Genomic DNA, 57,671 nt, shown 5'->3' with positions numbered 1-57,671 from the left:
ATCGCGCGCTGCCGTCTCCAAAGAGCTGGAACCCGGCCCAGTGGAAGGGTGGAGAGAGATCGCTGTCGCCGTGGCGATGTTGGATCAACTCCCGCTGCGAGGCCCGCAGTGCCTCGGCGAAACTCTCGCCGGCCTTGACGCGGCCGTAGAAACGCACCATCAGGGTGCGGGTCGAAGCGTCGTTGACGCGCCAGGTCGAGGCCACCACGGAGCGCGCCCCGGCGAGCTGGAGGGCGCGCGTCAGGCCGAGTAGGCCCTCGCCGGCAAAGGCCTGGCCGAGGCCCGTCTGGCAGCCCGAGAGGGTGACCAGATCGGCGACCACCTCGACCTGCTCGAGGATCTCCCAGGTTTGCAGCAGGCCGTTCTGCCGCCCTTCCGAAAGCTTGGCCGGGCGGGCGAAGGCGAGGCCGGAATCGAGCGGTGAGTCTTCGTCGAACCAGGCGTGGCTAGCGAAGTGGATGATGCGGGCGCTGGCGCCGAGGGAGCGGAAGCGCTCTTCGGTGGCTTGGTCATCGAGAAAACTCGCGCCGTGGGGGGCGAAGAGGGCCGCGATCTCTCGCGCTTCGTCGCGGGCGGCGGGCAGGGCGAGGCCGCCGGAGGAGCGCTCCGTCGCCGCCATCGTCACTTGAGGGTTGGAGACGCCGAAGGCGGTGACTCCAGCGGCGGTTTCGAGGTCGCGCTGCCGTTGGCGCAGATCGCGCAGAGCGATGAAGGAGGGAGCGATGCTCAGGGTGGTGGTCTCGATCCAGTAGCGCTGCCGATCGGACGGCGCGGCGAGGGCCGCGAAGGGCAGACGGTGCAAACTTCCGTCCGGCAGAACGACCACCCGCTGGGCGCCTTCGAGGGCATCCTGGGCGGGAGCCAGCAGGACCTCTCCGAGATCCTCGGCGAGGCGCCGGAAGCGCGCCCGACCGAGGTGCTCGCGGCGCTCGATGGCCTGGCGGAAGCTCTCGACCCGTTCCTCCAGGGAGCCCTGATCGATCGCCAGCCGGTGCGCTTCGACGCCGTCTTCGGTGGCCACCAGCAGCCAGCACGATCGCTCCCCGAGGAGATACGACAGCACGACTTCGCCCCGCTGCGGCCGCGGGATGGCGGTCGGCCGGCGCCGGGCGGGTACCGGCTCGGCGCTGTCGGCGAGGATCTTTCGCTGAGCTTCGCGTTGGGCTTCGAGGTCGCGCCGCAGGCTTGCCAGGCGATCGGCGTCGGTCTCGGCGGCGAGGGCTTCGAGCAACCGATCGTGTTGCAAGCGCAGGCGGCGGAGCTGGGTTTGCTCCGCAGACGTCAGACGTTCCGGGGGGCGAAGGTTGCGTTGATTCAAGAGGTCGCGGAAGGAGCGGGCGCGCAAGCGTTCCGAGACGGCGAAGGCGGTTTCGCGATCTCCCTGGGAGAGCAGGAATTCGATGTGGTCATAGAGCAGGTGAGCGACCTGGGCCCGGCCGCGGGCCCGGGCCAGGTCGCCGCCGGTCTGGAGGAAACGGTCCGCTTCGAGGGCCTCCAGGCTCTCGCTGTACAGCTCAGCGGCGGCTGCCGGGTCGGCTCTGAGCTCCGCCAGCCGGGCCAGGCCGGCCAGCGACATCGCCTGCTCGACGCTGCCCGGTGAGCGCGCCGCCTGGACTGCGAGGGCCGCCGTCAGCAGTTGCCCGGCGTCGTTAGTGGCGCCGCGTCGCACCAAGCAGCGCCCCAGATTCATGCGACTGCGAGCCAGCTCGAAGGCGCCGGAGGCCAACGGCTTCAAGACCTCGATGGCCTGGCGATAGAAGTCCTCGGCCTGCTTGTCGTCGCCTTGGGACTGGGCCAGCGATCCGAGATTGTTGAGGGCGATGCCGACATCGATTCGGGTTTCGCTGTCGGGGCTCAGGTGTTCGCGGCCATGGGCGACCGCAGCGAGATAGTGGCGGCGGGCGACGGACGCTTCGCCGCGCTGCTTGGCGGCGAGGCCGAGGTTGAGCAGGACCGGCAGGATGCGGTGGTTCTCGGGCGCCAGCTCGCGGAAGAGGTCGAGCGCCTGATGAAGATAGACCTCGGCGGTCTCGGCCTGATGGGTGTCGACCAGCAGACCCCCGAGAACCATCCAGGCGGCGGCGAGATCGAAGCTGCGCGGTGCGTTGGCTTCGAAAAAGGTGATGGCCCTGCGGACTTCGACCTCCGCCTGCGCCAGCTCGCCGCGTAATCGGTGCACCCCGGGCAAGGCCATCAGCACAACACCACGGCGTCGGTCCTGCGGCGCGATCCGCGCCAGCAGGGCCTCGGCTTGGCGCATCAAGTTTTCGGCCTGGTCGAGGTCGCCGTGCTTTTGGTAAGCCACTCCGAGGTTGGTGAGCTGGTTGGCCATCTCGGAGCTCTCGGGATCGAGACGGCGGCGAATCTCGAGAGCCCGGCGGCTGAGCTCGATGCGCTTCTCGAAAGGCTCGAGGAGAGCAATGTTGTTGAGGCTCTTGGCGACCAGCAGGGAATCCGGTACGGATTGCTGGCGAATCTCGAGGGCTTCCTGCCAGAGGCGACGAACCCGCGGTTCGTCGCCCAGGTACCAGGCGGCGATTCCGGTGTCGTCGAGGCTCGCCGCGGTCGCCAGGCTGGCGGGATCGAGGGAGCGGCGCAGGCGGAGGGCGGCCTCGTGCTGCGCCAAGGCTTCTGGAAAGCGATCTTGCGTGAGCAGACGCCGAGCGAAGCGGGAAGCGAGATGGGCGCGATCGGCAGCCGGAAGATCCGATGCGGCTTCGAGAGCGCGCAGCCACAGGCGATCCGCTGCCTCCTTCTCTTGTCCGTGGGCCGCCAGGACCCAGCGGCTGGATGGAAGCGCCGTCTCGGGGTCGATCAGACGGACCGTCAGCCCCCAGGGGCGAGGCGGCGGCACGCACCAACGGGGTTCCTTTCCCGGCGTGACCACCTCTAGCCGCAAGCCGCCGCGCGGCGCTTCTTCCGTTTCCACCTGCCAGAGATCGAACAGCGAGTCGAGGCGGCCATCGGCGACCGTCTCGCCCTGATGTCGGCGCTCCCAGGCGAGCAATCGGTCGCCGCTTTTGAGGCCGGCGTGCTCGGCCGCCTTGCCGGGGGTGACGGCGAGAACCTCGAGGGCCTGGCCGAGGCAGGCGGCGGATCCCGATCCGGCCAGCAGCCAGGCGGCGAGTAACGATTTCGAGAGCAGCTTCGACATGGCTCGAGAAGGCTCCCGAGTGAGCCTTCCCGATCAGTCTATACAAGGCCGAGGAGTACCAGCTCTTCGGCACTCCGGCCGCGACCAGGGGAAAACCATGTTGACGAGTGACTTCGCGATCAAACCGGCCGTTCGATATCGACCAATCCTTGGCCTCGGCAGCGTCCTCCTGGGCCTCTGTCTCGCGGCCTCACCGGCTGCCGGCCAGCTCGCCGCGGACGGCAATCTCCGCCTCTTCCAGAACGACCTCGGAGGCGCCGCCGAGGCCGGCGATGGCTTCGGCGGCGCTCTCGCCGTGGGCGATTTCGACGGCGATGGTCGCCTCGATGTCGCCATCGGAGCCCCGGGTGAGCAGGTCGGCTCGGCGGTCGAGGCGGGAACCGTCTTCGTCCGCTACGGTTCGGCCGACGGTCTCGGCTCCGGCGACAGCGCGGTGTTCGACCAGGGCTTGAGTGGGTTGCTCGACGACGCCGAAACCGGCGACCGCTTCGGTGAGGCCCTCGCCGCCGGCAACTTCAATGGTGATGTCTACACTGACCTCGCCATCGGCGTTCCCGGCGAGACCTTCGGTGCCGCCGACGGCGCCGGGGCGGTACACGTTCTCTACGGCGGTGCCGGCGGCTTGAGCACCAACGGGGATCAGGTTTGGCAGCAGAACAGCACCGGCATCGAAGACCTCGCCGAGCGCGACGACGGCTTTGGCTCGGCCTTGGCGGTGGGCAACTTCGACGACGACGCCTACGATGATCTGGTGATCGGAGTCCCCGGCGAGGACGTCGTCTTCACCCTCGATGCCGGGGCCGTGGCGGTGCTCTTTGGCAGCGCCGGTGGTATCGCCGCCGTCGACGATGTCCTGTTGACCAACGATCCGCAGGTCGGCGACCGTTTCGGGGCCGCCCTCGCCGTCGGCGAGCGCAGCGGCGACGGCGTCGACGATCTGATGGTGGGGGTGCCCGGCGATGACAGCACTTCGGGAAGTATCGACACCGGAATCGTGCGTATCGCCTTCTCCTTTCCGGGGCGGAGCTTCGCCTTCGTCTCGGGTTTCGGCACCAGCGAGGCCGACTCCGCCGTCGGAGCAGCGCTGACGGCTTGCGATGTCGACGCCGACGACGTCTCCGACATTCTCGCCGGCGCTCCCGATCGGGGCGATGAAGATACCGGTGCCCTGTTGGTCTTCGACGAGCAGTCGGGAGGAATTCAGAACCTCAACCAGAGCACTCCCGGTGCTCTCGAGACCGCCGAGCCCTTCGACCGCTTCGCCCTGGCGGTGGCCTGTGGCGACTTCAATGGCGACGGCTTCGACGATGCCGCCGTCGGGGTGCCTCTCGAGAACCTCGACGACGACGCGCCGGATCCCTTGCTCGATACCGGCATCGTGCAGGTCTTCGCCGGCAGTGCCGATGGCCTGACCACGGTCGACGATCAGGTCTGGTCCCTGAGCAGCCCCGGCATCGGCTTCGGCAGCGCCGATGGCGACCGCTTCGGCGCCGCCTTGGCGGTGGGAGACATGGATGGTGATGGCGGCGACGACCTCGTGATCGGTGTCCCCGGGGCCAACATTTCAGGGCAGGCCGGTGCCGGCTTGGTACAGGTGATCTTCCGCAGCACCGACTTCGCCGACGGCTTCGAGAGTGGAGATACCGCCGCCTGGTCGGCGACGGTCATGTAGGAAGGCGTCGGCCGGGGTAGACCGCGACTTCGCTACCGATGGCGACGAAGGCCGACGTCGGTGGCTGGGCCAGGAGCTCGCCGAAGGCGTTGCCGTAGAGGGTGGCGCCGTCGCCCTCGAAGCTCGCCTCGGCGGCCTCCCAGACTCGCCATGGGGGATGCTCGACCTGGTACTCGGCGGTTCCCCCGTCCCGCTGCCGGGTGTATCCCCAGTAGTGCTCGGTGATGAACTCGGCGGCGCTGCCGGCCTCGAGCTGCCGTGCCGGTCCCTCGGCCCGGGCCGAGAGACCGAAGTAGGTGCCGTCGGTCTTCCACAGGTAGCGCAGCTCGCCACCGCTCTCCGGATCGACCTCGCCTCGGCTCGACATCGGGACGGCGCTGTAGGGCTCGTTGTAGAGCCAGCGGGCGATCGCCGCGATGGCGCGGCGGGGCACCAGCTCGCGCACGAAGACAACGGCTCGGCGCAGCTCGCCGTCTTCCGCCTGGCGGCGCACGTAGAAGCGCAAATTGACTTCGTCGAAATGGCGATGGAATGGAATCGCGAAGCCCTTGACCCGTGTGTCCAGGAAGCGAAAACCCACCAGGCTGACGAAGTTCTCTCCCTGCCAGGGATCGAGCTCCGTCCCGGCCGGGACCAGCGGCTCCAGCAGCTTCTGAGGGCAGGCCCAGTTTAGCAGGATCAAATCCTCCCAGCGGGCGGTGAGAAATGGTCGCGTCATGATGGCGCTAACTTAGCAGCCCGTGCCGACCGGCCGGCGCCGTGGAGTGAATTCGCCGGGAGGTTCGACGTTCCGGCTCGTATCCATCGAGTGATAGCAACCACCGCCGTGGGTCGAGACCCGCGCCCTTGCTCGTGATCTCTCGGAGGCCGCCATGGGGCAACGCAGATTTTCGTTTCCGCTCGCCATCGTCTTGACGGTATCGCTCTGTACAACGGTCGTTTCACGGGCGGATTCGCCCACCACCTGGCGGGCCGAGGCCCTCGAACACTTGCAGGAGGGACGCTGGCCGGAGGCGGCGGAAGCGCTGCGCAAGCTGGCGGCGGACGAGGCTGCTGGGGCCCAGGACTGGGCCTACCTCGGGCTCGCCGAACGCCGCCTCGAGCGGCCCACCGAAGCCCGCCAGGCCTATGAGAGGGCGATCGCCCTCGAAGCTGGCAACGTCACCGCGCTGGCCGGGTTGGCGATTGTGCTGGCGGCGTCTGGGCAGGGCTCCGAAGCCCTGAAGCAGCTCGAGAAGGCGGCGGTCGCAGGGCTGCCCCCGGCCCAGCTCCGGCAGTCCCCGGCCTTCGCCGAGCTGCGGTCTTTGGAGGGTTTCGAAGCCGTCCTCGCGGTCGCCGATCGCGCTGCCAACCCGTGTCGCCACCGGGTGGAGTACAGCCAGTTCGACTTTTGGGTCGGCACTTGGGACGTGATGATCGCCGGTCAGAAGCAGGCCGAGAATCGGATCACGAAGGAAATGAACGGCTGTTTGGTGCGCGAGCGCTATCGCGACTCCACCGGATACGAGGGTGAGAGCCTCAATTACTTCGATCCCGAGTCGGGTGCCTGGAAGCAGAACTGGGTCGATCGTGGCGGTGGGGTGACCCGTTACCAGGGCAGTCTCGAGGCCCCCGGCGTGATGCGTATGACGGGAGCCAACACCCCGCCAGGAGGCGAAACCGAGCTGGCGCGGGTCACCTGGACTCGGCGCGACGACGGCACCGTCCACCACTTCATCGAGCGCTCGCGGGACGGCGGCGCGACCTGGCGGGTGATGTTCGACGCCATCTACGTCCGGGCGACCGAGGAGCCCGCCGCTCCCTGACGGGCCCGTCGACGCTGGCCCCGGCGAAGCGCAGCCACGGTGGCAGCAGGCCGGGAGGGTGGGCTCGGCGTCGAGCTCTCAGCGGGCAGTCTGCGTCACCGCGGCGGACTCGCCTTCCCAAGCTCCACCCCCCTGCACCACGAAGCCGGCCCAGTAGAAAGGCGCTCGCCAGCGGGTCTGGCGCGATAGCTCGAGCTGGGCTTGGCGTAGCGCGGCGGGGGCGTCGAGGCGATCCTCGAGCAGGGCGCGGTAGAAGCGAGCCATCAGCTCGGCGGTGGCTTCGTCGCCGACGTCCCACAGGCTGACGACGACCTGCGACGCGCCGGCGTGGATGAAGGCTCGGGTGAGACTGATCAGGCCCTCTCGGCGCAGGCGCGGCCCGAGGGCGGTGCGGCAGGCGGAGAGCACCACCAGGTCGGCGCCGAGATCGAGCTCCGCGATGTGATGACTGCGCAGGAAGCCTTCCTGCGGTACTCCTTGTGGATCGACCTGGGAAAGGGCCAGGCCGGAGAGCTCCGGATGATGGGCGTCGATGCGGGCGTGGGTGGCGAAGTGGAGAATGTCGAAGGCCGCGAGGCGGTCTCCCCGGATGGTTTCCAAGGAAGCGTCGAAGTCGAAGGCCGTCAAGCGTTGGGACATCGGCACGAGGGCGGCGATGGTCTCGGCCTCGCGGCGCGAGTGGGGCAGCCGGGCCAAGTTCGACTTCGGCTGGTCCGGCTGCGCCGCGGCCTGATTGGAGCTGACCGACGGCCCGACCCTCGGATCGCTGGCCGAGTAAACCGGATCGGCGATGATGGCGAGGCTTTCGAGGCTGCCCGCTGGCTGGCGTCGCCGGAGCTCTCGGAGGACCCCGGCGGATGGCGCGTAGACCACCTGGTGGTCGGTCTGCAGGGGCTGGCTGTCTCCCGGCTGTGCGGGGGCCGCGAGCAGCCCGAAGGGAATGAAGGCGAGGGCTCCGTCGGCGACCACGACCAGTCGGGGCTGGGTGAAGGGGCGATCGAGGGTTCCGAAGAGCTGCCGGCCGAGCTCGCCAAGGGCGATCTCGGCCTGGGCTTCGACGCCGCGCTGGTGGCTGCGACGGAGGAGCTGGTGCAGGCGCAGGGCCTGGGCTTCGAGCTCGGCGCGGCCGGGAAGGAGATGGCTCGAAAAGGACTCTCGGTCGATCCGCCAGAGATAGCTTCGGTTTTCGCCCAGAGCGATCTCGACCAGCTCCGTGTTCGGGTCGAGGACCTGTTCCTGGAGCGCTGCGATGGTGAGGGCCGGTGGCTGCTCCAGGGCGGTCAGCCGAGGCTCGCTCTGGCGCAGCTCGGCGCGCCGGTCGCGGTAGCCCTGGAGGGCCTCGGCGAGCTCGATCTCGAGGGCCGCGACCTCGTCCGCCGAGCTGCCGTCGACGATCGCGCGGCGCCGGCGGTCGCCCACCGACTCCAGCTCGCGAGTGGCTGAGCGCAGCGCTTCCGCCCGGGGACCTTGGGCGAGGTCTTCCCAGTCGCCGCCCCGGCTGGCGGCGAGGGACTCGCGCAGGCCGCGAGCGAGCGCCGCTTCATGGCCGAGAAAGGCACGGCGGTCCCAATCGGCTTCGGGGTCGCGGTCGTGAAGAGCCATCCGGAGAGCCACCCGCAGCTCGTAGGCGCGAGCCTGGGAGGCGGCGAAGGTACGGCGAAGGTCGGGCCGCACCAGGCGCTGGCGCAGAGTGTCGAGACTGGCGATCGCTTCCTCGACCAGCGCGTGGCCGGCTTCGAGGTCGCCGGTCTCGTGGGCGAGGTCGGCGAGTTCGAGGAGCACTCGGCTGACGCCGTTTCGCAGGCCGAGGTGGGCGAAGAGCTGGCGCGCCGCGACGAATTGCTGGCGGGCCTGGGGAATCTCCCCGAGCTGCCGCTGGGCGATACCGAGGCGGAGCAGGATCTCGGCCTGGTGGCGATCCTCTCGCTTCTGCCCGAGGTCTCGGGCCCGTGCCAGCGCGGCCAAGGCCTCGCCGGGTCGACCGGCGTCGGCGAGGGCTTCTCCCAGGTCGCGCAGGGCCCAGAGCTGGACTCGCCGGTTCTGCTGTTGCTTGGCGAGCTTGAGGGCCTGTCGCAGGGGGGCGAGGGCGCGAGGCGCCTCGCCGAGGCGCAGAAAGGTCGAGCCGATGCCGGCGAGGCTTTCTGCTTCGCCGTCGATCCAGCCGATCTCGCGCTCGGTCTCGGCGGCTTGGCGCAGGGCCGCGAAGGCTGCCGAGAAGTCACCGAGATTGCGCAGCAGGAGGCCGTGGTTGCGGTGAGCGGCGGCCCGCAGGTAGCCGACGCGGTCGCGTTCGGCGAGGAGAATCGCCCGTCGGGACCAGGTCAGGGCGACCTCCGGGCGACCGAGTTGCTCTTCGATCGAGGCCAGGCTGATCAGGATGGCGCCGTGTCCCGGCAGGTCATCGAGCTCGCGGTAGATCGGTAGGAGCGCTGCGAGATTCCGCCGCGCCTCGTCGAAGAGACCCTGCGAGTGCAGAGCCGACGACAGGTTGAGTCGACTGTGGGCAGCGAGCACTTGATAGCCGAGTCGATCGAAGATCTGGTGTGATTCCCGAAAAGCGCGGATCGCCTGCTCGGTGTCGCCGAGCAAGCGGTGTATGCGGGCCTCTTCGTAGCGCGCCTGAGCCTGTAAGAAAGGCCGGCCGGCGGCCGCCAGGTCGCGGGCGATGGCCGGCAGGTGCTCGAGCGCCGCGCGCAGCCGTTGCGGGTCACGCGAGGTGATGCTCTCGGCAGAGCTCTCGAGGAGCGCCTCCAGCGAGCGATGGTGGTCGACGATTTCGGGCGGGACGAATTCCGAGGTGAGCCGAATCCGCCCTGCGGTGTCAGTGAAGCCGACATTCTGGATGGCGATTTCGAAGCCCGCCTCGAGGGCCGGCAAGGTGATCTCTTCGCGGCCCGTGCGGGCGGCCAACAGATTGCTTGCGAGCAGCGCTTCGCCGGCTGCCGTCCGCAGCGTCACGGAGACATCGGCCCCGTCTTGCTCGACCACCAGGCGAAAGGCCTGGTGGCTGCCCTCGCAGAGACGAAGGCGGAGTTGCTCGCCGCGCTCGAGGTGTCCTTCGACCGGCGCCTCGGCAACGCGATAGCAAGTGGTATCGCGGGCGGCGCCGGCGGACGCGACGGCGAACATCAGCACCGCTGCGGCGGCCCATCGCCGTCCATCGGGACCTCCGCTGTTGGGACCTCCGCCGTGGCTCATTGCCAGTCCCCCTGAACGACGAATCCGGCCCAGTAGTAGGGAGCCGACCAGCGTTTCTCCCGCCGCATCTCCTGCTGCGCCTGGCGCAGGGCGGCGGCCACCGGCAGACGCTCCTCCAGCAGCGCTCGGTAGAAGCGCGTCATGAGCTGCGCCGTCGCTTCGTCGCTGACGTCCCACAGGCTGACCACCACCCGTGGGGCGCCGGCATGCATGAAGGCGCGCGTCAGGCCGAGCAGGCCCTCGCCGCGGACCGCCTTGCCGAGGGCCGTTTGACAACCGCTGAGCACCACCAGCTCGGCGTCGAGGTCGAGCTCGGCGATGCTGTGGGCGCGCAGGAATCCGGCCTGCGGTCGACCCACCGGGTCGACCAGGGAAAGCACCAGGCCGGAGAGCTCCGGGTGGCGGCTGTTGACCAGGGTGTGAGTCGCGAAGTGGACGATTTCATGGCCGCGCAGGAGTCCGGCCTCGACGGTTGCCAGGCTGGCATCGAAATCGAGCGCCAGGAAGCGCTCGTCCTTTTCGAGCAGGGCGGCGATGGCGAGCGCTTCGCGACGCGAGAAGGGGAGTCGACCGAGGCGATCGAGGTCGAGGTCGCGGCTCGAGCGCTCGAGAGAGGCCATCCGCCATGGCTCTTCCTGCGAGCTCGATTCTCGGTTCTGCTGTGCCACGCGCTCGTCCCGCGGCGCGAAGACCGGGTCGGCGATCACCGCGACTCGGGTGCCCATGCGTCGGCTCCGCGGGCGACGTAGCTCGCGGAGGACGCCGAGGGACGGCACTGCCAGAATCTCGTGGCGTTCGCCGAGGGCAGTGGGCCGGCCGGCTTCGGCGGGCGGAGTGAGCAGTCCGAAAGGAATGTAGGCGAGAGCGCCGTCCGCCACCAGCACCAGGCGCTGATGCCCGTCGAGTCCGCCCTGCAGGGGAGCGAGGAGGTCGTTGGACAGGCGACGAGCGCTGATCTCGGCCTGCGCCGGGACACCGCGCCGATGGCTCCGAGAGAGCAGTCCGTGGAGCTCCTGGGCTCGCTCCTCGATCTGCTGCCGGGACGGCAGGCGGAAGCTCTCGAAGCGGTCCTTGGCGATCAGCCAGGCATAGCTGACGGGCTCGCCGAGGGCGAATTCGAGCACCACGGTGCGGTCGTCGAGGAGCTCCTCCTGGAGTTGCTCGACGGTGACCGGCGGGGGGGCGTCGAGGAGCGAGACGCGGCGGTACTGCTGCCTCAGCTCGGCCTGCAAATCGCGGTAGCGATCCACCGCGGCGGCAATCTCATGGTCGAGGTCGGCGGTCTCGGGTGCGCCCTGACGGCGATGTCGCAGGCGCTGTGCCTCGAGCGCCTCGAGCTCGCGAATGGCGCGCCGCAGGCGGTCGCCGCGTGGTCCCTCGGCGAACTCTTCGGCGTTGCCGCCTCGGCTGGCGACCAGCGTCTCGCGCAGGCTGCGGGCGCGTGCCGCCTCGTGTGCCTCGAAGGCCCGCCGATCCCAGCCGGCCTCGGGGCTCTGGTGGTGAATCTCCATGCGAAGCGCCACCCTGAGCTCGTAGGCGAGGGCCTTGGATGCCGCGAAGGCAGCCCGTCGATCCGGTCGCACCAATCGCCGGCGGGTGGAGTCGAGAATGGTGATCGCACTCTCGACCTGGCGGTGGGCGGAGGTCAGGTCGCCGCGCCGCCTGAGATCCTCGGCCAGGGCGAGAAGGGCGCGGCTCTCGCCATCGCGATGCCCCAGTCGCCGAAATCGATCGAGTGCGTCTTTGAAGTGGCGGCGGGCGGCGGCCGCCCGGCCTCGATCCGTTTCGAGCGAGCCCATGCGCAGCAGGATGTCCGCTTCGCTACGGTCCTGTCGCTCGCGACCGATCTGCAGGGCTTCGGTCAGATGATCGAGGGCCTGCTGGGTTTCGCCGGCATCACCGAGGGCGTTGCCGAGGTTGTGCAGCGTCCAGAGCATGACCCGCCGGCTATCCGCTTGCCGCGCCAGCTTCAAGGCCTGGTCGAGGGTGCTGATTGCCGTCTCGAGGTTTCCCCGGCGGTGCTCGAGGGCTCCGATCTCGGCCAGGCTCTGGGCCTCGCCGTCGCGCCAGCCGATGTCGCGCTCGATGGCGAGGGCGGCGTCGAAGGCGGTGCGGGCATGGTCGAGGTCGCCGAGATTGCGCAGCAGAACCCCGAGATTGCGCTGCGCCGTCGCCTCGACGTGGCGATTGCTGCCGGCGGCGGCGAGGGCGATCGCCCGGTGGGATGCGGCCAAGGCGTCCTGGGGGCGGCCGAGCTGCTCGTGAATCGCCGACAGGCTGGCGAGGCTGGCGGCCTCGCCTTCTCGATGTTGGTGACGGATGTAGACCGGCAGGATGGCCTCGAGAAGGGAAGCGGCCTTTTCCCAGTGCCCCAGGGCGTGCTCGGCGGTTGCCATGTGGTTGATGCTGTCGGCGGCGAAGACCTCCTGCCCCGCAGCGTCGAATACCTGGCGCGCCCGCTCGTAGAGGGCGATCGCCTGGCTCGGTCGATCCAAGACCCAGTGGGCGAATCCGGCGGTGTCATAGCACCGCCCCTCGAACAGCGGGCGCTGCGTCGCCGAGAACGCCTTGGCGAGGTGCTCCAGACGGGGAATCGCTTGGCGCGCTTGCTCTGGGCGGCGCGATACCGCCATCAGAATGACCTCGGCGAAGCTCCGCTCGGCGGTCGCGATTTCCTCGTCGCCGGGACGAAGCGGGCGGAGATCGACCACTTGCAGGCGATAGCGGCCGGCCGCGGCGGTCTCGTAGACGGGAGCGATGATCAGCCGTCGGACCGTCGGCTGATCACTGGTCAGGGTGACCTCTTCCGGGCCGAAGGGACCACCGAGGTTCTCCATCACCAGCTCGGTGGAGCCGTCGGCGGCCAGCAGCCGGAGCTCGAGATCGATGTCGACTTGCTCGACCGCCACTCGCGCATGATGCCGGGCCGGCAGAACAACCTCGATGGCTTGCTCTTGTCCGCCACCGAGGGAGCCCTCGGCGGTGTTGCCGGGTGACACGCGGATCGGGTCGGCGGCTGCGATGACGGGAAAGAAAATCCAGCTCGCGAGCAGCACGAGACTGCAGCGAAACGAAAGCATAGTCCTCCTCTTCTCGCCTCCGGCGGACTCGATGACGGAGTCCCTGGAAATCCCCCTCCGAGTTTAGCCCCCTATGGCTTGATCTATTCCGAATTCGTCGAAAATCGCCGCAGCGGATTGCTCGGCGAGAGGCGATGGCTCAGGAGAAGTGGCGGTAACGGGGAGATAATCGCGTCATGGATGCCTACGACCGGATCTATGGCGTGGTGCGGCGGATTCCGCCCGGCCGGGTTGCGACCTACGGCCAGGTGGCGGCCCTTGCCGGGTTGCCGGGCCACGCCCGGCAGGTGGGCTACGCGCTTCATGCCAGTCGGGAAGAGGATCTTCCCTGGCAGCGCGTTCTCAACGCCAAAGGGGAAGTGAGCCCGCGCTCGGTACCGGGCTACGAGGGCCTGCAGCGCGTTCTGCTGGAGGCCGAGGGAGTGGAGTTCGATGGTCGCGGCAAAGTCTCCCTGAAGCGCTTTCGCTGGCACCCGGACGATGACGAAGAGCTCGCCGAGCGGCCACGCCGCGGGGGAATTTGAGATTTTCGTACGACCGTGCGATGGTTATCCGATGGGAAAAGGCGAATCCACCCGCAGTGCCATTCTTTGTGAAGCTCTCTCGATTACCAGCCGGATCGGTCTCGAGGGGTTGAGCATTGGAGCCTTGGCCAAGGAGGTCGGTCTTTCGAAGAGCGGGCTGTTTTCCCATTTCGGCTCGAAAGAAGGTCTGCAGCTCGATGTGCTCGCCCTGGCGGCGGCGCGCTTCGTCGAGGTCGTGCTGGCGCCGGCCATCGAGCAGCCCCGGGGCGAGCCCCGGGTGGTCGCAATGTTCGAAAACTGGATGCAGTGGGAAGCCTCGGAGCTGATCCCCGGCGGCTGCGTCTTCATCTCCACCGCCAATGAGCTCGACGATCGTCCGGGTCCGGTGCGGGATCGCCTGGTCGGCTATCAGACCTCGTGGCTCGATTCGATCGCGCGAGCCACCCGCCTCGCGATCGAGGAAGGCCACTTCCGAGCCGACCTCGACGTTCGGCAGTTCGCCTACGACCTCTACGCGATTCTGCTCGCCTACCACCATTTCGGACGCTTGATTCAGGATCCCCGCGCCACCGAGCGTGCCTACCGGTCCTTCGAAGCGCTTCTCGACGCCTCGCGCGCCTGACCTCTCGCCGGCGCTTCGAGTCGGACGGCGAGTGCCTTGGCTTTCCTCGAGAGGGGAGTCGTGGTACGCTAAAAAAGCACGATCGTTCGGTCAAAAATGATCAGGAGAAGAACATGGCGAAGAGGCGCGGTTCTCGATTTGTCGAAAGTACGATCGTTCGTTCTTTTCGGGCGGCCGTTGGGCTGGGAAGCCGGTGGGCTCCCGAGCTCACCTCGCGTTGGGCGGCGGTGAGGTTTCTTCGACCTCGGCGATTCAACCCGCCCCTGCGGGAGGAGCGCTGGCTGCGCGACGGCCGACCGGTGGCCTTGCCCTTCGGCGCCACCACCCTGGCCGCCTGGATGTGGGGGGAGAGCGGACCGACGGTGCTCTTGGCCCACGGTTGGGAAGGGCGCGGCAGCCAGATGGGAGGGCTTGGTCGTTGGCTTTCCCAGGAAGGGTTTCGGGCCATTGCCTTCGACCATCCCGGCCACGGAAAGTCGCCCGGGCGCAGCTCGTCGCTTCCGGAGATGGCCGATGCTCTGCTCGCCGCGGCCTTCCGTTTCGGGCCGGTCTCGGCGGTGGTGGCTCACTCCGCCGGCTGTGCCGCGACCACCTATGCCTTGCGGCGAGGGCTCCTCGCCGAGCGATTGGTCTACGTCTCGCCGCCGGCGGATCTCGGCTACTTCGCCTTCCAGTTCGGCGACATGGTGGGACTGTCGCGACCCGTGGCCCAGCGCATGCGGCAGCGTATCGAGACTCGTCTCGGCATCACCTGGCCCGAGATCCATGGCCTCGATGTCGCTGCCTCCTGCGAACGCCCCCTGCTGGTGATTCACGACCACGACGACCGCGAGGTCGGCATCGATCACGGCCGGGAGCTGGCCCAAGCTTGGCCCGGGGCGCGCTTCATGGCCACGGCTCGGCGCGGGCACCGGCGCATTCTGCGGGCCCCGGAGGTGTGGACCGCGACGGCTCAGTTCCTGGTCGCCGGTGGGACGACGGTTCCGTTAGCCTTGGAGGCCTCATGAAGCTCGCCCCGCGTTGCCTCACGTTGGCCCTGTTGGCGCTTCTCGGGGCTCTCCCGGCAGCGGCCCGGGTACCGTCCGTGGCCGCCGGTGAGCCCACCGCTGCGATGGTGGCGTGGGCCGAGCGGTTGGTGCCCGACGACCAGCCACCGGCGGTTCGTCTGCGGCATCTCCTCGATGCGCTGATCGCCCGAGGCATGCGCGAAATCGAGGGCCCGACGGAGACCGCCGCGGTGGCTTTCGAGCGCCGGCGCGCCAACTGCGTCGCCCTGGCCCACTTGATGGCGGGTCTCGGTCGCCGCCTCGGGCTGCCGGTCTTCTTCGTCCTCCTCGAGGGACCGCCGGTGAGCGACGAACGGGGTGATCTGCGTATCCTGAGCGGTCATCTGGCGGCGGCGACGGAAGTGGCCGACGGCATCCTTGTACTCGACTTCGCCGGCGCGACGCCGCTTCCGGCGGAGCGCCTGAGGCGAATTCCAGAGCGACGAGCGGCCGCCATCTATCACTCCAATCTGGGGGCCGAGGCGATGGTTGACGGCGCCGGCAGCGAAGCGGTGGTGCACCTGGGAGCCGCCATTGCCCTCGACCCCGACTTCGAGCAGGCCTGGCTCAACCTCGGAGTGGCGCTGCGCCGGGTGGGCAATCTGCCGGCGGCGGAAGGCGCATATCGCCGGGTGCTCGAGCTCGATCCCGACTCTCAGGCGGCGAAGCGCAACCTCGAGGTGGTGCGGCGCCTGCGGGCCTACGAGGAGATCATTCCCTAGGAAACGGCTGAATTTTTCTTTCAGCAGCCCGCTAGAGCTCGAGGCAAACCTTGCCGAAATGGCTTCCGGAGGCGAGGTGATCGAAAGCCTGCGGTGTCTGGTCGAAGGTGAAGACGCGGTCGACGATCGGCCGGAGCTGGTGTCCGCTGATCGCACGGTTCATGTTCTCGAAGCCGTCCCGGTGTCCCACCAGCACGCCTTGAATGCGCACCTGCTGCATCAGGACCGGGGTCACCGACAGCGGTGCCTCGGTCCCGGAGAGTACGCCGATCAGGCTGATCGTGCCGCCCATGCGCACTGCCCGAAGGCTCTGTGCCAGGGTCGCGGCGCCGCCCACCTCGACCACCAGGTCCGCACCGCGGCCCTCGGTCAGGCGTCGCACTTCCTTGCCCCATTCCGGTTGACGCCGATAGTTCAAGGTTTGCCAGGCACCGAGCTCACGGCCGCGAGCCAGCTTGTCGTCGCTCGACGAGGTCAAGATGACGCGCGCTCCGAGCAGGTGGGCGAACTGCAGGGCGAAGAGGGCGACGCCGCCGGTGCCGAGCACCAACACCGTGTCGCCGGCGGCGACCGGGCCGAGCTCGACCAGGGCGCTCCAGGCGGTGAGAGCAGCGCAGGGCAGGCAGGCCGCTTCGACGTTGGAGAGGTGCGGCGGTGCGGCGACGGCGGCTTCGGCGGGGAGCACCATGTGGCTGCGCAGGGTGCCGTCGAGGGGGCCGCCGAGGGTCGAACGCAAGCGCTGGTGCTCCGGCTCGCCGGCGATCCAGCGCTGGGCGAACAGTGGGCAGACCCGATCCCCGACGGCGAAGCGGTCGACATCGGGGCCGGTGGCGACGACCTCGCCAACGGCGTCGGAGCACGGGACGAGGGGCAGCGGCTGGCGCGGGTTGTAGTGGCCGCGTACCATCAAGAGGTCGCGATAGTTGAGCGACACGGCGCTGACGGCGATGACGATCTCGCCCCGCCGAGGCTCCGGAAGGGGCCGCTCCGCGGGCCGTAGATGGTCCAAACCAAAGGCTCCGTCGAGCTCGTAAACTCTCATCGTCGTCATCGTGTCGTCCGTCCTGGCAAGTGGATGGTTCGCGCTTGGGCACCAAGGCTCTCGGATTCCCGCGGGTCGATCCTGATCGCCTTTGGGGTCACCCCATCAGACTACCCCGGCAGGATAGGATCCCAACCATGAAAATCGCTCGCACCGCCCTCTTTGCCGCCGCCCTTCTGCTCCTTCCGACCCTGTCCGCCGCCGACATGCCGAAGATCGTCGAGAAGGCCATCGCCCATCACGGAGGTGAGACCTTCGCGGCCTCCCGGGTCACCCTCGACCTGTGCTCGCGGTCCGGCTGCACGGACCTGACGGTCGAGACCCGTGGCGGCCTGTTCGATCATCAGGCGGAGGGTGAGGCGCGAGATCAGCAGCGCCGGGTGCGGGTGACCAATCAGTCGGTGGAGGCCTGGATCGATGGTGAGGCGGTGGAGCTGACGGCGGAAACGGAGCTTTCCTATTTCCGTTGGGTGACCGCCAAGGTCTACTTCGCCTTTCTGCCGCTGCGCTTGGCGGACCCCAACGTCTTCTTCGAAGACCAGGGCATGGAGCGCTGGGGCGAGCGCGAATTGCAGCGCGTCAAGGTGAGTTTCGCCGAGGACTCGAGCCCCAATGCCAACGATCAGTACCTCTACTGGTTCGATCCCGAGTCCGGCCGCCTCGAGCAGTTCGCCTACAGCTTCTCCGGAGGGCTGCGCTTTCGGCCGGCCTTCAACTACCGGCGGGTCGGCGGCCTGCTGTTCTTCGACCAGAAGAACCTCGGGATCAATGCCCCGGACCTCGACATCGACATGATCGATCCCGAGTTCGTCGACTCGCGCATGGAGCAGGTGTCGACGGTGACCCTCGAAGACATCGCCGTCGAAGCGATCGACCGCTAGGCGCGGACGAGGAGTCGCGCCGGCAAACCATCGCCGGCGCGGGCGAGTAAGATTCAGCGATGCGGGTGTGTCTTGCGATCCTGGTTCTGATTGTCTCCTTTTCTCCGTGGGCTGATGCCCAGGAGGTCGATCCCTTCAGCGGTTGGAGTGAGGTCTCGAGCTCCGATTTCGCCTTGCTCACCAACGCTTCCCCGGAACGGGGCCGCGATCTGCTGCTGCGCCTGGAGCGCTTTCGCAGTCTGTTCGCGCGCCTGTCTCCGGACCTCGAGCTCGATTCGGCGGTGCCCTTGCGCATTCTGGCCTTCCGCGATGCCGAGGCCTACGCGCCCTACAAGAACGGCAGCGATGGCGGCGGGCTGCGTATCATGGGGCAGTTCATTCGTAGCCGCGATGGTGCCTTCATCACTCTCGATGCCGATCCCGGCCGCCGGGGTGCCCTCTCGGCGGTCTACCACGAGGCGGTGCACGACCTGGTGGCGCACAATTTTCCGGCGGTCCCGCGCTGGCTCGACGAGGGCCTGGCCGAGTACTACGGAGCGTTCGAGGAGCGTGCCGGGTTCGCGCGCGTCGGCAGCCCGGTGGAGCGCCACCTCGACTGGCTGCAGAGCGAGACCGATCTCGATCTGCCGGCGGTGCTGAGCGTGGCGGACCGGCGTGATCTCCACGGGGCGGGGGGAGCGCGCCGGCGGGTGGGGCGTTTCTACGCCGTTTCCTGGGCCCTGGTTCACTACCTGCTGTCGCAGCCCGAGGGCACTGCCACCCTGGGTGACTATTTGCTCCGGCTGCTCGCCGGCGAAGATCCCAACGACGCCCTGGAGGAATCCCTGGGTCGTTCCGTCGCCGAGCTCGAAAAAGACTTGGTCGCTTACCTGCAGCGGCGCGAGTTCGCCAGCCTGGTGGTCGCGATCGAAGACTTGCCGGTACCGGCGCAGGTGGCGGTGCGGGCCGTCGACCGCTCCGAGGTCGCGGTCCACCTGGGAGATCTCCTGTTGCTGGTCGGTCGCCGGGATCTCGCTGCCGAGCACTACGATGTCGCCCTCGAAGGCGATCCCGGCAATGGCGAGGCCTGGTCCGGCCTGGCTTGGATCCAGGACTCTCAGGGCAGCTACGAAGAGGCTGAGGTGCTCCACCGCAAAGCTCTTGAGGCGGGCTCTCGGGAGGCCCTGACCTTTGTCCGCCTGGGTCGCCATCGTTCGGTCCAGAAGGACGCTGACGGCGCCCGCTGGGCCTTCGCCGAGGCGGTGGCTCGGGATCCGAGCTTTGCCGAAGCGCGTGCTCTGCTCGGGCGCTCCCAGGGGCTCCCGGGGGGCGATCCGGTGGCCGGCATCCGACACCTGAAGATCGCTATGGTGGCCTTGCCCTACCGCTTGGATCTGGCCTTCGATCTGGTGCGGCTGCATCTCGCCAACGGCGACCCCGAGGCCGCCGAGCGGCTGCTCGATGGCACCCTGTCCCGCTACGGCGACGCGGCGAAGCTGGACGCGGCGCGGCGGGAGGTCGAGCGCACCCGTCAGATGCTCGCCTACGAGCGCGCCCTCGCCGCCGGCGACCGCAGCGCAGCCCTGGCGGCCTTCGATCGCGCCATTTCGGTGACCGACGACAGCGAACTCAAGGCGCGCATGGAGGCCCATCTCCGGGCTCTGCAGCGGGACGCCGGGCGCTGAGTTCGAAATCCTTCGTTCGCCGGGCCCGCTTCTCGGTTACGATTGCCGTTTCCGCGTTTTTTTGGCGACCATGGCTTCCCTGATCAACTACGAGCTCCTCGGCACCGGCATCGGCCTCTTGCCGGAGCCCGGCGGTGATGGTCATACGGCGATCTACGTCGGCAAGGTCGTCAATCTGTCGCGGCCTCTGCGCTCGTGCACCTGCCGCGAGAGCAGCCGCCGCACCTGCCGTCATCTCCGCAAGCTCGCCGCCGGGGTGGCGCGGGCCCAGCGGCTGTGGGGCGGCCGTGGATTCCAGGACTTTTTCGAAGGTACCCTCTGGCATCGTCTGGCGACGGTTCTGCACAGCGGCCGGCCGCCGGCCTGTGAGGTGGTGCGGGTGGCCCACCACGCCGAGTCCGGCGACCTGGTGTTCAGCGATCCGTCGGGCGCCGAGCTGATGCGCTACGGCGACACCTCGTCGGCCCGTTTGCGCTTCCTGGAACGGGCCGGCAAGGCTCCCAAGGGTGAAGAGACGGTCGACCGGGCCGAGATTCTGGAGCGCTTGGCGCTGTTTCAGCTCACTCCCGACGAGTACCGCCTGCGCCAGGCTCGCATGCCCTCGAATCGCGAGACCTGGCAGAAGAGTCTGTGGTGGCGGGTGGCGTACCACGCGGTGCGCGAGCTCGGCGACGAAGGGTCCTTTCATCCCGCCATCGATCGCCTCGACGGGCGGTTCATCCTGACCTATCGCGACCCGACGGGCCAGCGCATGCTCGAGGTCACGGTGCCCCGCCAGCGCGTCGCCCAGGTGCTGCAGCTACTCGCCTCGGCGTTTCCCGATCAGGACGACCTGCGGGTGCGACCGGTGCCTCTCGAGGCCTTGCATCAGGTCACCGGAGACGGCGATCTCGAGGTCGAGGTGCGGCCGGTGTTGCGCGCCCTCGAGCTCGATGGAGAAGAGCGCTTCTTCGAAGACCGGGAGCGCTTTCGCTACGGCAGTCTGGTCTTTCTCGAAGAGCTCGGCGTGCTCGCCGAGGTCGAGAAGCGCGCCGCCGATCGGCCGTTGACCCGGCTGCGGCTCGAGCGCGGTCAGATCCCGAGCTTCCTGGAGAGCGAGCGCGAAGCCTTCGAGGACGGCTCTCTGGTGCTGGCCGAGCCGCTGCGTCACCTCACCCTGTTCAAGGAGATCGACGATCTGCGCGTCGACGTCGGAGCGGACCACGAGAAAGGACTCTGGGAGTCGCTGGCGGTGACCTGTGGCTTCGCCGACGAGTCGGTGGCGCTGGCCGACTTGATCGCCGCCCGTGAAGAAGGCCGGCCCTACTTCGAGACGCCGGCCGGTTGGGTCGATCTGCACGCCCCGGAGATCCGCGCGCTGGTGTCGCTGGCCGCCGGCGAAGAGGAGCTGTCGCCGGGGCGATTGCTGCGTCTCAAGGCGATCGCTGGCAAGACCGTGCGTCTCGATGGCGCCGAGGCCGGACGAGCCTTGCTCGATCGCCTCCTCGAGCTGCGGCCGTCGGAGCCCTACATCGCCACCGCCGGCCTGAGCTCCACCCTCCGGCCCTACCAGCGACTGGGGGTCGACTGGTTGCGCTTCCTGGCCGAGAATCGCCTCGGCGGCCTATTGTGCGACGACATGGGCCTCGGCAAGACCCATCAGGCGATGGCCTTGATGGTGTCGATGATCGAGCAGGACGGCCGCTCCGGGCCTTTCCTGGTGGTCGCGCCGACCAGCGTCGTGCCCCACTGGGAGAGCAAGCTGGAAGAGCATGCTCCGGCCTTGATCGGCCGCGTCTACCACGGCAGCCATCGCCGTCTTCCCAGGGCCCTGGAACCGATTCCGGACCGCGAGGTGGTGGTGGTGACCTCCTACGGCGTGCTGCTGCGCGACATCCGGCGTCTCGAGAAGCAGCGCTTCACGGCGATCGTTTTCGACGAGATCCAGAACCTCAAGAATCGCCAGACGCAGGTGGCCCGAGCCGCCGCCCGGCTGCGCGGCGACACCCTGCTCGGCTTAACCGGCACGCCGGTCGAGAACTCCCTCGACGAGCTCAAGAACTTGATGGATCTGGTGCTGCCGGGGTATCTCGGGGACGACGACGAGTTCCAGGAGCGCTATGGCGGCGACGACGTCCCGCCCCAGGCGATGGCCGAGCTGCGCCGCAGCCTGGCGCCCTTCGTCCTGCGCCGCCTGAAGAGCTCGGTCCTCGAAGAGCTGCCGGAGAAGTTCGAAGATCTGCGCCTGTGCCGCCTCTCGAAGCGTCAGCAGGAGCTCTACCGGGAGGTGATCGAAACCCGCGGCACGGCCCTGGCCCGAGTCCTGCGCCAGGGAGAGGGACCGGTGCCCTATCTTCACGTCTTCGCGATGCTGACCCAGCTCAAGCAGATCTGCGATCACCCGGCCTTGGCCCTGCGCGACCTCGACGGTGCCGATCGCTATGCTTCGGGCAAGTGGGACCTCTTCCGGCAAATCCTCGACGAGTGTCTCGACAGCGGTCACAAGGTGGTGGTGTTCAGCCAGTATCTCGGCATGATCGAGCTGATGCGGCGCCATCTGGTGAAGCTCGATGTCGGTCACGAGATCCTGATCGGCAGCAGCCGCGACCGGGGGCGCTCGGTGGAGCGCTTCAATCACGATCCCGAGTGTCGCGTCTTCCTCGCCAGCCTCAAGGCCGGCGGCACCGGCATCGACCTGATCGGCGCCACCATCGTCATTCACTACGACCGCTGGTGGAACGCGGCGCGTGAAGACCAGGCGACGGATCGCGTTCACCGCATCGGCCAGAAGCGCGCCGTGCAGGTCTTCAAGCTGGTGACCGAGGGTACCCTCGAGGAGAAGATCGCCGCCCTCATCGACCGCAAGCGCCAGCTTCTCGAGGACGTCGTCGAGGAGGACGATCCGCGCCTCTCCAAGGTTTTCACCCGGGAGCAGCTCCTCGAGCTGATCGCCGCCACTCCGTGGGACGAAGAGTAGAGGCCGTCGAAAGCTCCCCCTTGGTCGAGAGCCAAGGAATTGGCAATGACTACATATTCTCCCGTGGGTCCCATCGGGGCTCTTCCTGCACTACAATTCGGTGCGGCGAGGAACGATGGAATTTTCAGGTCGACTGAGCGCATTTCCACCGGGAAATATCCTGCAGTGGGCAAGTAGCGAGCGGCGCACCGGCGCGCTCGTCATTCGCCGCTCCCGGGTCGAGAAACGGATTTACTTCCGGGACGGCAAGATCGTTGGCTGCCTGTCCGACGACCCGGCCGAGTACTACGGCCAATACCTCCTGCTGCAGGGGCATCTCGACGAGAAGACTTTCCTGCGTGCTCTCTATGAGTGCAAGCGGCGCGGGCAGCGCCTGGGCGCCGTCCTCGCCGAGCTCGACCTGCTGACTCCGGACGTCATCCGGCAGACCCTGCGACAGCAGATCGTCGATTCGGTGTGCGATGTCTTCCTGTGGAAGCAGGGGGTTTTCTACTTCGAGACCGACGCGCCTCCGGAGGAGGACATTCTGCCGCGGCCGATCGAGACCGTCGGCGTGGTGATGGAAGGAGCGCGCTGGATCGACGAGGTGGCGCGCATTCGCAAGGTCTTCGTCCACGATCACATCGTGTTGCGGCGAGGAGCGGATCGCTCCCTCGAGGGCATGAGCCCGCTCGAGAAGAAGATCGTCGCCGCCACCGACGGCGCCAAGCACCTCAAGGAGCTGCACACGGTGGTGCGCGGTTCCTACTTCCGTTTTCTCGAGGCGGCCTACCGGCTGTGCATCCGCGAGGCCCTGGACATCGAGACCATTTCCGAGTTCCAGGACCAACCCTCGCAGGAGATTCGTCTCGTCGACCTGATGCTCGAGCAGGCCGCGGAGGAGGAGAGCGCGCTCATCGGCGAGCGTCAGCTCGCCCTGCCGCTGGCTTCCCTCAAGGGCATGGTGCCGGTGTGGGTCAAGGCCCTGACGGACGAGGAGGAAGGTCGACTTTCCCCAGAGCTCCTCGAGTTCTGCCAGAGTCTCGATGGCACTCGGCCGCTGTCGAGCGCCCTCTCCAAGGAGCCGGACGAGCGTCGCTCCCAGCTCGAAATGCTGCTGGTGCGGCTCAACCTCGGCAACCTCGCGCTGCTGCCCTGCGCCATCGAAGAGCTCGAGGCATCGGAAAACGGTGGCGAGCGCTGGTGGCGGCGTCTGGTTCCGCGACGTAGCTGAGCGCGGCGTCGCCCCGCCGGGCGCTTGTCTTTCCGCCCGAAAAACCGAGCTGAAACCGGGGGGCTCGAGGCCCCCCGGCAGAGGTCCTACTCGGCGCTCTGCTGCGCGCCCGGGGTGGGTTTGCTGGCCTGCAGAATGATGCCGGCCAGCACCAGCTCTGCGATCCCGAGAACGGCGAACATTCCCTGCAGGCATTCGCCGAGCAGGGCGGCGCCGATCTGCGCCGCGCCGGCCAGAACGAGCAGCGCTGCCGCAACGTTCGCCGGAGCCGTGGCGAGGGGCGGCGGTGCCGGATCCCCGGGGTCCTTCGAGCCGCGCGCGTAGAGATTGACGATCCAGACGATGAGAGTCACCAGAGCCGCGATCTCGGCTGCCGTGAGGGCGAGGTTGAGGCCCGTCAGGCACTCGCCGAGGTAGGCGGCGAGGGCGTGGGCGCCGGCGAGGAATGCAATGCCGGCAGCGCCGATGACGAGAGGCGGCGGGGCTGGATCTCCAGGGTCTTTCGAACCCTTGGCGCGGTGAATGGTGGTGGATTCTTTGGCCGACGGTGGAGGACCGGGGTCTCCTCCAGCTTTCGATCCCCGAGCGTGAACTTGATCTTCGCCCAACGGCTCATTCATGGTCACCTCCCTGTGGATTCAATGCAGGACTCGAACAGCGATCATCGGATGGCGGCACCTCGGCCATCGGCGGCGGTGCCGGGTCTCCGGGGTCGGTACTACCGCGTGCGATCTGGCTATCGGGCTCGCTCTTATGGGGCATCCTGGATTCTCCTTCCACCGAACGACCCCGTGACGCGACGGGTCGTCGGAACTATCCGTAGAAATCGAAAACTTCCTCGGCACCGGGGTAGGTGCCGGTGAATACGAAATATTCAGCCGGATAGGCGTCGTCGGTCTCGGCATCGTTACAGCACTTCCGAGGGACCTACGAGAACGAAGGGAGCCCAGTAGTAGGGATGACTGGTCGACGCCTCACCGTCGATCAGCGAGATCTTGGCCCGGCGAGCCGCTGCGGCGGAGTCGAGTCCGCCGGTGAGGCCCTCGTAGAAGGCGGTCATCAGCCGTTCCGTCGAACGGTCGTCGACCTTCCAAAGGCTGACCATCAGACTGCGGGCGCCGGCGGTGAAGAAGGCATGGGACAGGCCGAGCAGGCCCTCGCCCCGGATCTCTCGCCCGAGGGCGGTTTCGCAGGCCGAGAGTACGACCAGGTCGGCGGACAGCTCGAGGCCGAAGATCTCGGCGACCTGCAGCAGACCGTCTTCCGTGGCATCGGCGGCGAGCAAGAGCGCCGAATCCAGGATGTCCTGCTCGGAGATCGCACCGTGGACCGCGAAGTGCACCAGCCGCGAATCGCTCAGCGTCTCCTTGATGCGACCTTCGAGGGCTGCCTCGCCGCTCAGCACTCGGACCTGGTCTTGGTCGAACAGCGTGGCAATGCGCCGTACTTCTTCCTCGGCGTGCTGCAGGGCGGCGTAGGTCTTGCCGTCGGCGGTCTGCCCGTCCGGGCCGCCGTAGGAGAAGGCCGCCAGGCGGTAAGGTGCGGCTCGTCCAGCTTCGGGAACGTAGGCGAGGGTCGATGCCGAGGGCGTGTAGGACACCGTCCAGCGGCCGATCAGGAAGTCCTCGGAGGAGGCGCGCTGGTGACTCGCCAGCCGCTGCGGCGACACCCAGAGGGCCTCGAAGGGCAGGTAGTGGAGGCTCTGGTCCGGCGAGATGATCAACCGCTCGATGCCCTCGAGGAAGGGCTCCGCCGGCGCGACGAGGAGCTCGAAGGCGGTCCTGGTGTCGGCCAGCTCCTGGAGCCGACTTCCCTGGCCTAGGGCGCGGCGGGCTGTTTCCACGGCCGCTTGGATCTCGGCGCCGGGAGCCAGCTCGACGATCTCGAATCGATCCCGGCGCACGATGAAGAGATAGCTGCGCAGGCTGCCGACGAAGTATTCGAGGAGCGCCGTGTCGGCGGTCAGGTAGGCACGCACCTCGTCGAGACCGATGGGGTCCGGGTAGGAGATCTCGGCGTACTCCGGATGGGCCTTGCGGATTTCGCTGATCAGTCGACTGCGCTCGCGCTTGAGGGCGGTCAGCCGCTGCCGCTCGCCGGCGACGAGCTCGGGGTCGGGAGTGGCCGTCGAGAGCAAGCGTGCGATCTGCTGCTGGGCGGCGGAGATCCCCCGGGCGTTGTTCCGCTGGTCCTCTTCGAGCTGCGGCGAGAGGGCGACCTCGACCTGGGCTTCCGTCAGCCACTCGGCGAGAGCCCGCGCCCGCGCCCGTTCGCTGGCGACCAGGGCTTCGACGTCGTGGCCGGCGCCCGGGTTCTCTCGATGCAGTCCTACCAAGGCGTCGACCGACGCTTCGTAGACGACGTAGCCGAGCTCCCGGTACTTGGCTCGGTCTTCGGGGCGATAGAGGTTCGCGCTCAGTCGCTCACGCGCTTCCGAGGCCTCTTCGAGATGGCGCCGGGCGATGGCGAAGTTGCCCTCGCTCGCTTCGAGGCGGCCGAGGCGGGCGAGGGAGGCGAAGCCGTGGACCCGGGGCTGCTCGACGGAGTGGCCTGCCTCGATGGCGAGGTCCAGGGCCCGGCGAAAGGCGGTCCGGGCACCTTCGACATCCTCGAGGGCGGCCCGCGCGGTGCCAATCTCGAGCATTGCGTGACACTGGCGCTCGGCCCCCCGCAGGCTGGCATAGGCGGCCTCGAGAACCTGCAACCCCTCCTGCGGTCGAGCGAGCTGGGTGAGGGTACGACCGAGCCCGATTCTGGGCCACGGGGCCTGCGGCGCGAGTGCGCTGGCCTCGGCGAAGCTGTCGTGGGCCTGTTGGTGGTTCCTCAGGGCGTCGTGGGCCCAGCCGAGATGCAGCAGGGCGTCCGAGATCTCGGCGGGATCTTCTCCCTGACGATAGATCCGGACGGCGTGCTCCAGGCTCTCGATCGCCTTCTGGGTGCGGCCCCGAATGGCGTAAACCGTGCCGAGATTGAGGTAGCTGCCCCCGAGGGCATCCTTCTCGCCCATCCGTCGTGCCAGCTCGAAGCGCTCTTCGAAGCGCTCGAGGGCGTCTTCGTAGAGGCCGTGGTAGCGCAGGAAGTAGCCCAGGTTGTTGAGGCTGGTGGAGACCTGGGGCCAGCGCTGGGCGGTGCGGGCGAGCTCCAGCGAGCGTTGATAGAGGGGCAGGACCTCGTCGCGGTGGTGACGCCGCATGTGCTTGCTGAGGCCCAGGTTGCTCAGGGAGGTGGCCAGGCCGGCGAGATCGCCGGCGGCCTCGCGCACCCGGCAGGCTTCGGCGAAGAGGTCGCCGGCGCGTTCCGATTCGCGATCGTCGAGATAGTAGATGTCCCCCAGGCCGTCGAGGCAGTCGGCCCGCTGGGAGCCCTGCGGGACGAGCTCCAGGCAGCGTTCGAAGTCGGCGATGGCGTCGGCCGTTTCCTCCTGCAGCCAGGCGCGGGTCTCGAGGATGCGGGCTTCCTGCGCCGGCTCCCGGGCGAGGGCGAAGGCCGGGGCGATCACGGCGAGGCCGACGCTGGCCGGCTCGCCGCTCTCGAGGAGTAGGTCGGCCTGCTCGTCGCGGGCCTCGAGCTCGCGGTCACCGTCTCCCAGCCGCTGCCAGATTTCGACCGCTTGGCGGAAGCTCTCCACCGCGGCTTTGCGCTCTTCCGGGACGTGGCGTTGATGACGGCCTTGGCGATAGAGGTTCTCTGCGCTGAGACGCTGATCGTCATCGGGCTCCGCTGGGCGAGCTTCCGCGAGGGCGACTCGATAGTGACCCGCGGTCGCCTGCTGAGCGTGGATCTCCAGCCGGTAGCGGCCTGCCGGACCGACGCTGGCCGCCAGTCGCTCCTCCAGCCACGGGCCGCCGGCGCCATCGGCGCGATCGACCAGTCGGCCCCTGGGATCGAACAAGCGGGCTTCGAGATCGACGCCGCGCTGGTCGATCACCAAGCGGACGAAGCTGTCGGCGGGCAGCTCGAGATAGTAGTGATGACCCGCGGGAGCCTCGAGCTCGATCTCGCGGTCGAGGGCCTCGACCAGCAAGCCGCGGGGCTCGCCGCCGGGTTCCTGGATGCACGCCACCCAGAGGCTGAGGAGCAGGAGGGCGGCGATCCCAGTTCTGCGGGTAGAAGTGCGCATGGCGCTCATCGATTTCCCGACAGCTTACAGGAATATCTATTTATGTGACTTCGCGGGCTCTCCGTCTGCCGAGCGCCGGCCGAAGAAGCGCAGGCCGGCGATCAACAGAGCCGCGCCGATCAGCAAGCTCCACCAGGGGGACATGCCGAGGGCGGTTCCGAGGTCGCCGATCACGATGGCGACGATGCCTGCCGTCAAGGCGTACGGGAGCTGAGTTCTGACGTGGGCGATGTGATCCGACCCGGTGGCGATGCTGGAGAGGATCGTGGTGTCCGAGATCGGGGAGCAGTGGTCTCCCCAGACGCTGCCGGCGAGGACCGACGACACCGCTCCGACCATCAGATGCAGGTAAGAGCCGTCACCGACCGTCTGACCGGCTTGCAGGGCGACGCCGTGGACGATCGGAATCACCAGCGGCACCAAGATGCCCATCGCCCCCCAGGAGCTGCCGGTGGCGAAGGCGATCGCCGCCGACAGCACGAAGACGAGCAGCGGCAGAAGGGTCGGAGGCAGGCTGCCCTGGGTCACGCCGACCAGATAGTCGGCGGTGTGCAGATCGCTACACACGCCACCGATCGACCAAGCCAGAACCAGCACGATGAGGGCGAGGAGCATCGACTTGAAGCCCTCGACGGTCGCCGCCATCAGCTGCTTGAGGGACAGCAGGCGCTGCAGCAGCGGCAGGGCGACGGCGAGGATCAGTCCGGCGAGGCTCGACCACAGCAAGGTGGCGTAGGGGTCGGCGGCGGCGAAGACCTCGCGCAACCAGGCACCGAAGCCGCCCACCGACGCGCGCGTCGTGCCGTCCGCGGCGAGCGCTGCCGAGCCCGAAATCCACAGGCCGACGAAGGTGGCGACGATCACCGTCACGATCGGTGCGAGGGCGTTGAGGGCACGGTGCGGAATGCCCGCCGGGGGCTCGACCGCCTCGGAGCCGTACTCGGCCAGCGGGGTGTCGCCGTCGGCGAGCACCCGGCCCTGCTGCCGGGCGCGCCGCTCGGCCGCCAACATGGGACCGAAGTCGCGCCCGCTGAAGGCGATGGCGAAGCCGAGGACGAGGGCGAAGATGGGGTAGAAGCGATAGGGAATCGACTCGACGAACAGGCTGTAGGGGTTGAGGTCGACGCCGATGTCGGTGAGCGCAGCGCCGATCAGGCCGACCTCGAAGCCGATCCAGGTGCTGATCGGTACGACGCTGGCAATGGGGGCGGCGGTCGAGTCGACCATGTAGGCGAGCTTCTCGCGGCTGATCTTCAGGCGGTCGGCGATCGGCCGCATGGTCGAGCCCACGATCAGGGTGTTGGCGTAGTCGTCGAAGAAGATCAGCAGGCCCATCCACCAGGTGGCGAGCTGGCCGCGTTTGGGCGAGGTGGCGAGGGGGGCGATGCGCTCCACGATGCCGCGGGTGCCGCCGCTCTTGCTGATCACCCCCACCATGCCGCCAAGCAGCAGGGTGAAGACGATGATGGTGGCGCGGCTCGGATCCGACAGGGAGTTGATGATGTAGCGGTCGACGGTGCGCGCCAGGGCGACGAAGGGGGCTTCCCAGGAGCTGCCCCAGGCGAGGATCAGGGCACCGGAGAAGACGCCCAGGAAGAGCGACAGCAGGACGTCCTTGAAGAGCAGCGCCAGGCCAATGGCGAGGAGCGGCGGGATGATCGAGATCCAGCCCGGGATGATGCGCAGGTGGGCCGTCGCGGTGGCGCCGTCGCTGGCGGCCTCGAGGCGATGGTGGCCGGAGCCGAGGCCGGTGGTCGGGAGCTCAAGGCTATGCTCGCCGGCCACCAGCCGATAGGTCTTCAGGAGGCGCCCGGCGCTCTTCACCTCGACCGGCACCTCGGCGCCGCCTTCGACCTCCGAAAGGGTGATGGTGAGCTCTGCAGGACCGCCCCGCAGGGTGGCGCCATCGGTGGAGATGGCGATCTCGGTGGCGAAGGCTGGGGAGCCACCGAGAACCATCGCCAGCAGGACGAGGCACCACCGTTGAGCGGGGATCACCCCGCTTCTTCCATGACCACTTCGGCGCTCGCCGGCAGCCCCAGGGCTTCGCGCAAGCGACCCTCGATCTCGTCCGCCAGATCCGGGTTGTCGCGCAGGAACTGCTTCGAGTTCTCGCGACCTTGACCAACGCGCACGTCGCCGTAGCTGTACCAGGCGCCACTCTTGGTGACGATGCGGTGGTCGACACCCATGTCGATGAGCTCGCCGGGGCGGGAAATGCCCTCGCCATAGTCGATGTCGAACTCCGCCAGGCGGAAGGGCGGTGCGACCTTGTTCTTGACCACCTTGACCTTGGCCCGGCTGCCGACCACCAGATCCCCGTCCTTGAGGGCGGCGATGCGTCGAATGTCGATCCGCACCGAAGAGTAGAACTTGAGCGCCCGGCCGCCGGTGGTGGTCTCGGGGCTGCCGAACATGACGCCGATCTTCTCGCGAATCTGATTGATGAACACCAGGCAGGTCTTCGACTTGGCGACGATGGCGGTGAGCTTGCGCAGGGCCTGGGACATCAACCGCGCCTGCAGGCCGACGTGGGAGTCGCCCATCTCGCCTTCGAGCTCGGCTCGCGGTACCAGGGCGGCCACCGAGTCGACCACCACCAGGTCGAGGGCGTTGCTGCGCACCAGCATCTCGGCGATCTCGAGGGCTTGCTCGCCGCTGTCCGGCTGGGACACCAAGAGATTGTCGATGTCGACGCCGATCTTGGTGGCATACTCCGGATCGAGGGCATGCTCGGCATCGATGAAGGCCGCCACCCCACCCTGCTTCTGGGCCTGGCCGGCGACGGAGAGGGCGAGGGTGGTCTTGCCGGAAGACTCGGGACCGTAGACCTCGACCACGCGTCCGCGCGGGAAGCCACCGACGCCGATGGCGCTGTCGACGGCGATCGAGCCGGTCGGAATGGCGGGAATCGACAGAGCCTCGCGGTGGCCGAGGCGCATGATCGAGCCCTTGCCGAATTGACGCTCGATCTGGCTCAGCGCGTTGTCGATGGACTTCAGCTTGTCGTTCTTCGCATCTGCCATGAAGTGTTCGCTCCTTGTCGCGGCCTGGTAGGCGGTGATCAGACGGTATTGTAACCAGGGGAGGCCCGCAGGGTGCAACCGCCAACGCACCGATTGCGGCCTCTCCGCCGAAGGAAGACGCCAACCCTGGGCGACAATCTCCCGGTCTGCGCCGGGCGAGGCGGGATCGGGAGGTGTCACGGCCCGTTCCTGCGATAGACTCCCGCCGCCATGGCCCGGCTTTCCATCGTCATTCCCGCTTACAACGAGCTCGCCACCGTCGAGGAGCTCCTCGGCCGCGTCGCCGCGGCTCCTCTCGCCGACGGCCTAGATCGCGAAGTGATCGTGGTCGACGACGGTTCGACGGACGGCACTCGCGAGCTTCTCCGCGGTCTCGAGGCGGAGGCTCGACCGTTGCCCTTCAAGCTCATCGAGCAGAGCCAGAACGGCGGCAAGGGAGCTGCGTTGCGGACCGGTTTCGCCGCCGCCGAAGGAGATTTCCTGCTGGTTCAGGACGCCGACCTCGAGTACGACCCGCGGGACTACGGCAAGCTCCTCCAGCCGCTCCTCGACGACGAGGCGGACGTGGTCTACGGTTCGCGTTTCCTCGGTGGTCCCCACCGGGTGCTGTTCTTCTGGCACTACATGGGAAATCGCTTCCTGACCACCCTGTCGAACATGTTCACCGATCTCAACCTGTCGGACATGGAGACCTGCTACAAGGTCTTTCGGCGGGAGATGCTCGAGGGTCTCGAGCTGCGCTCGAACCGCTTCGGAATCGAGCCCGAGCTCACCGCCAAGGTGGCGCGCCGCGGGGCGCGCATCTACGAGGTGCCGATCTCCTATCGCGGCCGCACCTATGCCGAGGGCAAGAAGATCGGTTGGCGCGATGGCGTCTCCGCCATCTGGGCCATCCTTCGCTATAATTTGGGGCGCTGAAAGCCCTTCCGTCCCCACGCCGAAAATCCCCGAGGAGGAATCCGTGCGCACTTCCATTGACCGCTCCTGGAGTCTCGCCGTTCTGGTCGCGTTGTTTTTGCTCATGCAGGGTTGTGCCGCCAAGTCGCCGGAAGAGCAGGTGGCCGAGTTGAGGAGCGGCTACGAGGCGACCCTCAACGGCTTCGTGGTGGTCCAGGAACCGTTGATGACGGAAGAGGTGCCGGTCGACGATGAGACGGTCGCGACGGAGGAGGAAGCGACCGAAGAGGGCGACGTGGACGCCGAGCCGGCGCCGGTCGAGGTGCGCCAGGATGTCAAGCTGGACATCATGATCTACAACTCGAACTACGAGAAGCTGCCCGGTCTCACCCTCGACGTTTCCCAGGGCACCGCCGCCGGCGAGAAGAACCACTGGCGCATCTGGGTGGACACCGCGGACCTCGGCAAGGGCAGCCGCCAGGCCTATGTCCACACCCTCGAGGACATCGATCACGTCGAAGGCGACGGCTACGCCGTCGAGGTGCGCGCCTCGGTGCCGGTGGAGGAGCGTGGCGAGTACCGGGAGTTTTCGCCCTGAGCAGGCGGTTTTCGAACCGCGAGCCGCGAGTCGTCCTGTTATCTTTCGCCGTTTGGTGCGTAAATAACGGACGATGCAGCTCACCATGACCGAACCCGCCGTCGCTCCCGTCGATCCCCTCGCCTCCATCGCCGCCTTCGAAGGCAACGTGTCGCGGGTCATCCGCGGCAAGGCGGAGGCGGTGCGCCTGGCCACCGTGTCCCTCCTCGCCCGCGGGCACATCCTGATCGAGGACGTGCCCGGCGTGGGCAAGACCACTCTGGCCCACGCCATCGCCCGCTCCCTGGGCTTGGCCTTCCACCGCATCCAGTTCACTTCCGACCTGCTGCCGTCGGACATCATCGGGGTGTCGATCTTCAAGCAGGATCGCCAGGCCTTCGAGTTCACCCCCGGGCCCCTGTTCTCGAACGTCGTGCTGGCGGACGAGATCAATCGCGCCTCGCCCAAGACGCAGTCTGCGCTGCTCGAGGCGATGAGTGACCACAAGGTCTCGGTGGAGCGCAAGCGCTACACCCTGCCGGATCCTTTTCTGGTGTTGGCGACCCAGAATCCGCTCGAGTTCCATGGCACCTTCCCGCTGCCGGAGTCGCAGCTCGACCGCTTCCTGATGTCCCTGCGGCTGGGCTATCCGCCGCCCGAGGACGAGCGGCGGCTGCTGCTGGCGGGGGGCGTGGACGGGGTTCTCGAAGAGCTGCAGCCGGTGATGTCGGCGGCCGATCTGCGCACCCTCCAGGGGCTGGCGGCGGACGTACGAGTCGACGAGAAGCTGGTCGACTACATGATGGCCCTGGCAGAGCAGACGCGCAGCTCGTCGGAGCTGCTGCTCGGGGTTTCGACCCGTGGCCTGCAGAGCCTCTATCGCGCCAGCCAGGCCCTCGCCCTCACCGAAGGGCGCGACTATGCGGTGCCGGACGACGTCCAGCGGCTGGCGGCGCCGGTGCTGGCACATCGCGTGTCGCTCAAGCGCGGCGGCGACCTCGATGCCGCTCGACGGGTGATCGAAGGGCTGGTGCACTCCCTGGCGGTGCCGGTCTGAGGCGGTGGCTCGACCGGCCGCAGCCATGACCTCCGCCCCTGGCCGTAGGGGCCGTCGGCGAAGCCGCCGCGCCGCCTCGGTGCCGGAAGGCATCCGCATCACCAAGGTCGGCCTGTGGTACGTCCTGTTCACGGTGATCGTGGCCATCGCCGCCACCAATACCGGAAACAACGCCCTCTACATGGTGCTCTCGGCGATGCTCGGGGCCCTCGCCTTCTCCGGCATCGTGTCGCGCCAGAACGTCCGCGGGCTGGTGATCGAAACCGGCGATCCCGGTGAGGTCTTCGCCAAGCGACCCTTCAGGCTCGACTTCCAGATCACCAATCGCGGCCGCTTCATGTCGCGCTGGTGCCTGCTGGTCAGCTTCCTGGCCCAGAGCTCGCCGCGGCTGGTGCCCTTCCTCGAGCGGCGGGGTTCGTCCACCGGTTCGGCCGAGCTCCTGCTGCCGCGCCGCGGACTCCGAAAGATCCCCTTCGCTCACGTTTCGAGCCTCTTTCCCTTCGGCTTCTTCCGCAAGGGAGTGCGCTATCGCACCGAGCTCGAGGTGATGGTGTTTCCCGAAATCTTTCCGGCCGCTGGGCCGCGCCTCGGGGCCTCCGGCCGCCTCGGCGAGGAGTCTTCCCGTCGTCAGGGGCGCGGCCACGACCTCCATTCCCTGCGCACCTTCCGGCCCGGCGACGATCCGCGCCGCATCCACTGGAAGCAGACCGCCCGCACCGGCGACTTGATCTATCGCGAGAGCGAGGCCGAGGAGAGCCATCGCCTCGCCATCCTGCTCGACAACGGGGTGGCTCCGTTCGCCGACGAGGCCGCCGAGGAGCGCTTCGAGCAGCTGGTGAGCGAGGCGGCGACGGCGGCCCTCGATCACCTGACGCGCGGCTATGCGGTCGAGCTGGTCACCCGAGACCAGCTGCTGCCCTTCGCCGGCGGACGTCGCCAGCGTTTGAGGATTCTCGAGACCCTGGCTCTCCTCGAAGCCATCCCGGTGGGGCGCTCGGCCTTGCGCTCCAGCGACCCGAGCGCCGCCGAGCTGCGCCTGGCGATGCAGGAGCCGGAGCGCGCCGCCTGATGTTCTTCGCTCGTCAGAAGCGCCTGATGCTCGGCATGCTGGCGCTGCTCGCGCCGCTGCCGCTGCCGCTCAATGCCGTTTTGCCGTGGCCGGTTCTGTTGCTCTTCTGGCTCGGCGTCGCCTTTTTCATGCGCCGCGCCGCCCAGGGCGCCACCACCTGGCTGTCGCCCTGGATGATGAACCTGCTCGGCGCCGCCTACCTGCCGTTCTTCTTCTTCGATCTCACCGTGCTCGGCGGCGGTCGCCTGGTCGGGCCGGTGATCCGGATGGGCCTCTTCGCGATCCTGGTGAAGCTGTTCTCGATGCGGCGGGAGCGCGACAAGTGGCAGGCCTTGATGGCGATTTTCTTCCTTTTCCTGGCCTCGATGGCGACCAGCGTCCACCCGTCCATCATGTTCTACCTGGTGGTTTTCCTGGTCGGGGCGCTCTACTTGCTGATCCGCTTCGCCTTCCTCCACATCGTGGCGGGCTTCGGGCAGCGCGATCCGCAGGCGGCGCAGCTTCCCCTGAAGGGCTTTCTTTTCGCCGGCGTGGTCACCACCCTGCTCTTCGCGGTTCCCCTCTTCGCCCTCCTGCCGCGGGTCTCGACCCCCTACGTCACCGGCCGCGGCTCCGGCACCGGCACCACCATCCAGGCGATGGGCTTCTCGGACGAGGTGACCCTCGATTCCATCGGCCGAATTCGCGAGAGCCGCGAGGTCGCCCTGCGCATGCGCTATGACGACCCCGCCGCGAATGCCCAGGATCGCCGGCTCAAGGCCGCCACCTTCGACCTCTATCAAGGCCGTTCCTGGCGCCGCAGCCCGGTGTTGCGCACTCTGGTGAAGGAAGACGGCGCCATGCTGAGATTGGTCGAGGGGCCGCCGCAGTCGTGGGTCAACATCTGGCTCCAGCCGCTGTCGTCCCGCAGTTTGCCGTTGCCGACGGATACCCGCATGGTGAGCATCGATCGCCGCGGTCTCGAGGTTGGGCGCGGCGGGGCCGTCTACATGACCTTCCCGCCCATCGAAGTGCTCGAGTACCGCGTCGCCATTGCCACCCCGGAGGCCTCTGCCGCCGAGTGGCCGGACGCGGACGATGGCACCCTCGACACCACCGGCGTCTCCGACCGGATGGTCGACCTGGCGGCAGAGATGATGGGGCAGGGCGACCTCGAAAGCCGCATCCGCAACCTCGAGAACCATCTCGCCACCCGCTACACCTACACCCTCGATTTCGTCGGCCGCGAGGGTCGCAACCCGCTCGAAGAATTTCTCTTCACCTACCGCAGCGGCCACTGCGAGTACTTCGCCTCGGCGATGGTCTTGCTGCTGCGCTCCCAGGGAGTTCATGCACGGTTGGTGACCGGTTTCGTGGGCGGCGAGGTCAATGCCCTCGAGGGCTATACGGTGGTGCGTCAGAGCAACGCTCACGCCTGGGTCGAAGCCTTCTTGCCGGACCAGGGCTGGCGTCAGTTCGATCCCACGCCGGCGGCGGGTCGGCCCGAAACCCGCGAGCCCAATGCCTGGAGTCTGGCGACCCAGGCGTGGGACTTCCTGATCTTCCGCTGGGACCGCTATGTGCTGACCTATGGCTTCTCGGATCAGCTCGAGCTGTTCGGCAATCTGCGCGAGCTGTGGCGCCGGCTGTGGACGCGCCAGCCCAAGCCGGCGGCCCAGCCGACCCCCAGCGCCGAGCCGACCTTCGAGCCCGAGACGCCGCCGGCACCGGTATCCGGCAGCCGTTGGCAACGCTGGCTCTGGCCCTTGCTGCTGGCGCCCGGAGTGGTGCTGCTGGTCGGCCTTGTCGCCTGGTGGCGGCGACGCGCTCCGCTGAGCGCGACGCGGGCCTATCGGCGCCTGCGACGGGAGCTCGAACGGGCCGGCTTCCCGGTGGCCCAGTCCCTCGCGCCCTTGAGCTTGAGTGCCCAGGCCGGCGAGCGCTTTCCGGCGAGTGCCGAGGCGATGGCCAAGATCGTGCGCCACTATGTCGCCGAGAGCTTCGGTGGGCGAACCCTCGAGGCGGATGAGCTCGGCGAGGTGGGGGAGGCTCTGCTGACCGCCTCCAAGGGTCTCCGAACCAGCGGTTAGCCCGGCCTTGTCGCGGAGAGCTGGTGAGAAGGTCGGGCTAGCGTCGGCGGGAGATCCAGAAGAAGATCGCCGCCGAGGCGATCATGGCTACCGAGATCCACTGGCTGGTGCTGAGCAGGCCGAGGCCGCCGCGGTCGTCGCCGCGCAGGAGCTCGAGCATGAAGCGCTGGCTGCCGTAGAGGGCCATCCAGGTGGCGGCGAGGGCCCCCGGCGCCGGCCGGCGGCGATTCAACAGCAGGAGCACGGTGAAGTTGATCAGCTCGGCGACCATTTCGTAGGCCGGGCTCGGGTGGAGCGGCACGCCGAGGGGCGTCCCGGCGATCTCCTGGGCTGCCGGATCGGTGTAGACGATGGCCCAGGGCAGGTCGCAGCGGTCACCGTAGCAGCAGCCGGTGAGCAGACAGCCGGCGCGGCCGATGGCATGAGCCAGGGGCAGGCCGAGAAAGAGGGTATCGGCGGTGCGGGCGGGAGGCAGGCGGTGGCGCAGCACGAACCAACCCCCCACCACCAGGGCGCCGAGCACTCCACCGAGCCAGATACCTCCCGCGGCGAGCACCGACCCCCAGGAAGCCGCGCCGGATCGCAGGTCCGGCCAGCGCACCACCACCAGCAAGAGCTTGGCGCCGAGAAGTCCGCCGAGGATGATGCCGAAGTAGAAGTCGGCCCACGGTGCTTGCGGCAGGCGCTGGCGCCCGAAGTGGGAGACCAGCAGCCAGCCGACGATGATCGCCAAGGCCATGGCGGCTCCGTAGCTCGTGATCCGCAGGGGAACGCCGAGGAACTCACTGTCCAGCAGGATGGGGTGCATGGTGGATCTATCTTCGGTGACCGGACGGGTCTTGTCGAGGGTCGGTCGTGGCGCCCTCGCCGGTGCTATTCTGGCGGCCGGTCAATCACCGTGAGGAAAGGAGACGGATTGGTGGAAAGGGTGAAGGGTGTCGGCGGAATCTTTCTCTACGCTGCAGAGCCGGAAAAGCTGGCGGCCTGGTATCGCGAGCATTTGGGCATCACCGCCCCGCACGATTCGGAAGGGGCGCCTTACCACGAGTTCTTTTACCGCGAGGATGCCGAGCCCGAGCGCCGTGGGCGCTTGACCTGGGCGATCTTCCAGGGTGACGGCAAGCCCGAGCTGATCGGCAACTCGGTGGTCAACTACCACGTCACGGATCTCGAAGCCCTGCTCACCCAGCTGCGCGGCGCCGGTATCGAGATCGAGAAGGTCGAAGACTACGAATACGGGAGCTTCGCCTGGCTCGAGGACCCCGAGGGCAATCGCATCGAGCTCTTCCAGGACAAGGAGTTCTGATTTCGGTGCTGCACGTCACCAACGGAGATGGTGCGGCCGAAGTCCTGCGGGCATCGGGAGTGGTGGCCGGAGGAGCGGCCTCCGGCGGCGAGGCCGAGGGCGTCCTGCCGTGGCGCGATGTGTTGCACGACGGGCCGGTGCCGGCATCGCTGGTGCCGGAAGAGCTGGCGGCGGTTCGGGCCTCCTATCTGGCCGGCGACGGCCACGGCGCCGATGAGGGCGAAGTGCGGCGTTTCTTCGCCGAGCGCAATCGGCGCCTGTTGGCGGCGGGCGAGGTTTGCCTGTGGCTCGAGCACGACGTCTACGACCAGCTGCAGTTTCTTGAGATGTCGGCCCTGCTCGACGGCGTGACCGTGGAGGATGACGAGCGAGCAGTCTTCCTGATCGCCATCGACGACCATCCCGAAGTCGACGACTTTCGTGGTCTGGGGCAGCTCTCTCCAGACCAGATGGCGGCCCTCTGGCCGCAGCGCCGGCGCCTGGGTCGGCAGGAGATCTCCTGGGCAGCCCGCGGCTGGCAGGCCTTCCGGGCGCCCCGGCCCGCGGCTCTGGTGGAGTGGCTGGAGGAGCCGGCGCCGGAGGGCTCGTTGGTGCCGGCGGCGATGACCCGCTGGCTGGCCGAGTATCCGGCGGTCGAGAGCGGTTTGGCGCACAGCGAGACCGTCATGCTCCGGGCACTCGTGGCCGGCCCCCTCGAAGGCCACGCCCTGTTCAAGCGCCATCTCGCTTCCGGAGACCGCCTGCTGTTCGGCGATACCAGCTTTGCCCTGCGTCTCGCCGAGCTCGCCGCGGGAGAGCTGCCCCTGGTCGCGGCCGACGGCGACGGTTGGCAGGCGAGCTACCGCCTGCTGCCGGCCGGCCGGCAGGTGCTCGACGGCGAGGTCGATCGGGTTTCGCGGGCCGGCATCGACCGCTGGCTCGGCGGCGTCCATCTCCAGGGGCGGTCCTTACCGGTGCGCTGGCACCCCGGCGAAGAACGACTGGTGTCGGAGTCTCCCGCGGGCGGCTGAGGGCCGGGACGCACCGGCCCGAGCCGGCGGTGCAAGAATCGGGTGGAGAGAGCGCGCTCCGATCCCTAGGCTGGGGTCATGCAAGAGACGATGACTTCCCCTTCCGAGTCCTACGCCCGCGTCGAGGCGGCGATTCGTTACCTCGAACGCCACCATGTCGAGCAGCCGGAGCTGCGCGATGTCGCCGGCGCTCTCGGTTTGAGCCCCTCCTATCTGCAGCGCCTTTTTCGGCGTTGGGCCGGGGTCAGCCCGAAGCGCTTCCTCCAGCACCTGACGGTCGAGACCGCCAAGGCACGCCTCGACGACGACGTCTCTCTGCTCGAGGCGTCTTGGGATGTCGGTCTCTCGGGCCCGAGCCGGCTGCACGATCACTTCGTGGCCCTCGAGGCGATGACGCCCGGTGAGTACAAGGCCGGCGGTGGAGATTTCGAGATTCTCTACGGTTTCCACCGCAGCCCCTTCGGCGAGGTCCTGATCGCCGAGACGCCGCGGGGCATCTGTCACCTTTCCTTCGTTGCCGAGGACGAGGCCGAGAGGCAGGTCGAGGCGCTCGCCCGGCGCTGGCACCGCTCCAGCCTGCGACGCGACGACGGGGCGACCGCCAGGGCTTTCGACGGAGCCTTCGGAGAGCTCGGCGGAAGGCAGCGCCTGGCGCTACTGGTGCAGGGCACGAACTTTCAGATCCAGGTTTGGCGGGCGTTGCTGCGGGTACCGCCCGGACGGTTGGTGTCCTACGGCAAGGTGGCCGAGGCGGTCTGCCAGCGCAGCGCCGCCCGCGCCGTCGGCTCGGCGGTGGGGGCGAACCCGGTGGCTGTGCTGATCCCGTGTCACCGCGTCTTGCGGGCGAGCGGCGAGCTCGGCGAGTACCGATGGGGAGCGACCCGCAAGCGTGCCCTGGTGGCCTGGGAGGGGGCGCGTCTGGCGGAAGAGCCGGCCTGAGGTACGGGGGTTCATCGAGGCCCCGGGCGGCGGTGGCTGGCAGACGCCGGCAAGGCTCACGAATCGGGATCGACCGCCTCGCCGGCCGCGGCGTACCGGCAAGCCGGCGCCAGCGCGGAAAACCGCGGTCTCCCTAGGCCATCCGAGAACGACCTTCTGCGCGTAAGATGAACGCACGGGAGGGTTCGGAAGCGCTCACCGTCGTCGAGGCGCCCTCCAGCCGCCCGCAACATTCAGTCCATCGCCGAGGAATCTGCCGCCGCCATGAGCTCCAAGTCCACGCCGATCCGCGCCGTCGTGACCTTCTTTCTCTGGGTCTTCCTGTTGACCGTCACCTACCGCTTCTTGAGCGGCCGCATCGCCGCCTCGGGCTGGGTCGGTGAGGCGGCGCCGGTGGTGGCGAGCCAGGCCTTGTCGGGGGAATCCTGGAGTCTGGCCGAGGCCCGCGGCAAGGTGGTGGTGGTGGACTTCTGGGCCACCTGGTGTGGCCCCTGCATGCGCGCCATGCCCAAGCTCGAAGAGCTGCAGGAGACCTTCGGCGAGCGCGACGATTTCTTGCTGGTGGGAGTCTCGGTGGACCGTGATCGCGGCCGCCTGGAGGAGGTCGTCGCCGATCTCGGGCTGCCGTGGCTACAGATTCACGAAGGCGAAGACAATCCTCTCGCCGAGGCGGCGGAAGTTCGTCGCCTACCCACCGTCTGGGTGATCGATCGCCAAGGTGTCGTGCGCGCCGTCAACCCCCGCAAAGGCAAGCTCTTCCGCCTGGTGCGGAAGCTCCTCGAAGAGCCCGCCACGGCCTGATCAGGCTCGAGCAGCCTGCTGACAGGTTGCTGCAGGACTCATCGGCAATCTGCGGCCGGGCCTGAGTTGGTGTTGGGCCGAGTTTTTTTGACAATTGGATCGGTTGGAGCGACCCGGATTTTCGGTCTCGAGCTCATGATTCCCTCGGGCAAGGTCCGGTCGAGCGAAGCAGGATAGCGTCGCCGAAGGAGCCAAGGCATGGACCTTGAGGCTGGGTTGGAGGCCTGTTCCCTGATTCAGCACTCTTTTTTTGGGAGGTCGGGCATTCATGAGGCAAGCGGTCTACTGTTTCGAGCATCCACCGAGCCGGACCCTCTGCCGAGCCGGTGCCCACGAGTTGCAAATTTTCCGTGATCAGGAGCTGACCCGTACGGTTCGCGTGAAAGGCATGGTGAGCTCGTCATCCGCGGGCAAGGTGGCGTTCCGCGATCCCTACGACAGTCAGGACAAGGTAATCGACCTGACGGTCTCTTCCGACCCAGAACCCGCCATTTTGCCCGAGGGTGCCGGAATTCTCCATCCGGCCGGCGAGTATCTTTTCTCGGTATCGCATCGTGAGTATCCCTACGAGGAGCCCATCTCCGGCCGGACGGTGGCGGGTCTGCTGAAGGTTGCGATCGATAGCGGAGAGGTCGTTTGGCGATGCGCCGGCGAGGGCGTTGCGCGGCAGATTCATCCGCTTGGCGAAGAGGCGGAAAAATCTCCTTTCAGCCTGCGTGAGCCCAAGGCTCCGGAGCAGCCGATCACCGACACGTTTCCTCAGCTGGTCCTCGCGCCGGAGGGTGAAACTTGGGCTTTGGTAGGCAGCCATCGGGTGGCGATCGGCCAGGGCGCTGACCTCAAGGCTGACGTGTGGTGGAAGAACCCTGCCTTCTCGCCTGCGAATGGATTCTTCGACCCAAAGACGGATCAATTCTATCTGTCAGGTCACGACGGAATCCTCTGCCTCTCGCTGGAAGGGGAGGTGATTTCGCGGTGGGACGGTAGGCTACCTTGTGAGCCCTACGAAAACCGCTTCGGCCGCAGGGCGACGTCCCGCGCCGTGGGGGCGGCGAGCCCGGTGATTCGCCGCGACGAGGATTTGCTGGCCATCGTTCCCCTTCCCCGGCAGGGAAATCGGGTCACAGGCGGCAAGCCCTGCTGGTATGAGGTTCACCGGTTCGATCCTGAGACGCTTGTCCCTCGGGGGCCTTTGGATGGTATGACGCGACGTCGTCTGTCTACCGAATGGGGGTGCCTTTTTTCCCTGGCGGACGGCTCCCTGGCCTGGGGGCCGGCGGAGGAGCCTTTGCTCATCCTGCCCACCGAAAGCTGTGAGCGGCGGACCACGGAGTGGATTCAGATCGTCGGTGACGAGCCCCCTCCGCGAGTGCCGCATCCGGAGGACGATCCGGACTACGACGTGACGATCGGAACCGAGGGTTCCTTGGAGGATCTGAGCTCGGCGACTCCGGGGCAACGCCGCTCTCTGGTCCGGTATCTGTTGCAGGAGCTTCAGTCCGATCCCCGTTTCGAGCAACTCCTCCTCCTCGATCCGGATAGCTTTCGCCCCTACGCCAACTCGATTTTGGGCTGGAGCGAGGACTCCCACGGCCAGTTGGAGAACGTGGACTTCGACACCTTCTGGTGGGTGGCTCAGGGTGCTTCGGACGAGGCTGTGGAGAAGCTGGCCTCAGCCCTCGAGAAGAGCCTCGGAGAGGGACTCGATACGGGCCATGACGGCGGTCCGCGACTTACGGAGATTCAGCGGATTCGGACCATGCTCCTTCTCGGGGTTCTCAGTGATCGGTCGCTCGAGCGACTGGGCGAGTTGGGCCGCGAATATCGAGCGGTTGCCGAGCTGGCGTCTGAGCATCAGGTAGCCGTTCCGAAGGAGGGCCCCGCGCAGCTCCGTTTCTCGCCCGGATCTTTGGAGGTCGTGGCGGAACCCGCGACGGGGCGAGGCCGCCCGCAGCACTCGACGGGAGTACTGTACGGTCCCGAGTTCAACCAGCTCTTTTCGCTGGAGCGCTCGTTGACCTGCCTTCGGTCACCCGAGCATGTGTTGTCGGCCAAGGTTTCGTGGTTGCCCGGGGATCCGCTCGCCGGCTCCGCCCTGCCGGTTCAGCACTGGTTTTTTCCGTCCTGTTCGCAGTGCGACGACAATCTCGAAGACCGAATCGACTTTCTCGTGGATTCCGCATCGGAGAAAATCGAGCTCCGGGGCCATTTCCACAAAGCCGAGAGCTGTTGCCCCGGAGACGGGGAGGAGGCCGACTTCCCCAAAGTCCACCTCCGGATCGCCCCTTATTCACCCGAACAAGAATCGACCAACCGACACCTTGGCCGTCTCGGAGGACGGGTCTCATACCGGTCCGCGCATTGTCCGACCTGCGGTGAGCTTCAGTTCTATGTCGGCTGGATGCACGCTTCAGCCGTTCGAAGCGATTTGCCTTACGTCACCCTGTACGGATTTCAGTGTGAGCGGTGCGGTATCGGAACCCTCTTGGTCGAGATGACCTGACGCTGTGGGACCGCCTGGATCGATTCGGCGGAATCGATGGACAGCAGTCTGCTAGCAGGTTGCTGAAAAAGTCATCGGCAACCTGCGACCGAGCCCGGGAGGGCTCGGCGGCGGCAAGGTCGCCGCGACGGGAGAGGAGGCCCAAGAACCGCGCTTCTTGGGCCGGAGCGGGACGCGCAGTCAGGGGCGCGTAGCCCCTCTCGGAAAAAACGGCTAGCAGCGCTGGAAAAGTCGCGAAGCGGACTTTTTCAGCAGCCTGCTAGTTCTCGAGCGCCCGGCGGCGGGCGACTTCCTGCAGGTCGTCGTGCAGGTCGTGCTCGTCGACGATCTCCGAGCCCAGCAGGCACTCGAGGACGTCCTCGAGGGTGACCACTCCCTCGAAGCCGCCGTACTCGTCGGTCACGCCGACCATGTGCTGGCGCTCCTGAATCAGCTTGTTGAGAAGCTCGTGGCCGCGCATGGTCTCGGCGACGAACTCCATCGGACGCATCAGATCGCCGAGGGTGAGGGAGGCCTCGTCGGCGAGCAGCCGGTCGACCACTTCGCGGCGCAAAACCAGGCCGCGGACCTCGTCCTTGTCCGCCCCTTCGGTGACCGGGACGCGGCTGTGGCGCCAGCGACCGCCGAGGTCGCGCAGCGCCGAGAGGGGTGTCTCGAGGGGCTCCGAGTGAACCACCGTGCGCGGCGTCATCAGGTCGCCGGCGGTCACCTGGTCGAGGAGCAGGGCGTTTTCCACCCAGCGCTGCTCCTCCGGTCGCAAGGAGCCACCGGCATGGGCCAGCCGTGACAGGGCCATCACCTCGTCCTCGCTGGGGTGCTCGCCGTGACCGCCCTTGCCACCGATCCAGCCCATCACCACTTTCGAGGCTTTGACGATCGGCCAGACCATCCAGATCATCCCCTGCATCGGCCAGGCCACCAGCGGCCCCAAGGTGAAGGCATGGCGAACCCCGAAGCTCTTCGGGATGATCTCCGTGAAGACCAGCACAGCGATGGTGAAGACGGCGGCGAAGACCCCGACGGCGGGGTCGCCGAAGTGGCGCCCGACCATCGCGCCGCACCAAGCCGAGCCCACCGTGTGGGTGATGGTGTTGACGGTCAGAATGGCTGCGATCGGCTCGTCGATATGCTCGCGCAGCCCGGCGAGCTTGTTGGCGCCGGACTTGCCGCTCTCCTTCAGGATTTCGATTTGCGAGGGCGTGACGGCATAGAGCACGGCCTCGAAGAGGGAGCAGAGAAAAGAGCCGAGAAGAGTGATCGACGCGACAATCAGTATGGTGGTCACGGCGCGATTCTACCGATTTCTCAGGCGCTGGAACTTCCGCCCGGTGGAATCGGTCCAAGGGGAAGGGGGAGACCTCCCCGGAAAGGAGGCGAGGGATGGCGAGAGCGGGCCGAGGATTGTTGCTGTGGATCGGTTGGCTGGTGCTGGTTTCGCCGCTGATCGCGGCCGAAGTCGAGGTTCTTTTCACTGCCAACGAGGGCGTTCTGATCCGTGCCGGCGACGAGGCGGTGCTGATCGATTCGCACCTCGCCGAGCCCTACAGCCTCTACGGTGCACTGCCGGCGCCATTGCTCGCTAAGCTCGAAGCGGCGGCGCCACCCTTCGACACGGTCGATCTGGTGCTCGCTAGCCACGTCCATCGCGATCACTTCCAGGGGCCTCCGGCAAAGGCCTTCCTGGCCGCACGTCCGCAGGCCTTGCTGGCCTCTTCGCCGCAGGTGCTGGAAGCTCTCGGAGAGCCACCGCCGGGGGAGGGGCGGCTCCGTTCGGTGCTTCCGCAGCCGGGGGAGAGTGAGACCCTGCGGCGGGGTGGCATCGAGGTCGAGTTCCTGCGCCTCTCCCACGGTTCGGGACGCCACGCCCGGATCCAGAACCTCGGTCACATCATCCGCATCGGCGGGGTGAAGATTCTGCATATCGGTGACGCCTTCGACGATCCTGCGAACTTCGCTCCCTACGGCCTTGCCGAGCGCGACCTCGACCTGGTGCTGGTGCCCTACTGGTTCTACTGGTCGGCGAGCGGCCAGGAATGCTTGCGCCGCCACCTGCACGCCAAGGCTGTAGCGGCGGTGCACATTCCGCCGCAAGAGCTCGATGGAGTGCGTGCCGAACTGGCGAAGCGTTTCCCGGAGGTTCAAGTACCGGGACGGGCCCTCGAGCCGATCCGCCTCACCGCCGCCTCGGCGGCGGAGCCTCAGAACTGAACGTGGGCCTGGAAGAACAGCGGCAGATCGACCCGTCGTGAGACCAGGTCATCGGCCATTTCGGGAGTGATCTCGAACTGGCCGGCGCGCTCGCCGGTGGGGGTGACCAGCACGAGCTGGAAGGACTCGAGGTCCGAGTCCTCGGTGGCCTGCCGGAGGGCTGCCGCGGCCACTGCGATGGCCCGGAAGACCTGGGGCTCGGAGCTGGTGACGACTCGCGCCAAGAGGCTGCGGCGCCCGGTGCCCTCGAGAATCTCGACATCCTCGAGGCCCTGGCTCTGGAACAGCCCGACGATGGCGCTGGCGCGCTCGACATCGCCGTAGGGCCGCTGTGGAGCCGCTCGCAGGTCGGTGTGGCCGGAACGGGTCAGGGGCAGTCCGGTGGCGAGGTCGGTTCCCGGGGCATCGCCTTGGTTGCGGTCGAGGTTGGTCGACGACCGGCTGGCGATGAGGTCGGCGAGGGTCTTGCGGTCGACCTGCTGCTGCACCTCGTCCTTCTTCATCTCGCGCACTCGGCCACCCTCGAGGACCAGCGCCGTGCCGAGGTTCTGCTCGTTGGCGGTGCGGGTGCGCTCGACGTCGATCTCGCCGGCATCGAGAAAGGTTCGGGTGCCGTTGATGTAGGTGAAGTAGGCGGTGCCGTCGATCACCTCGTAGGCCTCGCGGGCTTCGATCTTGGAACCGTCCTTGAGATAGATGGTGTAGGCCGCGGCGGGGGCGGCGAGGAGCAGCGACAGAAGGGTCGGAACGAGGGCTTTCAGCAGACGATTCATGGCATTCTCCCGATCGAAGCTCTGCTATCATACCGCGACCTCGGCGGCCCCTTTCGGCGGCTCTTCGCGGCCGCGGCAGGGACGCGACGGGATCGCGTTTTCCGAGGCTCGTGGCGCTGCCGACGGCATCTTCCCGAGAACCAAGAATCCCCCAATTCGAAGCGAGCGACGACATGGAGACGGCCATGACCTCGGTGCCCCGCGAAGGTTTCCTGCTGCTCGAAGACGGCAAGCTCTTCCGTGGCACGGCGGTGGCCCCGGGGACCTGCTTCGGCGAGGTGGTTTTCAACACCTCGATGACCGGCTATCAGGAGATCCTCACGGATCCCTCCTACCGCGGCCAGATCGTCATCATGACCCAGCCTCACATGGGCAACTATGGCGTGCTGGAAGAGAGCTCCGAATCGCGCCGGCCGTGGGTCGAGGGCTTGCTGGTGCGGCGCATGACGGAGCGGCCGTCGGGCACCGCCAGCGATGAGTCCCTGCCGCAGTATCTGCGCCGCTGGCAAGTGCCGGCGCTGGAGGATCTCGATACTCGCGCGGTGGTGCGCCATCTGCGCCATCACGGCTCGTTGCGTGGCGTGGTGACCACCGAGCGCGACGATCTCGAGAGCCTCGCCGCCGAGCTCGCCGAGTTCCCCACCATGGAGGGCCGTGCCCTGGTCGACGAAGTGACCTGCTCGGAACCCTGGGAGTGGCCGGAGCCGCCGCCGCGCCAGCGCTGCCACCTGGCGGTCTACGATTTCGGGGTCAAGGCCAACATCCTGCGCTCGCTGGCGGAGCGCGGCGCCCGCCTGACCATCGTGCCGGCCCGCACGTCGGCCGAGAGCATCCTCGAGCTGGGCGTCGACGGCGTGGTGCTGTCGAACGGCCCCGGCGACCCGGAGCCCCTCACGGAGGTGGTCGAGAACATCCGGGCGCTGATCGCCTGCGACCTGCCGATCCTTGGCATCTGCCTCGGTCATCAGCTCCTCGGTCTGGCCCTCGGGGGCCGCACCTTCAAGCTCAAGTTCGGCCACCACGGCGGTAACCAGCCGGTGCACGACCAGCACAGCGGCCAGGTGGCGATCACTAGTCAGAACCACGGCTTCGCTCTCGATGCGGCCTCCCTGCCGCGCCAGGTCGAGGTCAGTCAGCGCAATCTCAACGACCAGACGGTCGAGGCCTTCCGGGTCGGCGACCGGCCGATTTACGCCGTGCAGTACCACCCGGAGGCGGCGCCCGGGCCGCACGATGCGAGCGAGCTCTTCGATCGCTTCTTGGCCCGGGTCGTGCGGTGACCTCGCCGGCGATCGCCAGCCCTGCGGAGCGCGACCGCCCGGGACTGCGAGGTCCCCTCAGTTGGGTGATCGCCTGGCGCTTTCTGCGCGGTCGCCGGAGCCGACTCCTCGACGGCACGGCGCGGGTGGCGCTGGCCGCCACCGCCCTCGGGGTTCTCGCTATGGTGATCGCCATGGCCCTGATGACCGGCTATCGCGAAGACCTGCGGCGCAAGCTGATCGAGGGCAACGCGCCGGTGATGGCGCAGTCGCTGATTCCCGGTGGCCAGGACTTGAGCCAGCAGCAGCGCACCGCCCTCGAGGCCATCCCCGGCGTGGTCGCCGTCGGACGCGTCGCCTTCGCCCAGGGAACCCTCTCGCTGCCCGGCAGCGGTAGCGACAGCCTCGAGGTCACCTTGCGCGGCGTGGAGCCCGGCGGGGGGCAGCTCGGAGCGTCCGCCGCCGACCTCGGTGTGGCCGCCGACGGCACCGCCGGCGCCGTCCTCGGCAGCGAGCTGGCGCGCCGTCTGGGGGTCTCCGTCGGCGACCAACTGCGCCTCGTCGTGCTCGGCTTCGAGGCCGGCCGGCCGCGTTTCCGCTACCGCAGCCTGCGGGTCAGCGACACCTTCACGGTGGGCTATGCCGAGTTCGATGCCGCCTGGGTGCTGGTGCATCGCGACCTGGTCGAGGACAGCAGCGGCGCCGGCGCCATGGGGCTCTACGAGCTCACCCTCGACGACCCGGATCGGCCGGCGGGGGTGGTCGAGAAGGCCGAGGAGATACTCGGTCCGGATTTTCTGGTCAGCGACTGGCGGTTGCTCAACCGCGACCTGTTCACCGCCCTCGAGGGCCAGCAGAGAGCCCTGTTCCTGATCCTCGGCCTGATCGTCCTGGTGTCGACGTTCAATGTCGCCTCGACGCTGGTCGTGCTGGTGCGGGACCGCATGCGCCAGCTCGGCGTCTTGGGGGCGATGGGACTGTCGCCGGCGAGCCTGCGCGCCATCTTCCTGACCTATGGCTCGGTCCTCGGTTTGGTCGGCGTGCTCCTCGGAGCGGGCCTCGGGACCCTGATCTGTTGGCTGCTGACGGAGTTCGAGCTGATCCGCTTCGATCCCGACGTCGCCGCCATCTACTTCATCACCTCGGTACCCTTTCGGGTCCGGCCGGCGGACCTGGCGGCGATCGTCGGCTTCGCCCTGGCGGTCAACTTGCTGGCCTGCGCCCTGCCCGCCTGGCGGGCGGCACGGGTCGACCCGGCGACCGCCCTACGCTACGAGTGAGCCATGAGCCCAGAACGAGCCTCGTCGGATCCTTCGTCCCATCGCGAGCCGCTGCTGGCGGCGGTGCTGCAGATGAACGCCAGCTCCGATGCCGCAGGCAACTGGCGGCAGGCGCGGGATCTGGTGGCGCGGGCGGCGGCCGCCGGCGCCCGGCGGGTGGCGACTCCCGAGAACACCAACTACCTCGGCCCCCACGAGGAGAAGGTGCGTCTCGCCGAGACCCTCGATGGACCGACCTGCGAGCGCTTCGGTGGTCTCGCTCGGCAGCATCACCTTCACCTCCTGCTGGGTTCGTTCAACGAGCGTTCGGCGGATCCACAGCGCTGCTACAACACCTCCGTTCTGTTCGGCCCGGACGGTTCGCAATTGGCGATCTACCGCAAGATCCATCTCTTCGATGTCGACCTCTCGGAGCAGGTTTCCTTTCAGGAGTCGCGCACCGTCGTCGCCGGAGAAGAACCGGTGGTGGCGGCGACGCCGTGGCTCGCTCTCGGTCTGTCGATTTGCTACGACCTGCGCTTTCCGGAGCTTTACCGCCGGCTGGTCGATGCCGGGGCCGAAGCCCTCGCCGTGCCGTCGGCCTTCACCCTCACCACCGGACGGGCGCATTGGTATCCCCTGCTGCGCGCCCGGGCGATCGAAAACCAGTGCTACGTGCTGGCGCCGGCGCAGCAGGGACGCCACGACGACCGCGGACTGCGCGAGAGCTTCGGCCACGCCATGATTATCGATCCTTGGGGTCAGGTGCTGGCGACGGTCGGCGAAGGCCCCGGTCTGGCCCTCGCCGAGATCGATCCGGCGCGGGTGCAGCGGCTGCGTCGCGCCATGCCGGTGACGGACCATCGCCGCCTTTGACCCGCAAATTCGATCCGGGATTCTGCCCGGTCTTTGCTAAAGTGCTCCTGTGACTTCCTCAACTGGATCAGAGGATCTGATCCTGGTGGTCGACGACGATCTCAGTCTTGGGAGCCTCGTCGCGCGTTGGGTGGAGCTGGAGGGATTCGAGCCTTTGCTCGCCGACAGCGGAGAGGCTTGCCTTGCCCAGTTGACCCGCTCGCTGCCGTCGGCACTGGTGCTCGACCTCAATATGCCGGGGATCGGGGGCATGGAGGTCCTGGAGCGGGTGCGCAAGAGCCATCCGCGACTGCCGGTGATCGTCCTGACGGCGGATCGCGATGTCGCCACCGTGGTCGAGGCGATGCGCCACGGTGCCTTCGACTTCCTCGCCAAGCCGATCGAGCGCACCAAGTTCGTCACCACCCTGGGCAATGCCGTCGAGCGTTATCGCATGGCGGTGCGCTTGCGCCAGCTCGAGCGCGAGGTCGAGGGTCGCGGTCAGGGCGACATCATCGGCCAGTCGCCGGCCATGAAGCGGCTGTTCCGTCAGCTCGGACGCCTCGCCGGGAGCGATGTCACGGTCCTGATCCAAGGCGAGAGCGGCACCGGCAAGGAGCTCATCGCGCGCTCCATCCATCGCGAGAGCGAGCGCCGCGATGGCCCCTTCGTGGCCCTCAACTGTGCGGCCATTCCGGACAGTCTGCAGGAATCCGAGCTCTTCGGACACGAGAAGGGCGCCTTCACCGGTGCCGAGAAGCGCCGTCTCGGCCGCTTCGAAGAGGCCGATGGCGGCACCCTGTTTCTCGATGAGGTGGCCGAGCTCTCCCTGTCGCTGCAGGCCAAGCTGCTGCGCGCTCTGCAGGAAAGGACCTTCCGGAGGGTCGGCGGCTCGACCGACGTGGTCTCCGATTTTCGCCTGGTGGCGGCGACCCATCGTGACCTGAGGGGCCAGGTCGAGGCCGACGCCTTCCGCGAGGATCTCTACTTCCGTATCGCCGTTTTCGAGCTCGCCGTACCGCCGCTGCGCGAGCGCGAGGGCGACCTGCCCCTGCTGGTGGAACGGCTGCTCGCCAAGATCGCTCCGCAGCGGTCCCTGAGCTGTTCTCCGGACACTCTGGCGCTGCTCGCCGAGCAGCCCTGGCCGGGCAACGTGCGAGAGCTCGAAAATGCCCTGCACCACGCTACGGTGGTCTGCGAAGACGACCTCATCACGCCCTCCGACCTCCCGACGCGACTGGATCGTCCGGCGGCGGTGTCGCGGCCTGAGCCCACCGCTCCTGCCGAATCCATCCACGAGGGCCTGAGCCTCGAAGAGATCGAGCGCCGCGCGATCCAGGCTTCCTTGGGTGCCAACGAAGGCAACCTCTCAGAGGTCTGTCGCCAGCTCGGCATCGGTCGCACCACCCTCTATCGCAAGCTCAAGAAATATGGTCTCCGCTGACCCCGTCGATCGCCAGGCCGATCCCAATCCGGTGGTTCGGCTGAGTCGTGATGGCGAGATCCTCTATGCCAATCGGGCCAGCGGTCCGATCCTGGCGGCCTGGGGTTCCGGGGTCGGCGGTCGGCTCCCGGAGAGCTGGCGGCGACGCTTTCAGCAGGTGCTGCTGGGGGACGACCTCGGTCCCCTCGAGCTCGAGGCCGATGGTCGCTGCTTCGAGCTCGCCATCGCCCCACCGGACGGCGAGGGCTGCTCCGCCCTCTTCGGTCGTGACATCACCGAGCGGCGCCTCGCCGAGCGGATCTCGCGGCAGTACGAGTTCATCGTCAACTCGTCGCCGGACCTGATGAGCTTCATCGGAACCCACTTCGTCTACCGGGCGGTGAGCGACTCCTACTGTGCCGGACACGGTCGCGATCGCAGCGGCCTGGTGGGACGAACCGTCGCCGAGGTGTGGGGCCAGCGGCAGTTCGAGGAGGTCCTGCGGCGGCCTCTCGAACAGGCTTTGGCGGGCGAGCAGGTGCGCTACCGCGCCTGGTTGACCTTGGCCGGTAGCGGCCGCCGTCACTTCGAGGTGATCAACTCACCCTACCGGGCGGACGGGGTGCGGGTGAGTCACGTCGCGGCGGTGGCGCGCGACATCACCGAGACCAAGCTCATCGAGCAGCGCCTCGAGGAAAGCGAGCGCCGCAATCGCCATATCGTCGAGCACAGTCAGGGGCTGATCTGCACTCACGACCTCGACGGGCGCCTGCTGTCCGTCAACCCGGCGGCGGCGGCCGCCCTCGGCTACCTGCCGGAGGACCTGCGGGGCGTGCCGCTGGCGGAGCTGTTGGCGCCGCGGGTGCGCGACCAGATGGCCTCTTATCTCCAGATGCTGCGGGACGAGGGGGTGGCGCAAGGCATCATGCGGGTACTGACCCGCTTTGGCGAGGAGCGCGAATGGGCCTACTCCAACTCCCACTGGGAAGAGTCCGGCAGGCCGCCCTACGTCCTCGGCCATGCTCTCGACGTCACCGAGCGGCGCCAGGCACGCCGTGAGCTGGTCGAAGCTCGCCGCCTGGCGGAGACCGCCAACGAGGCCAAGGGCCAGTTTCTGGCGGCGGTCAGCCACGAGGTCCGCTCGCCTCTCAACGTCATCCTGGGGATGACCGAGCTGGCCCTCGGTACGGAGGTCTCGGACGAGCAGCGCGAGTTCCTTTCCCTGATCGCGGTCAACGCCCAGGCGGTTCTGCGTTTGATCAAGGAGCTGCTGCAGTTCTCTCGCATCGAGGCCGGCGAGCTCGAGTTCGAGGAATTGCCCTTCGAGCCGGCGAAGGTGGTTCGAGAGGTGATCGAAAGCCTGACCCCGGAGGCTCGCAAGAAGAATCTCGATCTGGCCTGCGAGATCGCTCCCGGCATCGAGGCGACCCTCGTCGGGGAGCCGGCACACCTGCGTCAGGTGCTGGTCAACCTGGTCAACAACGGCATCAAGTTCACCTCCCGGGGCAGGGTGTCGGTGGCCCTGAGACCGACGACGGCGCAGGCTCCCGGCGAGCTCGGACTGCACTTCGCGGTCGCCGACACCGGAGTCGGTATCGCGCGCCGAGATCTGCGCCGAATCTTCGATCGCTTCGTGCGCGGTGGCTCCGGCGAGCAGGAGGGAACTGGCCTCGGTCTCAGCATCGCCCGCACCCTGGTCGAGATGATGGGAGGGCGCATCTGGGTCGAGAGTCAGCCGGGGAGCGGGAGCCGATTTCACTTCGAGCTCAGCTTCCAACGCTTCGTGCCGCCCCGCGAGGAAGCGGATGATCGGCCCCTCCGCCGCTTCGCCCAGGGACGCGTGCTGCTGGTCGAGGACCATCCGGCGGTCGGTGAGCTGGCGCGGCGTCACCTGAGCTCGGCCGGTCTCGAGGTGGAATGGGAGCGCCGCGGCGATGTCGCCCTGCGGCGGGCGACCGCCGAGGTCTTCGACCTGGTTCTGATGGATCTCGAGGTTCCCGGCCTCGCCGGCCTCGAGGCGGCGCGCGTTCTACGGCAACGGGAGCAGCGGGCCGGGAGGCCTCCGGTGCCCATTCTGGCGCTCACCGGCCACGGTGGCGAGGCGATCGCCGCGCAATGCAAGGAGGCTGGCATGAACGACGTGCTGGTCAAACCCTTTGACCGCCACCGGTTGATCGACCGGGTGGCAAGCGTCATCGATCGTCGTCCCGCGATTTTGGTGGTCGACGAGTCTTCGGCCTTGCGGGATCTCTATTCGCTCTATCTCGGCGACCTCACCGGACGCTTCCGGATCGTTCCCCACGACGACCCCGACGAAGCCTGGCGACATGCCTGCGGCGGTAGCGTCGCTCTGGCCCTCCTCGACCTGGAGATGGCGGAGCCCGGCGGCGTTGCCCTGGTGCGGCGTCTGCGCAACGATCCACGGACCGCCGATCTCGCCATCCTGGGGGTGATCGATCCGGAGGATGCGCGCGCCGGCGAGGTCGGCTGCAACCTCTGCCTCAACAAGCCGATGGGGGAGGAGGCGCTGATGACGGCGGTACACCGAGTGCTGACCGGCCCGCCGCCGATGTCGCTGCCGCAGGACGATCCCGAGATCCGCGCCATGCTGCCGGAGTTCCTGGCGCGCTGCCAGCACGACTACGAACAGCTTCAGCAGGCGGTGAAGGCGCGCGATCTGGCACCCATCCGTGCCATCGGCCATGCCCTCAAGGGTAGCGGTGGGTCCTTCGGTATACCGGAGATCAGCGCCATCGGGGCAGACCTCGAGCAGGCCGCCCGTCGCCACCGCTGGCCGGTCATCGCCAGTGCCCTGCGGCGCTTCGAAGGGCTGCTGCTCAACCACGGCTACGGCCAAGAGTAGCCGCTAATAGGCGTTGGTCTGGCGAATGCCGTGGCGCAGGGTCATCCAGAGAATCTTGAGGTCCAGCATCAGGGACCAATTCTCGATGTAGTAGAGGTCGTACTGGAGGCGCTTCTTGATCGAGGTATTGCCGCGCCAGCCGTGGACCTGAGCCCAGCCGGTGATGCCCGCCTTGACCCGGTGACGCACCATGTACTGCGGCAGCTTGTGCTTGAACTCGTGCACGAAGGCGGGCCGCTCCGGGCGCGGTCCGATCAGCGACATGTCGCCGGTCAGGACGTTCCAAAGCTGAGGCAGCTCATCGATCGACCAGCGGCGAATGAACTCGCCGATGCGGGTCCGCCGGGGATCGTCGCGCACCGCCCAAACCGGGCCGCTCGAGGCTTCGGCATTCACTCGCATGGAGCGCAGCTTCAAAATCATGAATGACTTGCCGTCGAGGCCCATGCGCTCCTGGCGGTAGAAGATCGGACCGTGATCTTCGATCCAGATGGCGAGGGCGACGAGCGGCAGCAGGGGCAGCAGGAGGGCCATGCCGACGAGGGCGATGGCGATGTCCATGGCGCGCTTGACCAGGCTGCTGAAGCCCTGCAGCGGCACCTGCGACAGATTGATGACCGGGGTGCCGTCGACATCCTCGAGGGTGGCGTTGAGGGTGGCGTACTGCAAAATGTCCGGAACCAACCGCACCTCGACACACTCCCGCCCGATGCGCTGTAGCACCCGCATCATCTTGCGGTGGGCTTCCAGGGGGAGGGCCACGAAGACCTGGTCGACGGCGTTGGCGGCGAGCACCTCGTCGATCTCACGCAGATTGCCGAGCACTGGGATTTCGTCGATCTTGCGTCCGGCCTTGCCAGGGTCGTCGTCGAGGAAGCCGATGACCTCGAAGCCGAGCTCGCGGTGGGCGAGCAGCTTGGTGGTGATCTCGCGACCGAGGGCGCCGGCACCGACCACCAGGATGCGCTGCAGGTTGTGACCGCGCAGGCGCAGGCGCCGCAGCGAAGAGCGCAGCAGCATGCGGGCGCCGGAGACCAGCACCAGGTCGACCAGGGCGAACAGCGCGATGAAGGCGCGGCTGAAGGTGAAGTACTCGACGCTCTCGGGGCCGACCGTCGGTCGGTACCAGGTGATCAACACCGAGAGCAACACCGTGCCGACCAGCACCGCCATGGCGAGGGTCAAGATCTCGTCTACTCGGCTGCGGCCGCGCCGTACCTGGTAGAGGCCGTGGAAATAGAAGGCCACCGGCCAGACCACTGCGATGAACGGCAGCAGCATCAAGTAGGGCCCGAAGGCCGGCGCAGTCTTGGTCAGCGGGACGATCTGGGCTTCGAAGCGCAGCGCCCAGGCGGCGAAGAAGGCCGCCATCGTCGCGACCAGGTCGGTCGCCAGATACAGAGCCGCTGTCGTGCGATGTCGCTTTCGGATCAAGGAGCTTTCTCCCACCGGGCGGAGAGCAGGGCCTCGCATGAGGAGGCGAAACGATCGACAAAAACGACAGTGGAAAAGGCCTCCGCCCGGGCGCGAAGGTTCAATGTATTGAACCTGATCCGACTCGACTTGTCAATCGCCGCGGCGAGGGCCTCGGCATCGTCCGGGGGCTCGTAAAGAACCCCGTGAACACCGTTCTCGACGATGTCGAGAACCCCACCGCGACCGAGCGCGACCACCGGTGTGCCGCAGGCCAGGGCCTCGACCGGAGCGATGCCGAAGTCCTCGATTCCCGGCTGCACCAGGCAGCGGGCGCCCTGTAGCTTGGCGCGCAGGGTCTCCGCCGGTACGCGACCCAGAAAGCGGGTGTTGGACCCGGCGAGGGTGCGCAGGCGATCGAGCTCCGGACCGGTTCCGATGATCTCGAGATCGAGACCGAGGCGCTGGCAGGCGGTGATCGCCAGGTCGACCCGTTTGTAGGGCGCCAGGGCGGTGACCACCAGGGCATAGGGCCGCTCGCCGGGAGCTTCCGGTGGCAGGCGGTAGAAGTCGACGTCGACCGGCGGGTGCAGGATCTCGGCCTCGCGGCCGTAGTAGCGCCGGATGCGCCGGGCGACGAAGGTCGAGTTGGCGAAGTAGGCGTCGACGCGCGGTGCCGAGGCCACGTCCCAGGTCCGCAGGCGGGTCAAGGCCAGGCCCCGCAGCCGGGCGGTCAATCCCCGGCGGCGCGGAAAGTAGGCATGCTCCTGGTCCCAGGCGTAGCGCATCGGGGTGTGGCAGTAGCACAGGTGGAGGGCGTCCGGAGCCGGCACGATGCCCTTGGCGACGCAGTGGCTCGAGCTGATCACCAGATCGTAGGGCGCCAGGTCGAGATCCTCGATGGCGGCCGGAAACAGCGGCAGGAAGCGCCGGTAGTGGCGCCGCAGGCCCGGCGCTCGCTGCAGGAAGCTGGTGTGGATGGGGTGGCTCTCGAGGGCCTCGGAGACGCTTCCCGGGAAGTGGAACAGGGTGTAGATGGGGGCTTCCGGAAAGAGCGCGGCGAGGGCTTCGAGGACCTTTTCGCCGCCGCGCATGCCGGTCAGCCAGTCGTGCACCAGGGCGACCCGCGCGGGCGCTCCCGAGACCGCCGCTGGCGCGCGGTCGGAGCTCGCCGAGGCGGCCGCTGCCGGCGGTGGCGTCGAGGAGGGGGTTCGGCTCATGGGCGGCCGGAGCGCCGGCCGCGGCCGTTCTCGATCGCCTGCCGGTAGAGGTCGAGGGTGAGCTCGGCGGTGCGCTTCCAGTGAAAGTCGTCGGCCCTTCGCTGACCGAGCTTGGCGAGGGCTTCGCGGTGCTCCTGGTCGGACATGCAGCGGGCGATGGCGCGGGCCATGGCTTCGACGTCGAGGGGGTCGACGAGGTGGCCGTAACCTTCGGCGATCTCCTTGAGGGAGGAGGTGTTCGAAGTCACGATGGCGACACCGGAGGCCATCGCCTCGACCACCGGCAGGCCGAAGCCTTCGTAAAGGGTGGGGTAGACGAACAGTGCCGCCCCTTGGTAGATCGCCGGCAAGGCCTCCGCCGCGACGTGGCCGAGGAGATGGACGCTGTCGGCGATTCCGAGGCTCTCGGCCCGCTGGCGGAGCTTGAACTCGGCCCCGGAGCGATCGCCGACGCACACCAGCGGGGCATCGAAATCGTGGATTCGGCGCGCCCGGGCGTAGGCCTGGACGACGTTGTCGAGGTTCTTGTGCTTCTTGGCCGCGTTGCCGACGAAGAGGACGTAGGGTTGCTTGATCTCGAGGGCGCGGAGGGCGACTTCGAGCTCCTCGCTGCCGAGGTGCTGGCGGAAGGTGTCATCGACCCCGTTGTAGATGACGTGGATCTTCTCGCCGCCGACATCGAAATAGCTCATCAGATCGGCGCGGGTATTGCGCGACACGGCGATGATGGCGTCGCCGCGGGAGAGGCTGCGCCGAATCATCCGCTGGGCGTAGAGGAAGGCCAGCCGGCTGGGCAGGAACTCCGGGTAGAGCAAGTGGATGATGTCGTGGATGGTGACTACCACCTTGCAGGGCACCACCGCCGGCAACACGTAGTGGGTGGCGTGGAACAGATCGAGGTCGAGGCGGAAGAGGCGCCAGGAAAGGGCCACCAGCTCGCGCAGCGAGTAGACCGGCGAGCGCTCCTGCACGACCTGGAAGTTCTCCGGCAGGTCGGCGAGGGCGTCGCGCCCCTGGGCGGTGCGGGTGAGCAGCAGGTAGCGGTTCTCGTCGTCGATCTCGGCGAGGCCGAAGATCAGGTTGCGAATGTAGGTGCCGATGCCGAAATCGTGCACCTTTCGCGCGTCGATGGCGATGGTGTAGGGCAAGGCTGATTCAGTCCGCGCCCGCGGTGTCCGAGGGCAGATTGGCGGCGGTGGAGAAGGTCATCACGGAGCAGTTGCCGTCCGAGCCGTCATTCTAGCGCTTCGCGGAAGATCTCCTCCATCGCTTGGGCCGCCTTTTCCCAGGTGAAGCCGCGGGAGCGTTCGAGACCGGCCCGTCCGAGGGCGGTAGCCGCTTCCGGGGCGGCCAATAGCTCGCCGAGGGCGCGGTAGAGGCCGTCGCCGTCGTCGGGATCGAAGCGGCGGCCGGCATCGCCCACCACCTCCGGCAGGCTCGAGCGG

43 protein-coding genes (3 of these 43 running past the window's edge) are annotated in these 57,671 nt (G+C 67.8%); 26 read left to right on the top strand and 17 right to left on the bottom strand.

Annotation, left to right across the window (positions count from 1 at the left end):
- Positions 1–2, bottom strand: a 2-nt sliver of a protein-coding gene (locus tag AAF604_04350; GenBank protein MEM7048863.1) for a hypothetical protein. It extends 640 nt beyond the left edge of the window; a 2-nt sliver of its 642-nt coding sequence is all that appears in the window; its start codon straddles the left edge of the window (only 2 of its three bases are visible, at positions 1–2); the stop codon falls past the left edge of the window.
- On the bottom strand, positions 1–3,154 hold the 5' portion of the coding sequence (locus AAF604_04345; GenBank protein MEM7048862.1) for a CHAT domain-containing protein. Its footprint begins 17 nt before the window's first position; 3,154 of the gene's 3,171 nt are visible here — the first part of the coding sequence; it begins with the start codon at positions 3,152–3,154; its stop codon lies off the left edge, out of view. Before AAF604_04345 ends, AAF604_04350 begins: the two co-directional genes overlap by 19 nt.
- A gap of 97 nt (positions 3,155–3,251) precedes the next feature.
- Between AAF604_04345 and AAF604_04340 the strand changes: the two genes are divergently transcribed.
- Positions 3,252–4,826 (top strand): FG-GAP repeat protein, encoded by a 1,575-nt coding sequence (locus AAF604_04340; protein MEM7048861.1) that lies wholly within the window; start codon positions 3,252–3,254, stop codon positions 4,824–4,826.
- Here the strand turns inward: AAF604_04340 and AAF604_04335 are convergent.
- Entirely contained in the window at positions 4,819–5,544 is a 726-nt protein-coding gene (locus tag AAF604_04335) for a DUF2071 domain-containing protein (protein ID MEM7048860.1), read from the bottom strand. The two genes, AAF604_04340 and AAF604_04335, sit on opposite strands and share 8 nt — an antisense overlap.
- Positions 5,545–5,698: 154 nt before the next feature.
- Here AAF604_04335 and AAF604_04330 point away from each other — a divergent pair, with 154 nt between their 5' ends.
- Complete coding sequence (locus AAF604_04330; GenBank protein ID MEM7048859.1) at positions 5,699–6,631, top strand: tetratricopeptide repeat protein; 933 nt, start codon at positions 5,699–5,701, stop codon at positions 6,629–6,631.
- 78 nt (positions 6,632–6,709) lie between these two features.
- Here AAF604_04330 and AAF604_04325 read toward each other — a convergent pair whose 3' ends face one another.
- Complete coding sequence (locus AAF604_04325) at positions 6,710–9,829, bottom strand: CHAT domain-containing protein (GenBank protein ID MEM7048858.1); 3,120 nt, start codon at positions 9,827–9,829, stop codon at positions 6,710–6,712.
- Positions 9,826–12,909: a CHAT domain-containing tetratricopeptide repeat protein gene (locus AAF604_04320; GenBank protein ID MEM7048857.1), complete on the bottom strand. Its 3,084-nt coding sequence runs from the start codon at positions 12,907–12,909 to the stop codon at positions 9,826–9,828. Before AAF604_04320 ends, AAF604_04325 begins: the two co-directional genes overlap by 4 nt.
- 176 nt (positions 12,910–13,085) lie before the next feature.
- Between AAF604_04320 and AAF604_04315 the strand changes: the two genes are divergently transcribed.
- From AAF604_04315 to AAF604_04300, 4 genes are all read left to right on the top strand, one after another.
- Positions 13,086–13,433 carry an MGMT family protein gene (locus tag AAF604_04315; GenBank protein MEM7048856.1) on the top strand — a complete coding sequence of 116 codons (348 nt, stop codon included), beginning with the start codon at positions 13,086–13,088 and terminating at the stop codon, positions 13,431–13,433.
- A gap of 31 nt (positions 13,434–13,464) precedes the next feature.
- Positions 13,465–14,055, top strand: a complete 591-nt coding sequence (locus AAF604_04310; GenBank protein ID MEM7048855.1) for a TetR/AcrR family transcriptional regulator — start codon at positions 13,465–13,467, stop codon at positions 14,053–14,055.
- A gap of 227 nt (positions 14,056–14,282) precedes the next feature.
- Entirely contained in the window at positions 14,283–15,062 is a 780-nt protein-coding gene (locus tag AAF604_04305) for an alpha/beta hydrolase (protein ID MEM7048854.1), read from the top strand.
- On the top strand, positions 15,059–15,823 hold the full coding sequence (locus AAF604_04300) for a tetratricopeptide repeat protein (protein MEM7048853.1): 765 nt from the start codon (positions 15,059–15,061) through the stop codon (positions 15,821–15,823). The genes AAF604_04305 and AAF604_04300 overlap by 4 nt, the downstream gene beginning before the upstream one ends.
- A 31-nt stretch (positions 15,824–15,854) precedes the next feature.
- Here AAF604_04300 and AAF604_04295 read toward each other — a convergent pair whose 3' ends face one another.
- Positions 15,855–16,865 (bottom strand): NAD(P)-dependent alcohol dehydrogenase, encoded by a 1,011-nt coding sequence (locus AAF604_04295; protein MEM7048852.1) that lies wholly within the window; start codon positions 16,863–16,865, stop codon positions 15,855–15,857.
- 137 nt (positions 16,866–17,002) lie between these two features.
- Between AAF604_04295 and AAF604_04290 the strand changes: the two genes are divergently transcribed.
- The 4 genes from AAF604_04290 (at position 17,003) to AAF604_04275 (ending at position 23,579) form a co-directional block, all read left to right on the top strand.
- Positions 17,003–17,746 carry a DUF6503 family protein gene (locus AAF604_04290; protein MEM7048851.1) on the top strand — a complete coding sequence of 248 codons (744 nt, stop codon included), beginning with the start codon at positions 17,003–17,005 and terminating at the stop codon, positions 17,744–17,746.
- A 59-nt stretch (positions 17,747–17,805) separates the two neighbouring features.
- Complete coding sequence (locus AAF604_04285; GenBank protein ID MEM7048850.1) at positions 17,806–19,410, top strand: tetratricopeptide repeat protein; 1,605 nt, start codon at positions 17,806–17,808, stop codon at positions 19,408–19,410.
- A 70-nt stretch (positions 19,411–19,480) separates the two neighbouring features.
- Positions 19,481–22,366 (top strand): DEAD/DEAH box helicase, encoded by a 2,886-nt coding sequence (locus tag AAF604_04280; protein ID MEM7048849.1) that lies wholly within the window; start codon positions 19,481–19,483, stop codon positions 22,364–22,366.
- Positions 22,367–22,481: 115 nt separating this feature from the next.
- Positions 22,482–23,579: a DUF4388 domain-containing protein gene (locus tag AAF604_04275; GenBank protein MEM7048848.1), complete on the top strand. Its 1,098-nt coding sequence runs from the start codon at positions 22,482–22,484 to the stop codon at positions 23,577–23,579.
- A gap of 86 nt (positions 23,580–23,665) precedes the next feature.
- Here AAF604_04275 and AAF604_04270 read toward each other — a convergent pair whose 3' ends face one another.
- From AAF604_04270 to recA, 4 genes are all read right to left on the bottom strand, one after another.
- Positions 23,666–24,199: a hypothetical protein gene (locus AAF604_04270; protein ID MEM7048847.1), complete on the bottom strand. Its 534-nt coding sequence runs from the start codon at positions 24,197–24,199 to the stop codon at positions 23,666–23,668.
- Between the two features lie 287 nt (positions 24,200–24,486).
- Entirely contained in the window at positions 24,487–27,699 is a 3,213-nt protein-coding gene (locus AAF604_04265; protein MEM7048846.1) for a CHAT domain-containing tetratricopeptide repeat protein, read from the bottom strand.
- A 36-nt stretch (positions 27,700–27,735) separates the two neighbouring features.
- Entirely contained in the window at positions 27,736–29,697 is a 1,962-nt protein-coding gene (locus AAF604_04260; GenBank protein MEM7048845.1) for a Na+/H+ antiporter NhaC family protein, read from the bottom strand.
- On the bottom strand, positions 29,694–30,725 hold the full coding sequence (recA, locus tag AAF604_04255) for a recombinase RecA (GenBank protein MEM7048844.1): 1,032 nt from the start codon (positions 30,723–30,725) through the stop codon (positions 29,694–29,696). The genes AAF604_04260 and recA overlap by 4 nt, the downstream gene beginning before the upstream one ends.
- A gap of 210 nt (positions 30,726–30,935) precedes the next feature.
- On the opposite strand from recA, the gene AAF604_04250 reads away from it, so the two are divergent.
- The 5 genes from AAF604_04250 to AAF604_04230 all read left to right on the top strand — a co-directional run bounded on the left by AAF604_04250 (position 30,936) and on the right by AAF604_04230 (position 36,394).
- Entirely contained in the window at positions 30,936–31,643 is a 708-nt protein-coding gene (locus AAF604_04250; GenBank protein MEM7048843.1) for a glycosyltransferase family 2 protein, read from the top strand.
- A 43-nt stretch (positions 31,644–31,686) separates the two neighbouring features.
- The gene (locus AAF604_04245; protein ID MEM7048842.1) at positions 31,687–32,220 is read left to right on the top strand and encodes a hypothetical protein; all 534 of its coding nucleotides are present in this window, start codon (positions 31,687–31,689) and stop codon (positions 32,218–32,220) included.
- Positions 32,221–32,305: 85 nt separating this feature from the next.
- A complete protein-coding gene (locus tag AAF604_04240; GenBank protein MEM7048841.1) occupies positions 32,306–33,256 on the top strand; it encodes a MoxR family ATPase in 951 nt (316 codons plus the stop codon).
- 25 nt (positions 33,257–33,281) lie between these two features.
- Positions 33,282–34,325 (top strand): DUF58 domain-containing protein, encoded by a 1,044-nt coding sequence (locus AAF604_04235; protein MEM7048840.1) that lies wholly within the window; start codon positions 33,282–33,284, stop codon positions 34,323–34,325.
- Positions 34,325–36,394 carry a DUF3488 and transglutaminase-like domain-containing protein gene (locus AAF604_04230; protein MEM7048839.1) on the top strand — a complete coding sequence of 690 codons (2,070 nt, stop codon included), beginning with the start codon at positions 34,325–34,327 and terminating at the stop codon, positions 36,392–36,394. The genes AAF604_04235 and AAF604_04230 overlap by 1 nt, the downstream gene beginning before the upstream one ends.
- Positions 36,395–36,431: 37 nt before the next feature.
- Here the strand turns inward: AAF604_04230 and AAF604_04225 are convergent, their stop codons facing one another.
- Complete coding sequence (locus AAF604_04225; protein ID MEM7048838.1) at positions 36,432–37,202, bottom strand: prolipoprotein diacylglyceryl transferase family protein; 771 nt, start codon at positions 37,200–37,202, stop codon at positions 36,432–36,434.
- A gap of 111 nt (positions 37,203–37,313) precedes the next feature.
- Between AAF604_04225 and AAF604_04220 the strand changes: the two genes are divergently transcribed.
- The 5 genes from AAF604_04220 to AAF604_04200 all read left to right on the top strand — a co-directional run bounded on the left by AAF604_04220 (position 37,314) and on the right by AAF604_04200 (position 42,953).
- Positions 37,314–37,700, top strand: coding sequence for a VOC family protein (locus AAF604_04220; GenBank protein MEM7048837.1), 387 nt, complete (start codon positions 37,314–37,316; stop codon positions 37,698–37,700).
- A gap of 5 nt (positions 37,701–37,705) precedes the next feature.
- Positions 37,706–38,710 carry a hypothetical protein gene (locus AAF604_04215; GenBank protein ID MEM7048836.1) on the top strand — a complete coding sequence of 335 codons (1,005 nt, stop codon included), beginning with the start codon at positions 37,706–37,708 and terminating at the stop codon, positions 38,708–38,710.
- Positions 38,711–38,800: 90 nt separating this feature from the next.
- Entirely contained in the window at positions 38,801–39,649 is an 849-nt protein-coding gene (locus AAF604_04210; GenBank protein MEM7048835.1) for a methylated-DNA--[protein]-cysteine S-methyltransferase, read from the top strand.
- 264 nt (positions 39,650–39,913) lie between these two features.
- Positions 39,914–40,450 (top strand): thioredoxin-like domain-containing protein, encoded by a 537-nt coding sequence (locus AAF604_04205; GenBank protein MEM7048834.1) that lies wholly within the window; start codon positions 39,914–39,916, stop codon positions 40,448–40,450.
- 268 nt (positions 40,451–40,718) lie between these two features.
- A complete protein-coding gene (locus tag AAF604_04200) occupies positions 40,719–42,953 on the top strand; it encodes a hypothetical protein (protein ID MEM7048833.1) in 2,235 nt (744 codons plus the stop codon).
- Positions 42,954–43,212: 259 nt separating this feature from the next.
- On the opposite strand, the gene AAF604_04195 is transcribed toward AAF604_04200, so the two are convergent.
- On the bottom strand, positions 43,213–44,238 hold the full coding sequence (locus tag AAF604_04195) for a hemolysin family protein (GenBank protein MEM7048832.1): 1,026 nt from the start codon (positions 44,236–44,238) through the stop codon (positions 43,213–43,215).
- A 95-nt stretch (positions 44,239–44,333) separates the two neighbouring features.
- On the opposite strand from AAF604_04195, the gene AAF604_04190 reads away from it, so the two are divergent.
- Positions 44,334–45,161 carry an MBL fold metallo-hydrolase gene (locus AAF604_04190; protein ID MEM7048831.1) on the top strand — a complete coding sequence of 276 codons (828 nt, stop codon included), beginning with the start codon at positions 44,334–44,336 and terminating at the stop codon, positions 45,159–45,161.
- Here AAF604_04190 and AAF604_04185 read toward each other — a convergent pair.
- Positions 45,152–45,934: a hypothetical protein gene (locus tag AAF604_04185; protein MEM7048830.1), complete on the bottom strand. Its 783-nt coding sequence runs from the start codon at positions 45,932–45,934 to the stop codon at positions 45,152–45,154. The two genes, AAF604_04190 and AAF604_04185, sit on opposite strands and share 10 nt — an antisense overlap.
- Before the next feature lie 185 nt (positions 45,935–46,119).
- On the opposite strand from AAF604_04185, the gene carA reads away from it, so the two are divergent.
- The 5 genes from carA (at position 46,120) to AAF604_04160 (ending at position 53,593) form a co-directional block, all read left to right on the top strand.
- Positions 46,120–47,214, top strand: a complete 1,095-nt coding sequence (gene carA, locus AAF604_04180; protein MEM7048829.1) for a glutamine-hydrolyzing carbamoyl-phosphate synthase small subunit — start codon at positions 46,120–46,122, stop codon at positions 47,212–47,214.
- Positions 47,211–48,473 (top strand): ABC transporter permease, encoded by a 1,263-nt coding sequence (locus tag AAF604_04175; GenBank protein ID MEM7048828.1) that lies wholly within the window; start codon positions 47,211–47,213, stop codon positions 48,471–48,473. Before carA ends, AAF604_04175 begins: the two co-directional genes overlap by 4 nt.
- 3 nt (positions 48,474–48,476) lie before the next feature.
- Complete coding sequence (locus AAF604_04170) at positions 48,477–49,328, top strand: carbon-nitrogen hydrolase family protein (GenBank protein MEM7048827.1); 852 nt, start codon at positions 48,477–48,479, stop codon at positions 49,326–49,328.
- Between the two features lie 85 nt (positions 49,329–49,413).
- The gene (locus AAF604_04165; protein ID MEM7048826.1) at positions 49,414–50,751 is read left to right on the top strand and encodes a sigma-54 dependent transcriptional regulator; all 1,338 of its coding nucleotides are present in this window, start codon (positions 49,414–49,416) and stop codon (positions 50,749–50,751) included.
- The gene (locus AAF604_04160; protein ID MEM7048825.1) at positions 50,738–53,593 is read left to right on the top strand and encodes a PAS domain S-box protein; all 2,856 of its coding nucleotides are present in this window, start codon (positions 50,738–50,740) and stop codon (positions 53,591–53,593) included. The genes AAF604_04165 and AAF604_04160 overlap by 14 nt, the downstream gene beginning before the upstream one ends.
- A gap of 3 nt (positions 53,594–53,596) precedes the next feature.
- On the opposite strand, the gene AAF604_04155 is transcribed toward AAF604_04160, so the two are convergent.
- The 4 genes from AAF604_04155 to AAF604_04140 form a co-directional block, all read right to left on the bottom strand.
- Positions 53,597–55,027: an undecaprenyl-phosphate glucose phosphotransferase gene (locus AAF604_04155; protein ID MEM7048824.1), complete on the bottom strand. Its 1,431-nt coding sequence runs from the start codon at positions 55,025–55,027 to the stop codon at positions 53,597–53,599.
- Positions 55,024–56,226, bottom strand: coding sequence for a glycosyltransferase (locus AAF604_04150; GenBank protein ID MEM7048823.1), 1,203 nt, complete (start codon positions 56,224–56,226; stop codon positions 55,024–55,026). The genes AAF604_04155 and AAF604_04150 overlap by 4 nt, the downstream gene beginning before the upstream one ends.
- Entirely contained in the window at positions 56,223–57,374 is a 1,152-nt protein-coding gene (locus AAF604_04145) for a glycosyltransferase family 1 protein (protein MEM7048822.1), read from the bottom strand. The genes AAF604_04150 and AAF604_04145 overlap by 4 nt, the downstream gene beginning before the upstream one ends.
- A gap of 86 nt (positions 57,375–57,460) precedes the next feature.
- Positions 57,461–57,671, bottom strand: the final stretch of a protein-coding gene (locus AAF604_04140) for a glycosyltransferase family 1 protein (protein ID MEM7048821.1). 905 nt of this gene lie beyond the right edge of the window; 211 of the gene's 1,116 nt are visible here — the last part of the coding sequence; the start codon falls outside the window, past its right edge; it ends in the stop codon at positions 57,461–57,463.

This window comes from Acidobacteriota bacterium (assembly GCA_039028635.1).
Classification (GTDB): Bacteria; Acidobacteriota; Thermoanaerobaculia; order Multivoradales; family JBCCEF01; genus JBCCEF01.
The sequence above is the reverse complement of the archived record's forward strand: the minus strand, read 5'-3'. Positions and strand labels throughout refer to the sequence as shown.

Coding starts and splice junctions, on each gene's coding strand:
- AAF604_04210 (MEM7048835.1), top strand. CDS start 38,801: ATGACTTCCCCTTCCGAGTCCTACGCCCGCGTCGAGGCGGCGATTCGT.
- AAF604_04275 (MEM7048848.1), top strand. CDS start 22,482: ATGGAATTTTCAGGTCGACTGAGCGCATTTCCACCGGGAAATATCCTG.
- AAF604_04160 (MEM7048825.1), top strand. CDS start 50,738: ATGGTCTCCGCTGACCCCGTCGATCGCCAGGCCGATCCCAATCCGGTG.
- AAF604_04295 (MEM7048852.1), bottom strand. CDS start 16,865: ATGAGAGTTTACGAGCTCGACGGAGCCTTTGGTTTGGACCATCTACGG.
- AAF604_04190 (MEM7048831.1), top strand. CDS start 44,334: ATGGCGAGAGCGGGCCGAGGATTGTTGCTGTGGATCGGTTGGCTGGTG.
- recA (MEM7048844.1), bottom strand. CDS start 30,725: ATGGCAGATGCGAAGAACGACAAGCTGAAGTCCATCGACAACGCGCTG.
- carA (MEM7048829.1), top strand. CDS start 46,120: ATGACCTCGGTGCCCCGCGAAGGTTTCCTGCTGCTCGAAGACGGCAAG.
- AAF604_04270 (MEM7048847.1), bottom strand. CDS start 24,199: ATGAATGAGCCGTTGGGCGAAGATCAAGTTCACGCTCGGGGATCGAAA.
- AAF604_04205 (MEM7048834.1), top strand. CDS start 39,914: ATGAGCTCCAAGTCCACGCCGATCCGCGCCGTCGTGACCTTCTTTCTC.
- AAF604_04200 (MEM7048833.1), top strand. CDS start 40,719: ATGAGGCAAGCGGTCTACTGTTTCGAGCATCCACCGAGCCGGACCCTC.
- AAF604_04330 (MEM7048859.1), top strand. CDS start 5,699: ATGGGGCAACGCAGATTTTCGTTTCCGCTCGCCATCGTCTTGACGGTA.
- AAF604_04310 (MEM7048855.1), top strand. CDS start 13,465: ATGGGAAAAGGCGAATCCACCCGCAGTGCCATTCTTTGTGAAGCTCTC.
- AAF604_04265 (MEM7048846.1), bottom strand. CDS start 27,699: ATGCGCACTTCTACCCGCAGAACTGGGATCGCCGCCCTCCTGCTCCTC.
- AAF604_04325 (MEM7048858.1), bottom strand. CDS start 9,829: ATGAGCCACGGCGGAGGTCCCAACAGCGGAGGTCCCGATGGACGGCGA.
- AAF604_04280 (MEM7048849.1), top strand. CDS start 19,481: ATGGCTTCCCTGATCAACTACGAGCTCCTCGGCACCGGCATCGGCCTC.
- AAF604_04285 (MEM7048850.1), top strand. CDS start 17,806: ATGCGGGTGTGTCTTGCGATCCTGGTTCTGATTGTCTCCTTTTCTCCG.
- AAF604_04225 (MEM7048838.1), bottom strand. CDS start 37,202: ATGCACCCCATCCTGCTGGACAGTGAGTTCCTCGGCGTTCCCCTGCGG.
- AAF604_04170 (MEM7048827.1), top strand. CDS start 48,477: ATGAGCCCAGAACGAGCCTCGTCGGATCCTTCGTCCCATCGCGAGCCG.
- AAF604_04150 (MEM7048823.1), bottom strand. CDS start 56,226: ATGAGCCGAACCCCCTCCTCGACGCCACCGCCGGCAGCGGCCGCCTCG.
- AAF604_04250 (MEM7048843.1), top strand. CDS start 30,936: ATGGCCCGGCTTTCCATCGTCATTCCCGCTTACAACGAGCTCGCCACC.
- AAF604_04235 (MEM7048840.1), top strand. CDS start 33,282: ATGACCTCCGCCCCTGGCCGTAGGGGCCGTCGGCGAAGCCGCCGCGCC.
- AAF604_04335 (MEM7048860.1), bottom strand. CDS start 5,544: ATGACGCGACCATTTCTCACCGCCCGCTGGGAGGATTTGATCCTGCTA.
- AAF604_04230 (MEM7048839.1), top strand. CDS start 34,325: ATGTTCTTCGCTCGTCAGAAGCGCCTGATGCTCGGCATGCTGGCGCTG.
- AAF604_04290 (MEM7048851.1), top strand. CDS start 17,003: ATGAAAATCGCTCGCACCGCCCTCTTTGCCGCCGCCCTTCTGCTCCTT.
- AAF604_04185 (MEM7048830.1), bottom strand. CDS start 45,934: ATGAATCGTCTGCTGAAAGCCCTCGTTCCGACCCTTCTGTCGCTGCTC.
- AAF604_04315 (MEM7048856.1), top strand. CDS start 13,086: ATGGATGCCTACGACCGGATCTATGGCGTGGTGCGGCGGATTCCGCCC.
- AAF604_04300 (MEM7048853.1), top strand. CDS start 15,059: ATGAAGCTCGCCCCGCGTTGCCTCACGTTGGCCCTGTTGGCGCTTCTC.
- AAF604_04240 (MEM7048841.1), top strand. CDS start 32,306: ATGACCGAACCCGCCGTCGCTCCCGTCGATCCCCTCGCCTCCATCGCC.
- AAF604_04320 (MEM7048857.1), bottom strand. CDS start 12,909: ATGCTTTCGTTTCGCTGCAGTCTCGTGCTGCTCGCGAGCTGGATTTTC.
- AAF604_04340 (MEM7048861.1), top strand. CDS start 3,252: ATGTTGACGAGTGACTTCGCGATCAAACCGGCCGTTCGATATCGACCA.